This is a genomic window from Bradyrhizobium sp. OAE829, assembly GCF_040546575.1.
Classification (GTDB): Bacteria; Pseudomonadota; Alphaproteobacteria; order Rhizobiales; family Xanthobacteraceae; genus Bradyrhizobium.
The window spans coordinates 1,970,059-2,027,121 of the sequence record NZ_JBEPOE010000001.1 but is presented as its reverse complement, the minus strand read 5'-3'; the positions used below and the strand labels follow the sequence as shown (position 1 = coordinate 2,027,121).

52 protein-coding genes, 1 tRNA gene and 1 pseudogene (2 of these 54 cut by a window edge) are annotated in these 57,063 nt (G+C 60.4%); 29 read left to right on the top strand and 25 right to left on the bottom strand.

Annotation, left to right across the window (positions count from 1 at the left end; all coding sequences use genetic code 11):
* The 4 genes from glgC to ABIE49_RS09780 all read left to right on the top strand — a co-directional run.
* On the top strand, positions 1-495 hold the 3' portion of the coding sequence (gene glgC, locus ABIE49_RS09795) for a glucose-1-phosphate adenylyltransferase (RefSeq protein WP_192738795.1). 765 nt of this gene lie to the left of the window's left edge; 495 of the gene's 1,260 nt are visible here — the last part of the coding sequence; its start codon lies off the left edge, out of view; it ends in the stop codon at positions 493-495.
* On the top strand, positions 492-1,943 hold the full coding sequence (gene glgA, locus ABIE49_RS09790) for a glycogen synthase GlgA (RefSeq protein WP_192738794.1): 1,452 nt from the start codon (positions 492-494) through the stop codon (positions 1,941-1,943). The genes glgC and glgA overlap by 4 nt, the downstream gene beginning before the upstream one ends.
* 209 nt (positions 1,944-2,152) lie before the next feature.
* On the top strand, positions 2,153-3,142 hold the full coding sequence (locus ABIE49_RS09785) for an LLM class flavin-dependent oxidoreductase (RefSeq protein WP_192738793.1): 990 nt from the start codon (positions 2,153-2,155) through the stop codon (positions 3,140-3,142).
* Between the two features lie 117 nt (positions 3,143-3,259).
* Positions 3,260-4,249 carry an ABC transporter substrate-binding protein gene (locus ABIE49_RS09780; RefSeq protein WP_192738792.1) on the top strand — a complete coding sequence of 330 codons (990 nt, stop codon included), beginning with the start codon at positions 3,260-3,262 and terminating at the stop codon, positions 4,247-4,249.
* Between the two features lie 128 nt (positions 4,250-4,377).
* Here ABIE49_RS09780 and ABIE49_RS09775 read toward each other — a convergent pair whose 3' ends face one another.
* Positions 4,378-4,878, bottom strand: coding sequence for a hypothetical protein (locus ABIE49_RS09775; protein WP_192738791.1), 501 nt, complete (start codon positions 4,876-4,878; stop codon positions 4,378-4,380).
* A 160-nt stretch (positions 4,879-5,038) separates the two neighbouring features.
* Positions 5,039-5,302: an antibiotic biosynthesis monooxygenase gene (locus ABIE49_RS09770; protein WP_192738790.1), complete on the bottom strand. Its 264-nt coding sequence runs from the start codon at positions 5,300-5,302 to the stop codon at positions 5,039-5,041.
* A 324-nt stretch (positions 5,303-5,626) separates the two neighbouring features.
* On the opposite strand from ABIE49_RS09770, the gene ABIE49_RS40035 reads away from it, so the two are divergent.
* From ABIE49_RS40035 to ABIE49_RS09750, 4 genes are all read left to right on the top strand, one after another.
* Positions 5,627-7,096: a hypothetical protein gene (locus ABIE49_RS40035; protein ID WP_192738789.1), complete on the top strand. Its 1,470-nt coding sequence runs from the start codon at positions 5,627-5,629 to the stop codon at positions 7,094-7,096.
* Between the two features lie 278 nt (positions 7,097-7,374).
* Complete coding sequence (locus tag ABIE49_RS09760; RefSeq protein ID WP_192738788.1) at positions 7,375-7,842, top strand: hypothetical protein; 468 nt, start codon at positions 7,375-7,377, stop codon at positions 7,840-7,842.
* A 79-nt stretch (positions 7,843-7,921) separates the two neighbouring features.
* A complete protein-coding gene (locus tag ABIE49_RS09755; RefSeq protein WP_502915876.1) occupies positions 7,922-9,712 on the top strand; it encodes a type I secretion system permease/ATPase in 1,791 nt (596 codons plus the stop codon).
* A complete protein-coding gene (locus tag ABIE49_RS09750) occupies positions 9,709-11,130 on the top strand; it encodes an HlyD family type I secretion periplasmic adaptor subunit (RefSeq protein WP_192738817.1) in 1,422 nt (473 codons plus the stop codon). The genes ABIE49_RS09755 and ABIE49_RS09750 overlap by 4 nt, the downstream gene beginning before the upstream one ends.
* A gap of 16 nt (positions 11,131-11,146) precedes the next feature.
* Here the strand turns inward: ABIE49_RS09750 and ABIE49_RS09745 are convergent, their stop codons facing one another.
* Entirely contained in the window at positions 11,147-12,082 is a 936-nt protein-coding gene (locus tag ABIE49_RS09745) for a helix-turn-helix transcriptional regulator (RefSeq protein ID WP_354066716.1), read from the bottom strand.
* A gap of 1,051 nt (positions 12,083-13,133) precedes the next feature.
* Between ABIE49_RS09745 and ABIE49_RS09740 the strand changes: the two genes are divergently transcribed.
* Positions 13,134-13,442, top strand: a complete 309-nt coding sequence (locus ABIE49_RS09740; protein WP_192738786.1) for a hypothetical protein — start codon at positions 13,134-13,136, stop codon at positions 13,440-13,442.
* 610 nt (positions 13,443-14,052) lie between these two features.
* On the opposite strand, the gene phnY is transcribed toward ABIE49_RS09740, so the two are convergent.
* From phnY to psrA, 6 genes are all read right to left on the bottom strand, one after another.
* A complete protein-coding gene (gene phnY, locus ABIE49_RS09735; protein WP_502915875.1) occupies positions 14,053-15,465 on the bottom strand; it encodes a phosphonoacetaldehyde dehydrogenase in 1,413 nt (470 codons plus the stop codon).
* Positions 15,466-15,515: 50 nt separating this feature from the next.
* On the bottom strand, positions 15,516-16,760 hold the full coding sequence (gene phnA / locus ABIE49_RS09730; protein WP_192738784.1) for a phosphonoacetate hydrolase: 1,245 nt from the start codon (positions 16,758-16,760) through the stop codon (positions 15,516-15,518).
* A 113-nt stretch (positions 16,761-16,873) separates the two neighbouring features.
* Positions 16,874-17,671 (bottom strand): phosphonate ABC transporter, permease protein PhnE, encoded by a 798-nt coding sequence (gene phnE, locus ABIE49_RS09725; protein ID WP_192738783.1) that lies wholly within the window; start codon positions 17,669-17,671, stop codon positions 16,874-16,876.
* A 15-nt stretch (positions 17,672-17,686) separates the two neighbouring features.
* Positions 17,687-18,502 (bottom strand): phosphonate ABC transporter ATP-binding protein, encoded by an 816-nt coding sequence (gene phnC / locus ABIE49_RS09720; RefSeq protein ID WP_192738782.1) that lies wholly within the window; start codon positions 18,500-18,502, stop codon positions 17,687-17,689.
* A 50-nt stretch (positions 18,503-18,552) separates the two neighbouring features.
* Complete coding sequence (phnD, locus tag ABIE49_RS09715) at positions 18,553-19,428, bottom strand: phosphonate ABC transporter substrate-binding protein (protein WP_210337461.1); 876 nt, start codon at positions 19,426-19,428, stop codon at positions 18,553-18,555.
* A gap of 76 nt (positions 19,429-19,504) precedes the next feature.
* Positions 19,505-20,632, bottom strand: a complete 1,128-nt coding sequence (gene psrA / locus ABIE49_RS09710) for an iron-containing alcohol dehydrogenase PsrA (RefSeq protein ID WP_210337460.1) — start codon at positions 20,630-20,632, stop codon at positions 19,505-19,507.
* 96 nt (positions 20,633-20,728) lie between these two features.
* Here psrA and ABIE49_RS09705 point away from each other — a divergent pair, with 96 nt between their 5' ends.
* From ABIE49_RS09705 to ABIE49_RS09680, 6 genes are all read left to right on the top strand, one after another.
* Positions 20,729-21,604: a LysR substrate-binding domain-containing protein gene (locus tag ABIE49_RS09705; protein ID WP_192738781.1), complete on the top strand. Its 876-nt coding sequence runs from the start codon at positions 20,729-20,731 to the stop codon at positions 21,602-21,604.
* A gap of 638 nt (positions 21,605-22,242) precedes the next feature.
* The gene (locus tag ABIE49_RS09700; protein WP_192738780.1) at positions 22,243-25,161 is read left to right on the top strand and encodes a hypothetical protein; all 2,919 of its coding nucleotides are present in this window, start codon (positions 22,243-22,245) and stop codon (positions 25,159-25,161) included.
* A 393-nt stretch (positions 25,162-25,554) separates the two neighbouring features.
* Complete coding sequence (locus tag ABIE49_RS09695; protein ID WP_192738779.1) at positions 25,555-26,433, top strand: L,D-transpeptidase; 879 nt, start codon at positions 25,555-25,557, stop codon at positions 26,431-26,433.
* A gap of 224 nt (positions 26,434-26,657) precedes the next feature.
* On the top strand, positions 26,658-27,761 hold the full coding sequence (locus ABIE49_RS09690) for an alpha/beta fold hydrolase (protein WP_192738778.1): 1,104 nt from the start codon (positions 26,658-26,660) through the stop codon (positions 27,759-27,761).
* 254 nt (positions 27,762-28,015) lie between these two features.
* Positions 28,016-28,588 (top strand): phasin family protein, encoded by a 573-nt coding sequence (locus tag ABIE49_RS09685; protein ID WP_192738777.1) that lies wholly within the window; start codon positions 28,016-28,018, stop codon positions 28,586-28,588.
* Between the two features lie 113 nt (positions 28,589-28,701).
* Positions 28,702-29,790 (top strand): mandelate racemase/muconate lactonizing enzyme family protein, encoded by a 1,089-nt coding sequence (locus ABIE49_RS09680; protein ID WP_192738776.1) that lies wholly within the window; start codon positions 28,702-28,704, stop codon positions 29,788-29,790.
* A gap of 182 nt (positions 29,791-29,972) precedes the next feature.
* Here the strand turns inward: ABIE49_RS09680 and ABIE49_RS09675 are convergent, their stop codons facing one another.
* Complete coding sequence (locus tag ABIE49_RS09675) at positions 29,973-30,350, bottom strand: hypothetical protein (protein ID WP_192738775.1); 378 nt, start codon at positions 30,348-30,350, stop codon at positions 29,973-29,975.
* 275 nt (positions 30,351-30,625) lie between these two features.
* On the opposite strand from ABIE49_RS09675, the gene ABIE49_RS09670 reads away from it, so the two are divergent.
* Positions 30,626-31,093 carry a hypothetical protein gene (locus tag ABIE49_RS09670; protein ID WP_192738774.1) on the top strand — a complete coding sequence of 156 codons (468 nt, stop codon included), beginning with the start codon at positions 30,626-30,628 and terminating at the stop codon, positions 31,091-31,093.
* Between the two features lie 122 nt (positions 31,094-31,215).
* Here the strand turns inward: ABIE49_RS09670 and ABIE49_RS09665 are convergent, their stop codons facing one another.
* On the bottom strand, positions 31,216-31,407 hold the full coding sequence (locus ABIE49_RS09665; protein ID WP_192738773.1) for a hypothetical protein: 192 nt from the start codon (positions 31,405-31,407) through the stop codon (positions 31,216-31,218).
* 339 nt (positions 31,408-31,746) lie between these two features.
* Between ABIE49_RS09665 and ABIE49_RS09660 the strand changes: the two genes are divergently transcribed.
* A complete protein-coding gene (locus tag ABIE49_RS09660) occupies positions 31,747-32,109 on the top strand; it encodes a YybH family protein (RefSeq protein WP_192738772.1) in 363 nt (120 codons plus the stop codon).
* 484 nt (positions 32,110-32,593) lie between these two features.
* Positions 32,594-33,064, top strand: coding sequence for a hypothetical protein (locus ABIE49_RS09655; protein WP_192738771.1), 471 nt, complete (start codon positions 32,594-32,596; stop codon positions 33,062-33,064).
* A 251-nt stretch (positions 33,065-33,315) separates the two neighbouring features.
* On the opposite strand, the gene ABIE49_RS09650 is transcribed toward ABIE49_RS09655, so the two are convergent.
* From ABIE49_RS09650 to ABIE49_RS09625, 6 genes are all read right to left on the bottom strand, one after another.
* Positions 33,316-34,131 (bottom strand): sulfite exporter TauE/SafE family protein, encoded by an 816-nt coding sequence (locus tag ABIE49_RS09650; RefSeq protein WP_354066713.1) that lies wholly within the window; start codon positions 34,129-34,131, stop codon positions 33,316-33,318.
* Positions 34,132-34,311: 180 nt separating this feature from the next.
* Entirely contained in the window at positions 34,312-34,572 is a 261-nt protein-coding gene (locus ABIE49_RS09645) for a DUF1127 domain-containing protein (RefSeq protein WP_192738770.1), read from the bottom strand.
* Positions 34,573-34,750: 178 nt separating this feature from the next.
* On the bottom strand, positions 34,751-35,647 hold the full coding sequence (locus tag ABIE49_RS09640) for a YncE family protein (RefSeq protein WP_192738769.1): 897 nt from the start codon (positions 35,645-35,647) through the stop codon (positions 34,751-34,753).
* 26 nt (positions 35,648-35,673) lie between these two features.
* Positions 35,674-36,561: a DUF1259 domain-containing protein gene (locus tag ABIE49_RS09635; RefSeq protein ID WP_192738768.1), complete on the bottom strand. Its 888-nt coding sequence runs from the start codon at positions 36,559-36,561 to the stop codon at positions 35,674-35,676.
* On the bottom strand, positions 36,562-36,795 hold the full coding sequence (locus ABIE49_RS09630; protein ID WP_192738767.1) for a hypothetical protein: 234 nt from the start codon (positions 36,793-36,795) through the stop codon (positions 36,562-36,564). It lies immediately after the preceding gene.
* A gap of 163 nt (positions 36,796-36,958) precedes the next feature.
* Positions 36,959-37,555: a 3-keto-alpha-glucoside-1,2-lyase-like domain-containing protein gene (locus ABIE49_RS09625; RefSeq protein ID WP_192738766.1), complete on the bottom strand. Its 597-nt coding sequence runs from the start codon at positions 37,553-37,555 to the stop codon at positions 36,959-36,961.
* Positions 37,556-37,859: 304 nt separating this feature from the next.
* Here ABIE49_RS09625 and ABIE49_RS09620 point away from each other — a divergent pair, with 304 nt between their 5' ends.
* The 6 genes from ABIE49_RS09620 (at position 37,860) to ABIE49_RS09595 (ending at position 43,234) form a co-directional block, all read left to right on the top strand.
* A complete protein-coding gene (locus ABIE49_RS09620; protein ID WP_192738765.1) occupies positions 37,860-38,363 on the top strand; it encodes a GlcG/HbpS family heme-binding protein in 504 nt (167 codons plus the stop codon).
* A gap of 801 nt (positions 38,364-39,164) precedes the next feature.
* Complete coding sequence (locus tag ABIE49_RS09615) at positions 39,165-40,166, top strand: TRAP transporter substrate-binding protein (protein WP_192738764.1); 1,002 nt, start codon at positions 39,165-39,167, stop codon at positions 40,164-40,166.
* A 212-nt stretch (positions 40,167-40,378) separates the two neighbouring features.
* On the top strand, positions 40,379-40,954 hold the full coding sequence (locus ABIE49_RS09610; RefSeq protein WP_192738763.1) for a TRAP transporter small permease: 576 nt from the start codon (positions 40,379-40,381) through the stop codon (positions 40,952-40,954).
* Positions 40,951-42,276, top strand: coding sequence for a TRAP transporter large permease (locus tag ABIE49_RS09605; protein WP_192738762.1), 1,326 nt, complete (start codon positions 40,951-40,953; stop codon positions 42,274-42,276). Before ABIE49_RS09610 ends, ABIE49_RS09605 begins: the two co-directional genes overlap by 4 nt.
* A 125-nt stretch (positions 42,277-42,401) precedes the next feature.
* Positions 42,402-42,995, top strand: a complete 594-nt coding sequence (locus ABIE49_RS09600; protein WP_192738761.1) for a Spy/CpxP family protein refolding chaperone — start codon at positions 42,402-42,404, stop codon at positions 42,993-42,995.
* A gap of 163 nt (positions 42,996-43,158) precedes the next feature.
* Positions 43,159-43,234 (top strand) — tRNA-Lys (locus ABIE49_RS09595).
* Positions 43,235-43,343: 109 nt separating this feature from the next.
* Here the strand turns inward: ABIE49_RS09595 and ABIE49_RS09590 are convergent.
* Together ABIE49_RS09590 and ABIE49_RS09585 are read right to left on the bottom strand one after the other, a co-directional pair.
* A pseudogene (locus ABIE49_RS09590) lies at positions 43,344-43,568 on the bottom strand (cupin domain-containing protein); the annotation flags it as partial.
* A gap of 296 nt (positions 43,569-43,864) precedes the next feature.
* Positions 43,865-46,534 carry an AMP-binding protein gene (locus ABIE49_RS09585; RefSeq protein ID WP_354066711.1) on the bottom strand — a complete coding sequence of 890 codons (2,670 nt, stop codon included), beginning with the start codon at positions 46,532-46,534 and terminating at the stop codon, positions 43,865-43,867.
* Between the two features lie 254 nt (positions 46,535-46,788).
* Here ABIE49_RS09585 and ABIE49_RS09580 point away from each other — a divergent pair, with 254 nt between their 5' ends.
* Positions 46,789-48,189 carry a hypothetical protein gene (locus tag ABIE49_RS09580; protein ID WP_192738760.1) on the top strand — a complete coding sequence of 467 codons (1,401 nt, stop codon included), beginning with the start codon at positions 46,789-46,791 and terminating at the stop codon, positions 48,187-48,189.
* Positions 48,190-48,760: 571 nt separating this feature from the next.
* Here ABIE49_RS09580 and ABIE49_RS09575 read toward each other — a convergent pair.
* Positions 48,761-49,093: an ATP-dependent Clp protease proteolytic subunit gene (locus tag ABIE49_RS09575; RefSeq protein WP_354067437.1), complete on the bottom strand. Its 333-nt coding sequence runs from the start codon at positions 49,091-49,093 to the stop codon at positions 48,761-48,763.
* A 213-nt stretch (positions 49,094-49,306) separates the two neighbouring features.
* Here ABIE49_RS09575 and ABIE49_RS09570 point away from each other — a divergent pair, with 213 nt between their 5' ends.
* From ABIE49_RS09570 to ABIE49_RS09560, 4 genes are all read left to right on the top strand, one after another.
* On the top strand, positions 49,307-49,606 hold the full coding sequence (locus tag ABIE49_RS09570; RefSeq protein ID WP_192738758.1) for a hypothetical protein: 300 nt from the start codon (positions 49,307-49,309) through the stop codon (positions 49,604-49,606).
* A 379-nt stretch (positions 49,607-49,985) separates the two neighbouring features.
* Positions 49,986-50,210 carry a DUF6894 family protein gene (locus ABIE49_RS40030; protein WP_502915874.1) on the top strand — a complete coding sequence of 75 codons (225 nt, stop codon included), beginning with the start codon at positions 49,986-49,988 and terminating at the stop codon, positions 50,208-50,210.
* Between the two features lie 981 nt (positions 50,211-51,191).
* Positions 51,192-52,031: a class I SAM-dependent methyltransferase gene (locus tag ABIE49_RS09565; RefSeq protein WP_192738757.1), complete on the top strand. Its 840-nt coding sequence runs from the start codon at positions 51,192-51,194 to the stop codon at positions 52,029-52,031.
* Positions 52,032-52,266: 235 nt separating this feature from the next.
* A complete protein-coding gene (locus ABIE49_RS09560; RefSeq protein WP_192738756.1) occupies positions 52,267-52,614 on the top strand; it encodes a hypothetical protein in 348 nt (115 codons plus the stop codon).
* Positions 52,615-52,638: 24 nt separating this feature from the next.
* On the opposite strand, the gene ABIE49_RS09555 is transcribed toward ABIE49_RS09560, so the two are convergent.
* The 5 genes from ABIE49_RS09555 to ABIE49_RS09535 form a co-directional block, all read right to left on the bottom strand.
* Positions 52,639-53,367 carry an SDR family NAD(P)-dependent oxidoreductase gene (locus ABIE49_RS09555; protein ID WP_192738755.1) on the bottom strand — a complete coding sequence of 243 codons (729 nt, stop codon included), beginning with the start codon at positions 53,365-53,367 and terminating at the stop codon, positions 52,639-52,641.
* The gene (locus ABIE49_RS09550; protein ID WP_192738754.1) at positions 53,360-54,745 is read right to left on the bottom strand and encodes an AMP-binding protein; all 1,386 of its coding nucleotides are present in this window, start codon (positions 54,743-54,745) and stop codon (positions 53,360-53,362) included. Before ABIE49_RS09550 ends, ABIE49_RS09555 begins: the two co-directional genes overlap by 8 nt.
* On the bottom strand, positions 54,732-54,977 hold the full coding sequence (locus ABIE49_RS09545) for an acyl carrier protein (RefSeq protein ID WP_192738753.1): 246 nt from the start codon (positions 54,975-54,977) through the stop codon (positions 54,732-54,734). The genes ABIE49_RS09550 and ABIE49_RS09545 overlap by 14 nt, the downstream gene beginning before the upstream one ends.
* 41 nt (positions 54,978-55,018) lie before the next feature.
* Positions 55,019-56,836 (bottom strand): long-chain-acyl-CoA synthetase, encoded by a 1,818-nt coding sequence (locus tag ABIE49_RS09540; RefSeq protein ID WP_192738808.1) that lies wholly within the window; start codon positions 56,834-56,836, stop codon positions 55,019-55,021.
* A gap of 164 nt (positions 56,837-57,000) precedes the next feature.
* Positions 57,001-57,063: the end of an acyl carrier protein gene (locus tag ABIE49_RS09535; RefSeq protein WP_192738752.1), read on the bottom strand. The gene runs 207 nt beyond the window's last position; the window shows 63 of its 270 coding nt (coding positions 208-270); its start codon lies beyond the right edge, outside the window — the gene reads right to left on this strand; its stop codon occupies positions 57,001-57,003.

Below are 57,063 nucleotides of genomic sequence, written 5' to 3'. Positions count from 1 at the left end.
GTCAGGTCCGATGGCGATCCACGCAGCTATTGGCGGGACGTCGGAACTGTCGATGCCTACTGGGCCGCCAACATCGACCTCACCGACGTTTTACCCGAACTTGATATTTACGACCGTGCATGGCCGATCTGGACCCATGCCGAGATCACGCCTCCCGCCAAGTTTGTTCACGATGAGCAGGACCGGCGCGGACAGGCGGTGACTTCGCTGGTCTCCGGAGGATGCATCATATCCGGCGCCGCATTGCGCCGCTCGCTGCTGTTCACCGGCGTGCACGTCAATTCCTATGCAAACATGGAGAATGCCGTCGTCATGCCTTACGTGAATGTGGGCCGGCATGCGCGGTTGAAGAATGTCGTGATCGATCGCGGTGTTCGAATCCCGGAAGGTCTCGTGGTCGGCGAAGATCCTGAACTCGATGCGAAACGGTTTCGAACCACGGCGCAGGGTATCACGCTGATCACGCAGCCGATGATCGACAGGCTAGATGCATGAGCGAGCTTTGCGTCCTTGCGGTCGCCTCTGAAATCTATCCGATCGTCAAGACAGGAGGTCTTGCCGACGTCGTCGGCGCGCTTCCGGCTGCGCTGCAAGCGCATGGCATCGAAACGCGGACCCTGGTGCCGGGATATCCCGATGTCATCAAGGGGCTGACGGTCGCGGAGGAATTCCTCCATGTGCCGGAGTTTTTTGGCGGACCGGCCCGCCTGCTCGGTCGCGTGCATGGCAACCTCAATTTGCTCGTGCTCGACGCGCCGCATCTCTTTGCACGGCCCGGCAACCCCTACGTCACCCCTGATGGCAAGGACTGGCCCGATAACGGCGTGCGCTTTGCCGCGCTTTCGAAGATGGCCGCCGAAATCGGCCAGGGCGCCATTCCCTCGTTCGTGCCTGATGTGGTACATGCCCACGACTGGCAGGCTGGCCTCACGCCTGCCTACTTGCACCTTACCCATCAGCGCCGGCCCGCCACCGCGATGACGGTCCACAATCTGGCCTATCAGGGCAAGTTTCCGCATCACATGCTCGGTGCGTTTGGCTTGCCGCCCGAGTCTTTCTCGATTCACGGCGTCGAATATTACGGCACGATCAGCTTCCTGAAAGCGGGCCTGCAATTCTCCGATCGCATCACGACGGTTTCGCCGACCTATGCGCGCGAGATTCAGACCGATGAGGGAGGTATGGGGCTGGGTGGGTTGCTGCGCGAACGGTCGCAGGTCCTGAGCGGCATCCTCAATGGCATCGATATGTCGGTCTGGAACCCGGAAACCGACCCCGACATCGCCGCGCGTTTCAGCGCGACCGAGCTGGATTCCCGTGCGGCAAACAAACTGGCACTGCAGCGCCGGTTTGGTCTCGATCAATCCCCAAGCGCCCTGCTGCTCGGCGTGGTGAGTCGGCTGTCCTGGCAAAAGGGACTGGATATCCTCCTTGAAAACCTGCCGACCATCCTCGGCGAAGGGATGCAGCTCGTCTTGCTCGGAAGCGGAGAGGCGGGTCTCCAGCAAGCTTATCAGGCCGCCGCAAAAGCGCACCCGGGCCGGATAGCGGTTCTGATCGGCTACGACGAGGCTGTCGCCCATCTCATTCAAGCCGGCGCCGATGCCCTCGTCGTGCCGTCACGCTTCGAACCATGCGGCCTGACTCAGCTTTGCGCCTTGCGATATGGCACTGTCCCGATCGTATCGCAGGTCGGCGGCCTTGCGGATACCGTCCTTGACGTAGGTGAGGCCGGTGGCGCTGCAACCGGCTTGAAGTTTGGGCCCGTCACGGCCGAAGCCCTCGCTGGCGCCCTGCAACGAGCCAATTTCCTGTGGCACGACCAGCAAGCCTGGCGAAGGTTGCAGTACAATGGCCTGTCGACGGATGTATCGTGGCGCAATCGGGCGAGCCGCTACGCCGCCCTGTATCGCGATGTCGTCGCGTCCCGCCGGAATCAATAGCACCGCATTTGTCGCGGCCGCTTTAGCGGCCGTCGGCGGAGCCCGGCGCTGTCGGTTGGTCGCCATTCGATTTCAGCAGATTGACCCTCGCGGGGACAGTATCCATATGGGAAGCAAGAATCGGATGAAGCCTGCCGTTTCGGACTAGCAAGCATGCGGCCTTGTAGCTCGGGCGGCGTCATTTCAAGTGGTTTCGTTCGGGAGTTTTCATGACTGCACTGTCCATCCTCGATCTCGTCCGCGTCACCGAAGAGACCGATGCGCGCGGCGCGCTCTACAACGCCCGCGATGTCGCGGTTCATGCCGAGGCCTGGGGTTATCGCCGCATCTGGGTGGCGGAGCATCACAACATGGCCGGCATCGCGAGCGCCGCGACCTCGGTCGTGATCGGTCATATCGCAGCGGGAACCAAGACCATCCGGGTCGGTGCGGGCGGCATCATGCTCCCCAACCATGCGCCTTATGTCATCGCCGAGCAGTTCGGCACGCTGGCGCGGCTGTTTCCCGGCCGCATCGACCTTGGGCTCGGCCGCGCCCCCGGCACCGACCAGCTCACGTTGCGCGCCTTGCGCCGCACGCCTGAGGCCGCCGAAAATTTTCCGCAGGACGTTCTGGAGGTGCAGGCCTTCCTGGCGCCGGCCGGTCCCAATCAGCGCATCCAGGCGGTGCCGGCGGCTGGAACGGAAGTGCCGCTATGGATTCTGGGATCGAGCAATTTTGGCGCGATGCTGGCGGGCGAACTCGGGCTTCCCTATGCCTTCGCCTCGCACTTTGCACCCGAGCTCCTGATCCCGGCGCTGCAGATCTACCGCAGCCGCTTCAAGCCGTCCGAGCAGCTCGACCGTCCCTACGCGATGGTCGGGGTCAACATCATCGCGGCCGACAGCGATGACGAAGCGCGCCGGCTGGCGACGACGCAGCAGATGTCTTTTACCAACATCTTCCGCGGCGCGCGCGGCCTCAGCCAGCCGCCGATCGATGACATCGAGAGCTATTGGTCGCCGGCGGAAAAGAGGCAGGCGATGGGCATGCTCGCGCGTTCCATCATCGGCTCGCCCGAGACGGTTCGCGCCGGCATCGATGCGCTGGTTGCGGAAACCGGCGCCGACGAACTCATGATCGTGTCCGATGTCTACGATCACGCCAAGCGGCTGCGCTCCTTCGAGCTGATCGCCGGCGCCGCGGGGATTGCCGGCTGACTTTCTTGTTCGCGCGCGCACAACGCTCAGATCATATTGCAGCAAGGAGTCGGATTTCGTCCTATCAAAGCACTCGTCTCAACCGCTAACATGCCGTCTCCAGCATCGGGGAACGACATGCGGCGCCGTGATTTCATGACACTGCTGGTCGGAGCTTCGGGTGTGGCTTGGCCGTTTGCTGCGGACGCCCAGCGGCCGGCCAGGATTGCGAGAATAGGTTACCTTGCGACCAATCTAATCAATCAGGGTCTGCTCGAAGCTTTCCGTCAGGGACTGCGTGACCTGGGTTACGTCGAAGGCCGTAACGTCGTGATCGAATACCGGGACGCCCAGGGAAAGCTCGAGCCGCTCCCGGCCCTTGCGGCCGAACTGGTCGCGCTCAAGGTGGATGTCATTGTGGCTTCAAGCACGGCGGCCGCTCAGGCAGCCAAGCAAGCGACCGCGGTTATTCCCATCGTCTTCGCAACGGTTCCCGATCCGGTTGCGACCGGGTTGGTCACCAGCCTTGCGCGACCGGGCGGCAATGTCACGGGGTTGTCTAACCTCAACGCGGACCTTGTCGGCAAGTGTCTGGAATATCTCACGCAGGCCGTTCCGCGGGTCAGTCGCGTCGCGGTGCTCTGGCAGCCCGGCGCCTTCGGCGAACGCACGGAAAAGGAAATGCTGCAGGCCGCGGCAGCCGCCGCGCGGGCGCTCGGGATCCAGCTTCAATTCGTGCAGGCGCGAGATCCCGTCGATATCGACAAAGCCTTTTCGGAAATCACCGGCGCGCGGGCGGACGCGCTGACTGTACTCGTAAGCGGCATGCTGCTTGGTGAGCGAAGACGCCTCGTGGACCTCGCTGCCGAGAACCGGCTGCCGGTCATCTACACATTCAGAGAGCTTGTCGATGCCGGCGGCCTTATGTCTTACGGACCGAGCCTGGATGGTTTGTTTCGGCGCGCCGCCAGCTACGTGGATAAGATACTCAAGGGCACCAAGCCTGCCGACCTGCCCGTTGAGCAGCCAACCAAACTCGAGTTGGTCATTAACCTGAAGGCTGCGCAGGCGCTCGGTCTCACCGTGCCGCCGACACTGGTTGCTCGCGCCGACCAAGTGATCGAATAGACCTACACGCGCGGTGGTTGGCGCCGAAAGACCGCGTCATCCGTGCCTGCGTGGGCGATGCCGCTCAAGCCATTCCTGCGGCGCGACAACAAGCAGGCGGCCGGGGCTGGAGATTGCGGCCCCCTGAACTAGAGTTCGCAGCCGGCTGTATTCAAAGCCTTGCGCAAGCCACCAAACGCGCTTAGCCGACAGTGCAGCGGCTCGCTGGCGGCTTTTGAGCGCTCGGCACTGGTAGCGCGCCTGATATCGGCAGTTCGCCTGATATCGGTGGCCTTTGGTTTCGGCTTGGGAAGGGCAGCGGTAGTGACCTTCTTTGATTTGGGATCGTGCCGGTGGCGGTTAATCCTTGGGGCCTCCGAAGGCCATATGAAGGTGGCTTCCGGAGGCGGCGAGGGAGAAACGCGTTCGTTGACCAGAGCAGGCTGCGCTGGCGTCTCGGTTTTCGCATAGTTAACTTCAAGCTTATCGGCCTTCGCCAACGCATCATGTGAATCGGAAATGTCGACGGTTGTTTCGGCGGGGGGCTGAACGACCGCTACTGCAGTACGCGGCGGAGTTCTGAGTTCCATCGCCGCAAGCGCTCCTATCCCCAATGGGATGAGGAGGCCCAACAACACCATTCTCAACATGATGCTTCTCCGGCCATGATAGTGCCGGTGCAAATTCTCCGCTCTAATGGGGCAATCTGGCGGCGGTCCACGCAGGAACCTCACCCGCGTGCAGGATGTTTGCCGACAGGGTTAACCGCCCGCCGATCTCGCCTTATCGAGAGTATCAGCCGATCAAGGATCAGCCGATCAAATGGATTGTCGGCGCGCCCTCCACGCCGGCCTTCTGCATCGCAGCCTTCAAATCATCACTCGCCGTCCAGGCGCGCGCCTTGGCCAGGTCCGCCACGTTGGCAACGATTACAAGGTCGTTGGCGTCTTCCGTGTTGCGGTAGACGCGGCAGTTCGTGACTCCAGCCGCGGTCCGGCTCGATTCGTGGGCGTCATAGCCCGGACGCCATGCTGCGTAGTCGCGGACTCTGTGATGGATAATCATCGAAGCCATCGGTCCCTCCCGCATGTTGTTTTCCAGCGAAGGGCTGCGCCGATCGCCGACCAAGATCGTAAGCTTCTTTGCAGCTGGCGTCTAATGGATGGCCTGCTGCACTGCAATTGCGGGCCGATATGGCGCTTCGATCAGCAATGACGCGCGCCGCTATTGGAGCGGACCCTCCGTCCGAACGGGTATAGCCGTTATGACGTCTATCATCCGAAGCGCTGCAATCCGAATTGACGACTCGGCTTTTGACTGGCGCAGGGTGACATTCCTTCCTTGGGTCGGGAGAGTCCCGTCGAGTTGTGCAGTGCGATTGCGACGAGGGAGGCGACCATGAATTTTTGGCAGATGTCCGACGGAATCCGACTGCATCATCAGCAGCCCCCTCACCATGACGGGTACGATGGCCAAGGCGTTCGAGACGTGGCATGGCTGGATCCTTCACTGAATTTCGCGATCGGCACCCGTTACAATGGCGCTGGCGACGGCGGCTATGGCTCCTTCTTCGGTGCGGAGATGCACCCGCCTGTCGCGCGTTCTAATTGGCTTGACGCCGGACACGGGGGTATTCAAAGCAAGGCCGATGCCCAGTCCAATGCGGTGCACTCCGATCAACACGCCGGCCAGACGGGCCGCAATGATGGAGGCGGCAGCGCGACGACTGGCGCAGAGGTATCAGCCCTCAATTCTGGTTCCGGCCCGGGCCATGGCTGGCTTGATTCCACCACGATCCAGAGCGGGGCCAATCAGGCCGGCAACGGCGGAGATGGATATTTTTATGGAGGCACCATTCATGCCTCCTTGCTCATTTATCAGCCGATCAACATCGCGGTCGCGATTGGATATGGCTCCAGCGCCCACGCTGAACAAACCAACAATGTGAGTATCGATCAATCAGCCGTTCAGATCGCCGGCGTCGGGGGAAACGGCGGCAATGGCAACGCCGCATCGGGAGGAAACGTCGGCAGTTCTTCTTCTGGCGCCGACCTGGTTGCGACCGGCGGCAATGGCGCCGGCAATGGTGGCGACGGCTACTTCTTCGGGAGCCTCGTGAACGCTCCTGTCGTTATCTACCATCCAGTAAATATTGCCATCGCCGGCGCTGGAGGCACGGCCGTGGCTACTCAGTCCAATACGGTTGAGGTCGATCAATCCGCCGTCCAGATCGCTGGTGTCGGTGGCAATGGCGGTAGCGGAAATGCGGCAGGCGGCGGCAACGTATCGATACTCGGACACACTTCCGGATCGGGCTTCGGCGGGACTGACTGGCTGATACATACTGGCGGCAATCATGCGGGCAATGGCGGCGACGGTTACTTTTATGGAGGCCTCGTCCACGCATCCTTCGCGATCTACAACCCGGTCAACATTGCGGTGGCTGGGTATAATTCCAGCGCGCACGCCTTCCAGGCAAACAACGTGCAGCTGGATCAATTCTCCTTTCAGATGGCTGGCCTCGGAGGAAATGGGGGCAACGGCAATGCCGCAGCGGGCGGAAACGTCTTCTCCGGCTTCGGAGGTGGCTCCAATGCCATCGCAACCGGGGACAACGCTGCCGGCAACGGTGGCAGCGGCCATTTCACGGGCAGCATGATCGATGTCAGCATCGCGATTTATGCGCCGATCAACATTGCGATCGCCGGCCCCAATTCGACGGCCGAAGCCGACCAGATCAACAATGTGATGCTCGACCAGAGCGCGGTCCAGATCGCAGGAATCGGCGGGTACGGCGGCCACGGCAATCTTGCGCTGGGTGGTGATGTCGCCGCGCATCTTCTGTCTGAACTTCATTTGATAGGATAGAGCGGGAATTCGCTGCCGCTCCGATGGTGAGGCCGAAGCCGCTCGCGTCCCGCTGATCGACCAGGAGCGCTCGCAGCTTCGCCATGCTGCGTCGCCATCGAGAGGTGCCAAGGCATGTAAAAGGCATGTAATCCTTTCGTGTGTAACGCCTACCGAACAGGATGGCACTCCATTTGCCATCTATCCGGCTCATGCAACTGGGGATCAGACTTGTTGACACATCCGCTATCCTGATCCGGACGGATGGTGCGTGAAATTAACACAGGACGGAGGCTGATATGATGGCCAAGGCAAAGGGATTGATCAACGTTTCCGACTCCATCGAATTCAAATCGATCAACACCGGGGGCAACAACGCCGGAAATGGCGGCGACGGCAGCTTCTCGGGAAAAATCGTCAACCAACCGAGCATCAGCTTCGATCCATACAACAAGGCGAGCGGTGCCAGCGTGGACGTGAAAACCGGCGATCACGTCAATCAAAAGGCGGAATGGGATGCCGGGGGCGCAAACGGAAAGGCTTCGTGGTTTGCGAAGGCCGAGGGAGGAAAGGCCACGTCGAACGGAAACCAGGACTCCGACAGCGGCCATAATACCTCCAAGGTATACGCCAACACGACGGCGCAGCAGTCAAACTCGCTGAAGGCGGACATGCATCAGGAAGTGGTGGCTGGTATCGGCGGCGACGGTGGAAACGGTAACATCGCGCTGGGTGGAGACGTCCACTTCGAATTCGATACCTTCTGATCGGCAGCTTGTCCGACTGGCAAGACCGGCGGCAGCGGCCGCCGGTCCACGACCCGGTCGAATCCTCAGGGCTCTGGCGGTGACGACAATGCTGATGCCGCCCCTCCGATTAAACCTCGCAGCACAGCCACAGACGAGGCTGCAGGCGGCGCTCTGGGCCTGCGCCGGCACGCTTGGCATCGTGTTCGCATACAGTTGCAGCTATAATCTGCTGCTCTTCGCTCCGTCCATCTACCTGCTTCAGATCTATGATCGGGTCTTGTCGAGCCGGAGCGGCCACACGCTTCTGATGCTCACCCTGATCGTCGCGCTCACCGTTGTGGTTGGTGGCGTGCTAGACGCGCTGCGCCGCGCCGTGTTGGGGCGGCTCGGGGCGTGGCTCGAAGATCGCCTTCGTCCCTCCGTGCTCTCGGCCAGCCTCGAATGCGCCAACCGCGGCAACCCGGCGCAGGCATCGCAGGCGTATCGGGATCTCACTGTTCTGCGTCAGTTCGTCGAATCCAATGCATGCCCGATACTGTTCGACGCGCTCTGGGTACCGTTGTTTCTAAGTGTGCTTTTTCTCGTACATCCTTTGCTGGGAGTGATAGGAGCCTGCAGCGTGCTCTTCCTGTTCGGCCTCGCGCTTGTCGGCGATGTCCTCACCGAGGATGCGCAAGCCAGGTCCGGAACTGCCTGGACCAGAAGCCATAGCCGGTTCGCGACGGCTGTCGACAATGTTCAATTGATCCATGCCATGGGGATGCGCGACCGCGCCGCGCGCCTGATCTGCCAGGCTGCGCAGGATGCGCGAAGCGAGCACGAGGACGCCCAGCGGCGACACGAGATCATCATGCTTGTCGCAAAGCCGGCACGCGCATTGGCGCAGGTCCTGATCATGGGAGCCGCCGCGTGGCTGGTGCTCGACTACAACAGAAGCCCCGCCATTATCTTTGCCGCGACACTGCTGTTCAGCCGCGCGCTAGCACCCGTCGAGGGTGCCATCGCTGGCTGGAAAGCTTTCGTGACGGCCTTGAGCGCCTACCGGCGGCTCACGGACATCCTCGTCGTCATCCCCGCTGTGCCGGAGAGCGCGGGCATTGCGTCGAACCGGGGCCGTCTCGTCGTCGACAATGTCGGCGTGGTATTGCCAGGCTCCGGCGGATTCCTGCTGAGAGAAGTCTCGTTCAGCCTCGCCCCTGGTGAATGCCTTGGCATTATCGGTCCGTCCGGCTCCGGCAAATCAATGCTCGGCCAGGTCATTGCCGGAATCTCGACGCCAACTCAGGGGCGCGTCCTGCTCGACAACGTCGACGTTTCGGTCTTGCGTGAGGGAGGGGACGATCGTCACCTCGGATATCTGCCGCAGGATATCAACCTGTTTGGGGAGACAATAACGGATGTCATCGCAGGGCTGGATGATGGCGATCCGCAGAAGGTCATCGCAGCCGCGAAGCTCGCCGGAATCCATGACACCATCGTGGGGCTGCCACAGGGGTATGACACCGTCATTCCCGGCGGCGGCTGTGCTTATTCGCGCGGGTATCGCCAGCGTCTCGGCCTTGCACGGGCTTTCTTCGATGACCCGCGCCTTGTCGTGCTCGACGAGCCGAACGCCAGCCTCGATTACGTGGGCGAGCGCGTGCTGTTCGATGCCATCGAGCAGCTGAAGAAAGCCAACATCACGGTGATCATCATCACCCATCGAATGGGTATTCTCGCGGCCACGAATAGAATTGCCATCATGCAGGGCGGCGCCGTCATGGCATGTGGCGAAAGCGAGGAGATTTTCGAGAGGTATTTGAGCCGACCGCAAGTCGCATCACAGGTCACGTTGCCCGAGAGTACGCCCGCAGCCGCCAACGTGTCACCTCAGCGAGTTGTCCCGTGACCGACGTTCCAGACAAGCCGCCGCATTCGTCTTCCCTCGTCCCGGAGCGGCGAACCAAGGTCGTGATTACCGCGATCGACGATATCGAGCCTCTGGAGTTTGCATGGTGGACGGCCCCGACGCCGGCCTCACCTCGCGCCGCACTCCGTGGCTTCACCTGGGCAGGCAATCTGCTGGTCGTCTGCTTTGTGCTGGGCCTCGGGATCTGGTCGGGCTTTGCGCCACTCGAGAGTGCCGCGATCGCTTCCGGCGTCGTGGAAACGGAATCGAGCCGGAAGACGATTCAGCACCTTGAGGGCGGCATCGTCAGGGAAATCCTGGTTGCCGACGGCGACGCGGTGCGCGCCGGGCAGGTGCTGATCTGGCTGGACGACACAAGGGCCCGCGCCGAGGCGCAGAGCCTTCAGGGCCAATTGTGGGACGCGACGGCACGTGAAGCAAGGCTCCAGGCCGAGATGCAAGGGCAAGAGCATGTGTCGTTTCCCGCCAGCATGGCGACTGCGGGGAAAGAGAATTCATCGGCCGCAGATGTCCTCACCGCGCAGCGAAACATCTTTGAAACGCGCCGGCAGGTCTTCCGGTCTCAGCTCGCCGTCGTCCGGGAGAAAAGCCTCCAGGTCGACAAGGAAATCCTGGGCCTCAAGGCGCAGGAAACCGCCGTCGCGCAGCGGGCCGCCATCGCCCGCGAGGAACTGGACATGGTGGCCACCCTCGTCAGCAAGGGGCTCGAACGGCGGCCGCGCCTTCTTAACCTCGAACGGGAAGTGGCTGAAATACAGGGGCGGCGGGGCGAGATCGCCGCGCATATTTCGCGCGCCGAGCAGGTCATCAGCGAATCGCAGGCGACGCTGCTCAAGCTCGAGAACGACCGGCAAAACGAAATCGCGCAGTCGCTGCGCGAGGCACAAAACCAGATATTTCAGCTACGCGAGCGATTGCGGGCGGCCGTGGACCAGCTGTCGCGAACCGAGGTCAAGGCTCCCGAGGACGGCGTGGTAACCGACCTGCGGATTCACACCCCCGGCGGCGTGATCGGGGCCGGTGCGCCGCTTATGGATATGGTGCCCCGGCAGGATCGCCTCATCGTGACCGCGCGCATCAAGCCCGAGGACATCGATGTGGTTCATCCAGGATTGAATGCCGACGTGCAACTGCTGCCCTACAACCAGCGCCGCGCGCCGCGTCTCAGTGGAACAGTGACGCACGTATCCGCCGACCGCCTCGTCGACAAGCGTACCGAGCAGCCCTACTACGCAACCAAAATCCGCGTGCAGGATGCGCGGATCGCCGAGCACGACATCCGGATCATCCCCGGAATGCCGGCACAGGTGTTCATCACAACCGGGCGCAGCACCGTGGCGCTCTACGCCCTGAGGCCCTTGCTCGACAGCTTCAACGGCGCGTTCAAGGAGGATTGAGCCGCTACGAGCTGCCTCAAGATGCGCCTGTGCTGGTATCGCGTTCATGACCCGACAGCCGGCCGCTCCAGCGGAGCACCGCCTCAGTGCGGTTGCGAGCGGCACACTTGCGCATGATATGATGAATATGCATTTTAACGGTGTTTTCCGAAAGGTTGAGTTTAGCCGCAATCAGCTTGTTCGGAAGACCGAGCTCCAGTTCCGCAAGCACGTGTTGCTCGCGAGGCGTGAAATCGATCAGGTGTTTTTCCGGCGCGTCTTTCGCAACGTCAGCGGCCAGGTATCCCGACGGCAACTCGGCAGCAGAGAGCAATTCCGGCGCTGTCGTCCCATTTTGCGCGATGATCGGAAGTGGTCTGTAGACCCCGCCGGCGAGAACAAGACGCAGGCCGGCAACCGCGACCTCGACCGGGATCGAGGTCGGGAAGAAGCCGCGTACTCCCCTGTGCATTGCTGCCAAGGCCGTGGCCTCGTCGTCACGGTTCGACAAGAGCGCGATGGAGGCATTGGGGCAGTAGTCCACGAGGAGAGCAAGATCGTCCTCGACGGATGGGTCGGCGATGGACTTGTCCCCGGTACTCAGCGCCACCAGGCAAACATCTCGTCCCGACACCAAGTCCAGACCGTCCGTGGTCGCCATTTCGACGATTTCCAACCCCGGCAATTCCCGCCGGAGAATGCTCAAGATGCAGGTACGCGTTAACGTGAGAGGCTCGATGATCACCAGGGCCGGTATTTGCGGCGATCCATTGAGCCGTTCAGCGTGGTTGACGACTTGGTCCATAATAACCCCGAATTCAAAAAGCTGTTGGGCCACCCCACTGATTCCAAATTTCCACCGATCATAATTGCCTGGCGCCATGTCCATGAGAGATGCCAGATTGAGCAATCGGTGCTCAAAGGTCTCAGGGATATCCACGACGCCGCAGTTGCAGGAGGAAATTCTTTCCACGCAATTTCACAGCCGGGCACGATGCGATTTCATCGCATCGCGCGCATTCTGGGCTTCTGAGCATGATAGAACCGGTATCCGCAATCCCGGATCATGCCTTAGTTGCAGATGTTACGATACGCGATCGCCGCCGCTGAATCTGCCTTGCCAGCGACGACGTATGCATCATCCTCCTTCACGAGATATAGAAACGGCCTGTCTCCGGTATCTGAACCGGACGCATTCTTCCCTCTGACGTGACCGCAGATAGTGTCCACCGGACGCCCCCACATATTCAATCTGACGGCCCGCTTCATGTCGCCGAACTCGGCGGACGCCGGATCATCCATCTTTGCTGCGACCGAGATCTTTGCCTTGGCCAGGACGGGATCCGGGCGTTCGGCGGATCGATAGGTTGGCGAGGCGGGGGTCGTCGACGGCGCGTGCGCGGTTTTGACGACGTGAGCCCGTCCGCGGGACGCGGCCGATAATGGTTTCCTGGACTTGACCGCAGCGGACTTCGCTCCAGCTGTTGCGGGATATGGCCTGGGCGCCGCTGACTTCTGCGCCATCGGCGGACCGGTCGGGGGTCCTTCGAGGCAGCCTTGTGGCGCGCACTCCCGGAGGCTTGCCTGCGACGGGCCAAGGCCATAGCCGATAAGGAGTCCAGCTAGTACGCCAATGAAAAGCAATCCCATGCAATTCCCCTCCTCGAGGGCGGAATTCCCATTGCACTCTTGCCGCAACTTCTTGATTTTACTGCTGAGGGATTATCTGTTGCGCAAAAGCGTTAAGCGCTCATTAAGCGTGCATCCCGTGCGAAATCACGCTCCCGCATGGTTAACGTTGACACACCGTCAGTCGACCGCTCGGCGGGCGCGTCGCCGGCGTCTCGCACGACTGGCGGTTGGTCAGTCAGCTGCGAGAAGATAGTCCCGGGACGTTGCGTTCAGTACGGAAGAATGCGAGGCGTCGGCGCCGAAATGATCAAAACAATGATTTGCGGCAGTTCGAGGCGGGCGACCCGCCTCGATCGTGTTAGTGGCAGGCAGCATCTGCAGGGAGAACACGTATGACGAATTCCGAGGATGATCCGCCTCCCGCAGTCGGGGCCTATTGGGTCAAGGAGGAAGATTATCAAGCGTTGCTGCAACTTTTTGACGATGGCAACAAGATGCCACCAAGCTGGAAAGAATGGCTGAAGATGGCCGAGGAAATGGAGCAAGGGCTCAAGGCCTATGGACACGTCGTGCTGCGTGTTTACATCGACCCCGCCACATTCACAGACTGGTGCGCCGCTCATGGTACAAGCCCAGACAGCGCCGGACGCAGAAAGTTCGTCGCGGCGGCGGTAACCGAGAGATATGGCCGACAGGCCTGACCAGCACCGTCTTGGCGAGACGCCGGCCCATCGCCAGTCGCCTCGAACAGCACGTTCGGCCGGGCCTGCCCTTGGGGTTTGCGCTTGTGCGGGTGATTCGTCATGCTGTGGATTGAAGCTCTGGCTTTATCGCCCTTGTGAACCGTCGCTCAAAGATGAACGGGACGATTGACGAAATGCCTATCGGCACACGATTCCGATAATCAGATCGCGCCAACCGCAGATGATGTGCGATGCATACGCGACCATCGACAGCCAGGCCAGGGTTTAGGTACGACGTGGTTCCAGGCGCCGAACTCCCGCATTTTGATTGACCGCGATGCCAATCTGCACGCCATTCTACAACCGTTCGTCGCACGTCCCCGACCACCTCGAAGGGCGCATTACCCTGCCATCATCGGTTGCCAGAACATCATGACCCAGTCGCGTCCAGTGTACGACGCCGTCGCGCAATGGATCTCCAGAGGAGACCCCAGCTCGAAGATGTTGCCCGAGGACGCCCGAACCGATGGGGCTGCGGTACGCGTTGAAGATATGGAGAGAAGCAGCCGCCCTCGCAAACCCGCGGGTCGTCTCGGGGATGCAACTTGGCTCGGCCGCACCTCACAACTCAGCCTTGCCAAGGCAGCGAGTACGTCCGCACGTTAGTGAAACCCTTCATGGCTTCCACAACCCCTTCCTTATAGCCCTGCCCGGAGTCTTTGATGCCGCCAAACGGCGACATCTCGGTGCGATAGCCCGGCACCTCCCAAACGTTCACCGTGCCGACCTCAAGCTCATTAACAAAGCGCGTAATGTAATCGAGGCGATTGGTGCAAACGCCGGAAGAGAGCCCATAGGCGGTTGAATTGGAAATGCGGATCACCTCTGCAATGTCGTTTGAGCAGCGGATTATCGGAATCACCGGGCCGAACGTCTCCTCGTGCACGAGTTCGCAATCGTACGGCACGCGATCGACGACAGTCGGGGAATAGAGCGCACCCTGGCGATCATTGCCGTGAAGCAGCTCGGCGCCCTTCGTCACCGCGTCATTGACCCGATTTTCGAACAGCACTGCGGATCGTTCGTTGATGACCGTGCCGACGTCAGTTTCTGCATCGGCAGGGTCGCCGCATTTCAGCTTCTTGGCCTTTTCGAGCACGTATCTCGAGAATTCATCGGCGACCTTCTCCACGACGAGAATGCGCTTCACCGCCGTGCAGCGCTGGCCCGAATTCTTCGTCGCGCCCTGCACGGCGAGCTCGGCCGCCTTGTCGAGGTCAGCGTCTTCCATGACGATCAGTGGATCATTGCCGCCGAGCTCGAGCACAATACGTTTGTAACCTGCGGTATGGGCGATGTGCTTGCCGACGCGCACGGAGCCGGTGAAGGTGACCAGGTCTGCGTCCGGATCCGTGATCATCGCATCGCCCATCGTGGACGGATTGCCCGTGACCACAGAGAGCATTTCGGGTGGCAATCCCGCTTCGTAGAGCACGTCCGCGAGCGCAAGTGCGGTCAGCGGGGTCAGCTCAGTCGGCTTGAGCACGACACGGTTGTTTGTTGCGATCGCAGGCGCGAGTTTGTGACTCACCATGTTCAGCGGATGGTTGAATGGTGTGATCGCCGAGATAACGCCGAGCAACGGTGTGCGAAGCGTATGGATGCGGCGCGCCTTGCCGTTCGGCGAAATGTCGCAGGCATAGGACTCGCCATCATCCTTGACGGCGAGTTGCGCGGCGAACGACCAAACGTCGTACGCGCGCGTCGACTCGTAAATCGCGTCCTTCCAGCAGAGGCCGGACTCTGCGGAGATGATACGTGCGAAGGATGCGCGCCGCCCCCGCAGCAATTCAGCGGTCTTCTGCAGGATTTGCTGACGCTCGAAACGTGACAATTTGGACTTGAACGCCTTCGCCCTGGCAAAAGCGTCGCGTACGTGTTCGGGGCGCGCTGCCGGCACGGTACCGACCAACGATCCGTCGTAGGGATTACGGACCTCTATCACGTCATCGGTCGTGATGTGTTTGCCGGCAATGCGCATGGCCTCTCGCTTTGCCGCATAACTGAAAGGTACGTTCATGGGCTGGATCCTCAATCTACGAGATTAAGCGCGACGTCGAAAACGTCGAAATTGCGCAGGATATGCCCCGGCGGAACCTCGATCTTGCGGTTCGCGATCATTGGTACGGTCTGCTCGGTGAGGCCGCCGTGCGAACGCAGTGGCTCGGTGAGGCCCGAGAGATCGTGCTTGGCAGCGGCGGTGCCCAACACCTTGTGTCTGGAGGAAAGCACGACAACGTCACCGATGCGATCCGCCGGGAGTTCGAACCGCTCGCAGGCCTCTTCCGCGGGAATCGCCACTTCAACGCCGGATACGGTCTTGATGAATTCGATCACGGCTTGCCGCTTGTCGGTATCGACATAAACGGTCGCGAAGGAGCCGAGCGCGCCGTGATGTGCCACGTACGGATCGGTGATCGGCAGGATGACGCGGGTTTCTCCCACGCCGAACTTTTGGTCCAGGAGTTCCTGAAGATAGATCACGTCCGGCTGACCATCCGGCAGGTGCTTGTCGTTCATGCCGTGATCGGCGGTCACCACCAGCACGCAGCCCAGCGCATCGAGTTCGCCGACGTAGCGGTCGAACATCTTGTAGAAACTGTCGGCTACTTTCGAACCCGGCGCGGCCTTGTGCTGCACGTAATCGGTGGTGGAGAGGTACATCACGTCCGGCCGGAACGTCTTCAACAGCTTCACACCGGCTGCGAACACGAATTCCGACAGATCCGCCGAATAGACCTCCGGCAGCTTCATGCCGACGAATTCGAGCACCCCCGCGATGCCGTTTTCGGCCATCGTCGCCTTGTCGGCTTTTTCCGACGAGAAAGCGATCGCGGTGCCGGCGCTAAAGTCGAGGCCCTTGCCAAGGAGCGTGCGGAGCTTGTCCTTCGCCGTCACCATCGCAACCTTGCGGCCGGCTTTCTGAAACTCGGCCAGGATCGTCGGCGCGCGCAGGAAGCGCGCATCGTTCATCATCACCTCTTGTTTGGCCTCGCGGTCGTAGAAGAAGTTGCCGGCGATGCCATGAACGGCCGGCGGCCGGCCGGTGATGATCGAGAGGTTATTCGGGTTCGTAAAGCTCGGAATGACCGACAAGGCCGTCGTATTTGACCCGGTCTTCATGATCCGATCGAGATTCGGGCAAAAACCCTTCTCTATCGCGGCCTCGATGTAGCCGGGCTCCGAGCCGTCGAGGCAAATGACGACGGTCGACGCATTCGGCAGGCGGTAGGTGCGGCCATTAGCGGTCACCAAAGCAGGGGTACCTGTGAGCATGGCTCTTCCTTTCCAGAAATGCGCCGCACGCTGGCGCTCTAAGGGGTGCCTTTTCTCGGCAACGCCGAGTTCGATATGAGTGACCGGCAGTGTTGACCGCCGGCCAGGTCGCGTCAGCGGATCATCGAGCGGACGCGGGAGGAAAGCAGATCGGTGACCAGCACCATCGCGAGGATCACGAGAATGCAGGTCGCCGTGTCCTGATACTGGAACAGCTTCATCGATGAGACGAGTTCGAAACCGATGCCGCCGGCGCCGACCATGCCGAGCACGGTGGATTGGCGAACGTTGGTCTCGAGGCGATAGAAGATGGTGCCAAGCCAGGTCGGAAGAACCTGCGGTAGCACGCCGAAGAAGAAGGTCTTGAAAGGCCCGACGCCAGCCGAACGGAACGCTTCGAGCGGACCTTCGTCGATGTCCTCCATCGCCTCGGCGAAGAATTTGCCGAGCATGCCGGCGCCGTGAATTGCGAGGGCGAGCACCCCGGCGAACGGGCCGAGGCCGATGGCGGCTACGAAGATGAGCGCCAGGATGATCTCGTTGATACCGCGCATGCAGTTCAGCACCTGGCGGGTGGCGTGGTAGATCGCCGGATGCGGTGAGAGGTTGCGCGCCGCGAAGAAGCTGATCGGAAGTGAGATTGCGACGCCGAGCAACGTTCCCCAGATAGCGACCTGCAAACTTTCCAGCGCGGGCCGCCAGAGCTTCTCAATGAACCCCAGATTTGGCGGCGTCATGCGAACCAGGAAGTCCCACATGTAAGGAATGCCATTCCACAGATTGGTCGCGTTGATCTGCGATCCGACCGCGGCCCAGTAAAGGAATGCCAGGATCACCAGACCGAGAGTGCCGGTGCCCCACCAGCCGAAGCGGCCCTGAGGCGGACGAAGGACGAGTTGGTAGCTGGACATGTATCAGTCTCCTGCTCAGGCTGATGCCGCGAGGGCGACGGGAGGGATCGACGACACGAGGCGCGGGCCGGCGCCTGGCCGCAGGACGCGGGCGACGCCCGGGTCTTCAAGGCCCGGATAGATCTGATGTACGACATCGACGGTCAGGTGATCCGGCGTATCGTCGAAAACCACCTTGCCGTCCGAGAGACCGACGATGCGCTCGCCAAACTCCACGGCGTAGTCGACCTGGTGGAGGTTGCAGATGACCGCGATCCCTTCTTCCTTGCAGATCGTCTTGAGATATCCGAGGACGACGCGAGAGGTTTTCGGGTCGAGGCTCGCCACCGGCTCATCGCACAAGATAACCGCCGGCCGCTGCGCCAGTGCGCGGGCAATGCCGATGCGCTGCTGCTCGCCGCCCGACAGTTGGTCGCCGCGCGACATCGCCTTGTGCGTCAACTCGACGCGCTGGAGGCATTCCATCGCGATCTCGACATCCTTCTTCGGGAAGATTTGCAGTGCAGAGAGGACCGACGACATCCCGGCCATACGGCCGACCAGAATGTTCTTGAGCACGGTAAGGCGCTTCACCAGGTTGTGGTGCTGGAAGATCATCGCGACCGGCCGCTGATGCCGGTTGGCGCGCGTCGAATCGAAGACGGTGCCGTCGATTACGATGCGACCCGCGTCGGGTTGCGTCAAACCGTTGATGCAACGGAGCATCGTCGATTTTCCTGCGCCGCTGGGGCCGAGGACGACGAGGAACTCGCCGGATTTCACCTCGAGATCGATGCCCTGGAGCACCGGCTTCCCGCCGTAAGATTTCTTCAAACCTTCGATCTTGATCATCTGGGTCGTCCTATGCCGGAGGGTTGGTAGGGCGCAGCAGTGCAGCGGACTCATTTCATCTTCTTGAGATCGAGATTAAGCGCCTTGGCGGTATCCCGGATCACGTCGTAGGCCGCATCGTTGGTTTCGACAAAACGGTTGAGCTTGCCCTGATCGGCCCAGGTGATGTCTTTAATGTTCAAGAACGCGTTCTTGATCTTTGCCTTGAGCTCTGGCGAAAGGTTCTTGCGCCAAACGGTCGGCGACTCCGGGATCGGATCGGAACTCCACACCACGTGGATATCCTCGCGCTTGACGAGATTCTTCTGCACGGCAGCATCGAGGATGCGGTCGGCGATGGTGGCCGCGTCGACGCGCTTGTTGGCGACCGCCAGCGCGTTGGCATCATGCGAGCCGGTGAAAAGAACGCGGCCGAAAAATTTATCCGGGTCGATGCCGAGCTTGATCAAGCCGGCCTTGGGGAAAAGATGACCGGAGGTCGATGACGGATCGACGAACGCGAAAGTCTTGCCCTTCAGATCGCTGATGTCCTTGATACCGCTGTCTTTCCGCGTGATGATCTGGCTGTGATAGAAGGTGCGGCCGGACTTCGAGGTTTCCGCTGTCGCGAATGCTTCGATGTCGGCGACGCTCGTGCCGAGCACGTAGGAGAACGGTCCGAGGTAAGCGACCTCGACGTGGTTCGAGCGCATCGCTTCAATGACGCCGTTGTAGTCTGCGGCGACAAAGCCTTGAACCTTCATGCCGAGGTTCTTCTCCAGCGCGTCGAGCAGTTGTTGGCTGGACGCCAGCATCGCCCGCGAGTCCTCCGACGGGATCAGCCCGACGCGGATGACATTGTGCGCGCGAACCACGTGCGGCATGGCGATCATTGCACCCGCGACAACCGTGGACCCGAGCAACATTCTCCGACGCGTGATGTTCATGTTTTCCTCCTTCTATTCCGTGGTCTTTGCGACCTTTGCCGGTAGTTTGGATTGCTTCGCCTTTATGTCTGCTTCACTAAGCCGCCTTCACGGTCGGTCTTCCGATGAAATTTCTACCACGCTCGCCCTCCAGGGCCTTCTCGACCAAGCGTGTCCACTCGGCAGGCGAAACCCCGTAGGCGGCTGGATCGGTCTTGACGCCGATCCCCTCGAGGAAGGACCGCAGCTTGCGGATACCTTCGTTGAGGTCCGGGCCAAAGATGCGGCGCAGCGCGGCGTCGCAGTCAGCGCTGTTGCCTATTGCCCACCCCATCACGAGCGGGAGCGAGAACGAACAGGCGATGCCGTGGATCAGCCCGGTCTTAAGTGTGATGTCATATGAGATGTTGTGCGCCAACGCCGTCTTGGTCTGCGAGAACGCGAAGCCGGCGAGCAGACTGCCGCGCGCCTGGCGGGTGCGCAGATCGAGATCGCCGAGATTGTCGAGCAGACGCGGCAGCGTTTCGATGATCTCGCGCGCGGCCTCGACCGCGAAGCTGGCGGAAACCGGGTTGGCGTTGACGTTCCAGATGCTCTCGAGTGCATGCGACAACGAGTCGAGACCGGTCGCCAGAGTTAGCCCGCGCGGCGCCCCGAGGATGAGTTGCGGATCCAGCACGGCAGCTTCCGGGTATAGCAACGGATGCGCGAGCGAATACTTGCTGCCGTTCGCCGAATCCCACACGGTCGCCCAATGGGTGACTTCGCTGCCAGTTCCGGAGGTAGTCGGCACCGCGATGATCGGCACGATCGCCGAGGTGTCGAGTGGCACCTTGTCCGTAAGATGACGGCGGACATTCTCGAAGTCGCCTTTGCTTGCGGCCAGCACCTTGGCGGCATCCATCATCGAGCCGCCCCCGAGGGCAACGATGACTTCCGGCGCTTGCGTAGCGGCACCGAAGACGCGGCAGGACTTCAACAGATCGGCGCAGTCCGGGTTGGTCTCGATATTGTCGATGACGGCGACCGGCTCGCCCGCGACCTTCGTGAGGCGCGCGGCCAAGTCGTTGAAAATGGGCTGATTATAGGTAACGAGGGCATAGCGTCGCTTGCCGATCAAGCCGGCGACTTCATCGAACGTTCCAGCGCCGAAGCGAAGCTTGACGGGATTCCAGTAGTTCCACCGCATGACTTCCACCCTTGATCGCGCCTGCAGCGCTGCCACCTGCGCTTCTCCCGAGCGCTCGTCTTGAGTGGACCATCGATGAAAGCCGATACATCGACAAATTGATTTTTTCGGAGAAATAGATAGAATTATTCTATGCGATATACTCAACTTCGTTCCTTCCATGCGGTCGCAACGGCAGGCGGCTTCAACGCCGCGTCGGATGCCGTCAACATCACGCAGCCAACACTGACAGCGCAGGTCGGCGCCCTAGAGGAGGAATACGGTGTCGACCTCTTCATCAAGAAAGGGCGTCGGCGCGAATTGACCGATACGGGACGACAACTCCTGGCCATTACGTCACGCCTGTTTGCCGAGGAAGAAGAGGCCGTTGCATTCCTTGAGCAATCGCGCGAGCTCAAGACCGGTCGGCTCTCGATCGGTGCGGTCGGCCCGTATCACGTGACCGAGATGCTTGCGGCCTTCAATCGCGCCTATCCGGGAATCGAGCTTGCCGTGAAGCTCGGCAATTCGCACGACGTGCTCGCCGATCTCTTAGACTACAAAAGCGACATCGCAGTGCTCGCGCACATCGACGAGGATGATCGTCTTCTAACCGTCCCGTATCGACGCCATCCAGTTGGAGTATTTGTGCGCACAGACCATCCTCTCGCGAAGCGGAAGAACATAAAAATCGCCGCACTCGAGGGTGAGCCGCTGATCATTCGTGAGACCGGTTCCACGACGCGACGCGCGTTCGAGCAGGCGCTCGCCAAAGCTAAGATTAGACCGCGCATCGTTATGGAAATTGGGAGCCGCGAGGCGATTCGCGAAGCCGTCATTCGAGGGCTGGGAATAAGCTATGTATCAGAACCCGAGTTCGTTCCGGATCCTTCGCTCCGTCTCATTCCAATCGGTGATGCGGAAATCTTCACTTACGCACATGTTGTAATCCTACAAAAACGTGAAACCAGCCGGATCATCCGCGCATTTCTCGAAGTCGTCGGAAAAACAAAGCTCTCCACAGAATAGCGTCAGGCTTCCTATACCACGCATAGTTTAGCCTTCGACTGCAACACGTTCAATTCCGCCTGCACACGCTGGATGTCGCTGAATTCTATTTGATCTCTCGCTGCACACATCGTGCACAGCCCCTTAGGGCATTGGAAACGCTAAATTCTCGTCCCAATCCATCATGGGAAGTTTGAGCAGGTCCAACGAGGAGGAGATGCCCAAATTTAACATGGGCCTCCACTGACCGCTTCGCGCGTCAAAAGCAGACATCCGGTCCAAGTCAGCTTTTGACGCGAAGCCGACACTGAGAGCTCCATCGACGGCCATGCGCGCGCGAGAAAAGGTTCAATCCGTGGGCAGCGCCGCTTCGAGCGCTGCGTCAACCGCCACCATCGCCGGCTTGTCGGTCCGCCCAAGCGCTGCTGCCAAGACCGCGTAACAGTCCGAACAATGTTGTTGTAAGGATTTTGCTCCTAGAGTGACACGGCGGACGTTTGGGCTCAAACTCCGTAGCCACCGGTCTCCGCTCTGGCACATAGGCCTCCCGGCAAGTCCGCTGGTTGGCCCACTATAAACCATTCGGCCACTGATCCAATTGCGCGCTTGATCGATCGCCTGCAACCTGCTGAAACTCCTTTGGCTTGGGGGAGAAACACATGGGGCGCAGGAAACTCGCATTGCTCGCTGCTTTGGCGCTGTCGGCTGGTGCATCACACGGTGCAGTGGCTCAACAGCGCGAACTTATGGAGATGTTCGGTAACTTCGTTCGTTCGGGTGTGACCGTGGCAACGCAGCAAGCCTGGCAGCAACTCCCGCCCAATGAGCTGTCGTGCACCGACCAAATCCTCCGCGAACGGGGCTTTTCGGTCAATCAAGCCATACAGGAAGGCGTGAACCCGTCCGACCCACGGGTTTCCTATGCTCGCACCGCCTGTCGTACGTCAGTGGGCCAGTCTTCAAACGCCTCCAATAGGGGCTCTGGATCGCCATCCGGTGCCAACGCATCGATTTACTCTGTCGACGGGCTAACACTTGGCGCTCGCGTGGCGTTTGGGACCGCCACGTATACCGAATACTCATGCGGCCCCAGCAGCCAGTTTGTTGGCTTCACCTGGTGCCAACGGAAGAAAAACGAGCGAGGCGCTCGTGGTGCATTCACCTCGAGCTATTCGATACTCCATGCTTCGGATGGCACCGTCGCTTATGTTAACCGCTTTTTGGAGCCCGCTTGGTTTTCCGGAACCGAAGCTAATGATGATGTAGGTCGGCTGACAAAAAGGTTCGGCGCAGGACCCGCGAGGACAGTAGATATCCCAGCCAACTCGGCAGGCCTGACCGGTCTCATTGCCCTATGGGGCGACGTAAAGCTTCTGCCGTTAGACGCTCAAGGCGTTGCCCAACTGGGAGCTGGAAAGGATGTCCGCTCGGGAATACTTGTGGACCATCTTGGTAACTTCCGCCGCTCAGCCGAGCTGAACCTGCCAATCTATCGAGTAGCGGGCGGCCCAGGATATGTATGGGCAGCGAGCTGGGATCGAAGCGGAACGGGCACTCTTCGTTTTTTTGCCGCTGACCTGCCGGCTCCAGCCAACCAAGTGGCTGAGAGTCCGCCAAGGAACGAGCCTCGCCCAGTGGAAGCTCCGGTAAAGGCGCCGTTCTCTAGCATGCTGAACACCCCATCCGTGTGCGAGCAGCTTCAGGCTGCCGAAACACAGCTCGGATCGAGCAGCCAAAACCAAACATGCCCTCTCGTAGCTGAATGCCGCCAGCAGCTAAACGAAAGAGCCACTACCGTCGATACCTACCTCAAGCAAAGCCCGGAAGTCTCTCGTTGGCTTCGCGAGCAGAGAGTTTCGTCGGGGGTTCGAGAATCGTATCGGGATCTAGGAGGAGCGCTTGTCCGGGCTCAGATCCCGATGTCAGGGAATTGCGGCTACGACAGGATGTATATCCAGCGATATTGGATCACATTGCGCGGTAACGCCAACGGCGGGGTCCAACGTCCGCTCGACCTGTGGAAGTCTGCTGGAAGAGCACTCCAATCCGACATCCAGAACACGCTTGCTCAGGACGAAAAGACCTACAACGAACTCCTGGAGAACACTGACCGGTATCAAGGGCGGGATGAGTTGGCCACGGACTTCGGCGCTTACAAGCAATCCGTTCGCAACGAAGACTATGAGACCGCTCTAAGCATGCGCGCTGCCCTTCTCAACAAGTTCGAGGTCGGAAATCAACGGAGGCAGCTACTGGATAATCAAACCTCAAAAATCAAGTCCGTGACACAGTTAGTCTCCGATTGGTTGAACCAACTATCGGGACCGCTCGTTGTCGTCGCGGATCAAGCAACGATCGATGCAGTGCGCCAATTGAAAGGCGACCTGGATTCGTTGGCGGAGCGACGCGACCGAACGAAAGCAGACGTCTCCTTGGATTTGAACCAGGTTACAGCTCGACTGGATCAGGTTCGCCCCAATGTCGCCAAGATCACTAAAGCATTCCAATGGGCGAAGGACCTTTCGGAGGCCCGCAATTCGGTCCTCAATGACATTCCGGTGGTCAAGCGGAGAATTGCCAACCTGCCAAACTCGCGCCTTGTGCCTACCGAAACTCAAAAGGCCGCTGAGCTCGACAAGGTCGCCAGCGACCTAAGTACCTATCGCCCAGACGACGTGGAAAAGCAGGTCGAGTTCCAAGGCGCGATAACAAGGGCGAATACTGCCCTTTCCGAGTTGCGAACTGCCGTTTCGCAGCAAGAAGGTGTCGACAGTCTGACCAACGACATCGAACGTCTGAACTCCCGCGTGTCCGCGCGTGGCCGAGATCTGCTGGACAACAAGACCGGTCAAGCATTGGCCGATCTTGCCTCACAGCAGCAATCCCTGAAGCTCATGAAGTTCCCCTTGAACGAAGACCAGTTACGCACCTACTCGAAGACGAAGGATACTTTCGATCGGGTCTCATCCGATGTCGATACAGTGATGGCAAACGGTGAGAAGCGGCGTGAAGTGCAGCGTCTCGGCGACCAATACTCGCGGGAGAGCGGCACGCGATGGTCTTTGGATCAGAAGATTGATCCTATGACCGATAAACCTGACTACAAGGCTTCATCGGTTCAGAAGAATGACGAAGGGGCAGTTGCCGAGATCGAGGCCAGGTGCGCGGAACGCGGCATAATCAGCTTCACTGCCCTCGTCGTGGACCAGGATGGGAAGCCAACGATATCGTTCCCGAACTACAATCCCCCTGAACACGTCTTGATTGGCAAGCGGCGCTTCAATGGCGATGATCCCCAAGCTGCGGCGCTTGTCAGCGATCAATTCAATAATCGGTTTTCAATTCTGTTTCTTCTCGGGCAACCCGCACAAGCGCAGCCTGACAAGGGCCGACAAGGCAATCCGGTTGAGCAGATTCAGCTGCTTTCAAAGGCCCTCCAGGTCGGGATTGTCGGAGCCCAAAAGGCTGACGAGACCTGGCGTGTTCTCGTTCAGATCGAGACCAGCCGAGGTTCTCTGATCCTGAAGATCCCAACCTTCGAGCGAAGCATCAGGAAGCTGGTCGAGACCTGCTCATAGCTGCACTCCCAGTACTAGCGAAAGGCCGCAAGATCGCCTTTCGGCTGGCACGATCCAGGGGTGCAGACGGCAGATTAATCGCTCCTGTTGGCGAAGCAGCGCTGGTATCAACGCCTGCTACGTACGCGTAAAGCGTTGAGGGGGCGTTCTCAGTTGCTCGCGCGAGACCAGCCGAACGTAACCGTGATTGATGTGCTCGGCACCAGTCGACAAGAGTGTCGGTCAGTAGCAAGGCGGTCTTGCCAAGTTGTTCGGAAACGTCGAGCCAATTTTTGTTGCCAACGGGATTTCGGCGTTAACCATCGCTAGCGGTTCCCGTCTGAGCGAAATCGCTTCGAAGTTTCTTAAATTTTGCTGTGTACCCCTTCCATGCATGGTGACCTGGGGAACGATATGAGTAAGCGGGCTAAACGCAAAAAGGCAGAGACGCTCGCACTACCAATGTTCGGGAGAGTTGGAATTGGCGCAGTGGCCGTCGCCGCATTGGGGTACTGTTTGCTGTCTCCCCCGACGAGCGTGCAACCGATACGGAAACCGTCCGCGCACCAGGCCATGGCGTCGTCAACTCCGGTTTACGTGTCAACTCCAGTTCATGCATTAGCGGCAGTTCCGGCTCCGGCTCCGACTCCGGCCCCGATTTTGTCCCCCGCGCCTCAATTTGAAACCCCAAAGGCCGCTGACGCTCCCGGAGCATTTGTTCGGCAGGTGGTTGACTACGCCAGCCACCAGACGCCGGGCACCGTGATCATCGATACCAAGAACACATTCCTTTATCTCGTCCTGAACGACGCGCAAGCGATGCGCTACGGCATCGGTGTCGGCCGCGAAGGTTTCACATGGTCCGGTGAACAGACTGTGGCCCGTAAAACAGAATGGCCGGATTGGCGTCCGCCTGCAGACATGCTTGTGCGTCAGCCTTATCTGCCGCGGTTCATGGCAGGCGGTCCCGGCAACCCGCTCGGCGCTCGGGCGATGTATCTGGGCGAGACCGAATTTAGAATTCACGGCACCAACAAGCCCGATACGATCGGGAAGCGGGTTTCGTCCGGTTGTATCCGGCTGACCAATGAGGACGTCGTGGACCTTTATGAGCGGGTGAAAGTCGGAGCGAAAGTGATCGTGCTTCCGCCAACAGCTGCCCGCCGACCGTCCCAGGGAGCGCCGCCCGACGCCGCTTTCCGATCACCGGACCCGGCATCGCCGTCAAACCGGCCCTCGGCAACTAACGCGCAGATGCTGTCATCTGGACCGAAGATCGCCGAGGCCCATTAGCTCAGTCCTCCGTCCTCGGTTTGCAACTGAGGAGAGGAGGACCATTTCAAGTTGCGGTTTTTAAGTCAGCTCTGATCCTTGGCCGACAAGGGTAGTCTATGCGCATGTCCGCTTTTCGCCCGGTCGTCATGGCGAATGGCTGAGCCCGGCCGCGCCATTTCCCGGCTCGATGTCCGGCGAAAAGTGCTAGCTTATCGCGTGGGGGCGCACCGGAAATCTTCCAAATGGATCGGTATCCAGGCGATCAATTCCCTTATGCGGCGTTCTTCTGGCCTGCGATCGTCGCTGCATCGGCCGCTGAAACCGCCTCGTCCGTCGCGGCGCAGCTTCTTGGATTGTCAACCGACGCTGGTGGCGCCAGTCCTGCGCAGGAGCCGGAAGGCGCCACGCCAAGCACGATCGCGCTGGATCTGCACAGCGTCCGGCTTCGTGACTTTACGGTGGGCAGAAGCGGCGTTCCCACCCTGCTGTGCCCACCGCTCGCGCTGCATGGCGCCGCTATCGCCGACCTTGCGGCCGGCCACAGCCTCGTTGCTGCCCTCCGCGGCGCCGGAATTGAACGGCTGTTCATGGCGGATTGGCGCTCTGCCGGCGCTGACATGCGATTTCTCGGAGTCGACGAGTATCTTGCCGATCTCAATGTCCTTGTCGATCATCTCGGCGGCCTGGTCGATCTCGTGGGGCTTTGCCAGGGCGGCTGGTTATCTCTGGTCTATGCGGGACGATTCCCGGCCAAGGTGCGCAAGCTTGTGATGGCCGGCGCGCCGATTGATATTGCCGCGCAGCAATCCGGTTTGTCTGCTATCGCCGAGGCGACCCCGCGGTTCGTGTTTGAGAGCCTGGTCAAGTCAGGCGATGGGCTCGTCATCGGCCGCAAGGTCGCGCCGTTCTGGGGGAACGAGACTGACCCGAAGGATATCAGAAACGCTCTGCAGAGTGTGCAGCCGATCGGCTCGCCGGAATTCACCCGACTCGAAGCCATCTTCAAGAACTGGAATTCCTGGACGATCGACGTTCCCGGAAAATACTATCTCGAGATTGTTGAGAAACTGTACAAATGCAACGCGCTCGCCAGCGGAAACTTCGTCGCGCTGGGACAAGAGATCGACCTCTCGCGGCTGCTGCTTCCGATGTATCTGCTGGCCGGGAGCGCCGACGACGTGGTCGCCCCGCAACAATTGCTTGCAGTGCAACGGCTGGTAGGAACGCCGGCGGAATCCCTGCGCCACGCGATCGCCCCGTGCGGCCATCTAAGCCTTTTCATGGGGAGGCGGACGCTTGAAGAATATTGGCCCGGGATCGCGCGCTGGATGAAGGAAGCTGAATGAGCCTGGTGACGTCCGCTGATAGAAGCTGACGGACGTCGAGCTTCCAGCATGCCCGTTTGTGCCAAGAGCGGCCGTCCTCCTTGATGCCTGACAAGGAACCTTGCTCCGCGCAAGCGTCCCGCGTTCCGTTCAAATTTTCCGCTACCACACCAAAGCCGCCCAAGGGACAAGCCAGAACCGCGATTCCATCGCAAACATGGCGAAGTCTTGATGTCTGGTCTGATTTCGACAGCGGAATTTAGTGGGGTTCAACAATGTCGAAGACGCACCAGGGCAAATCCGGCGGTAAGCCCCGCCAGCGCAGCCGGAAGACGGACCAGCAGAGCCGGAAGTCAGAACAACAGCCAAGTCCGAATCTTGATCCGCAGAATGAAGCTCAGATCGGCCCAATGATGGCGTCACCTGAGGTTTCCATGGCGATGGCGTTACCTGAGGTTTCCACGGAAATGGTGTCACCTGAGGTTTCCACGGACGACACAGCCGCGCCTGCGGCCGTCATCGGCGAAGTTGAACAGGCGGATGTGCCCTCGATTGTCGCAGTTCTTCCGGCGAACGAGGACCCAGTCAGTATTCAAGAGAACCCAGTCAGTATTCAAACCATCGCGAATGCGTACCGGGACTACACCAGGATGTCGCTTCAGGAGAGCGGGTTGCTCGTCGAGAAGCTCATCGGCGCGCGGTCGTTCGACAAGGCAATTGAGATTCAGACCGAATTTGCAAGGCAGGCCTATTTGACGTTTGTTGCCGAGACGCAAAAGATTTGCGAGCTCTACCGCGAACTTGCCAGGCAGACATTCACATCTTGGGGGACCATGCGACCAAGGTGAACCAGGCCGCCGATCACGACCGTTCCTTCCGGAGAGCACCCATCCGATGTAAATTGTTGAAGCAATTGCCCTGCAAACGTGGCCAGCCTAGGATGCCCAAAAAAGGGCGGACCATGGCGCTTATCAGGACGATCGACACCGGGCTCTATCGGATCCCGCTGACCGTTAGCCTCTCCGACAGCACGCACGGCCAAATCAACGCCTTCGAATTGATCACGTGCCGTGTCCGCGATTCCGACGGGGCCGAAGGTGTCGGCTATACCTACACGGTCGGCCGCAATGGCGGCGCGATTGCCGATACGCTCCGGCGGGAAATTCCCGGACTGATCGAGGGTCGCGAAGCTGATGACACGGAGGCGATCTGGCATCATGTCTGGTGGGCGTTGCACTATGGCGGCCGCGGCGGGCCGCCCGTGCTCGCGCTCTCCGCGCTCGATATCGCGCTGTGGGACCTCAAGGCCCGCCGTGCCAACGTGCCGCTGTTTCGTTTGCTCGGCGGCTTTGACGCGCGCGTACCCTGTTACGCCGGCGGTATCGACCTCGATCTTTCCGTGGAGGCGCTGCTGCGGCAAACCGACGACAATCTCGCCAAGGGCTTTCGCGCCATCAAGATGAAGGTCGGGCGGCCCGATCTCGCCTCCGATGTCGCGCGCGTGCAGGCGATGCGCAAGCATCTTGGCGACGGTTTTCCGCTGATGGCGGATGCCAACATGAAGTGGACGGTCGAGGAGGCGATCCGCGCCGCGCGCGCCCTGCAACCCTGCGACCTGACCTGGCTTGAGGAGCCGATCATTCCCGATGATGTTGCCGGCCACGCCCGGATCATGGCGGCCGGCGGCGTGCCGATCGCGGCGGGCGAAAACCTGCGCTCGCTCTGGGAGTTCAAGAATTATATCGCGGCCGGTGCGGTGTCGTATCCCGAGCCCGATGTCACCAATTGCGGCGGCGTCACAGTCTTTATGAAAATCGCGCGCCTCGCCGAAGCGTTCAATCTTCCGGTGACCAGCCACGGCGCGCACGACATTACCGTCCACCTGCTGGCAGCCTGCTCAAACCGCTCCTATCTCGAGGCGCACGGTTTCGGGCTCGACCGCTACATCGAGCTGCCGCTCGTCCTCGAACAGGGCATGGCATTGGCGCCGCCGCGGTCTGGCCATGGCATCACCTTCGACTGGGAGCGGCTGGCGCACGTCGCGTCATAGGGTCGGAGAGGCCGGAAAAAAACTTCTGCTGTTCAATGCGCTGGTCCACGCCGAGTTGACCGATGTCCGTTTTGCGCCGCGGCAAAGCTGGACTGGCATCGCAGCGAGCGCCTCACGGCAAACGAAGAAGGCCCCGTGGGGACGGGGCCTTCAGACGCACTGGAAGCTGCTTTCGTCTCAGCTCACTTTTTCTTGGCCGCGGGCGCGGACGCGATGGGCGCACTGGCGCCTGCGTTGGGCGGAGCGGCGCCTGCTTTGTGCTGGTAATCAGGGCCCGCCATTGCAGTCGGCTTCTTGGCTTTTGGATCAACCGCGATGGACGCACTGGCGCCTGCGTTGGGCGGAGCGGCGCCTGCTTTGTGCTGGTAATCAGGGCCTGCCATTGGAGCCGGTTTCTTGGCTTTTGGATCAACCGCGATGGACGCACTGGCGCCTGCGTTCGGCGGCGTGGCGCCTGTCTTGCTGGTTTCCTTCCCCATCATTGGCGCGGTCTGAGCCAACGCCAATGACGATCCAAGGGCAAAGAACGAAATGGCTGCCGCCGTAACGAGTTTCTTCATGTCCGCCTCCCATTTAATAAGTGATCAAGAAAGGACAGTTTGTTCCACGGCGACGCAGCGGTCAAACTTGATTTTGCGGACCAACGGTCGCAGCACGACATCATTGCGACGCACCAGACCAGGCCAGGGCAACGACCAGCGCCGCCATGCTGCAGCCGCGAAGCCGCGTTCAGGCTACTATCGACGCCCCCGGTTGAGCCCGGTACGATGCGGATTAATGAAGCGGCAGAAGACTGCTCGGTAGCGGCCACGAGGTTTCAGCAAGGGGGGCGGCAATGGTGTGGCTGGAACGTGCAGTGCTGGCGGCGGCGATGATGGCGGCGATGGGTACGCCCGTCGCGGCGGAAGTGCTCGACGCCACCTATCGCGGCACCATGGTATGCGACAAGCTGCCGTTTACCAGCGACAAGATGCGCGAGGCCATCGAGGTCACGATCAGCGGCAGCACCGCGCGCTACACGCACGTGGTACGGCTGCGCAACGCCGCCGTCGAGGCCACGGCCGAGCAGGGCACCGGAAAAATCGACGGCCAGAAAATCGATCTTCAGGGCACCTGGAAAAGCGGCAGCCGCGAGTACCAGGCGAAATACAGCGGCAGCTTCGTGCGGCGCAGCGCCAACCTGAAGGGCACGCAGACCTGGACCGACGGCGGCAAGACCGTCACCCGTGCCTGCGCGGGCGCGATCAAGCGACCGCTCAAGCCATTCCTGCCGCGCGACAAGAAGCAGGGCGCCTCGAAGTGAGGTTGTGCTGTCCTGTCGCGACGGAAGCCAGCTTCTCCATGAACGATTGGGCGCCGGGAAAGACCTCGCCTCCCTGGCCAGGGGAGGCGAGATCAGGCAATTCAGCTTTCGGCTTGCTGAAATCAGCTGCGGGGGATCGGGGGGCTGAAGCCGCCGTTGAACGAAAGCAGCTTCGCGATCTGCTGCGGCGTCAGCAGGTCGTGATTCCGGGGAATGTGCGGATGCGCAATGGTGCTGGTGCCGATCAGGGAAGTGACGCCACCTGAAGCGGTCGCAAGCTCGGTGTCGTTCAGAAGTCCGGTATTGCTGGTCATCGGTTTGCTCCGTCGTGTCCGACCGGGGCGATCATCGCTCCGTTTCATCGGTGAGCAGGACAATGCCCCCGCCTGCCGCCCCGCGCTGTTCCCTGGGGAACAAGACTTGCGTCGGGCGCAGTCTGCTGTTGGCCAGATCGGCATTGGCCAGTTATCGCTTCTCCCGCATGCATGCACGCACAAACACGACTTACCTTCGCGGCGCGGTGAAGCAGAAGGAGGAGGAGAGGGGCGACACCGTGTTTTTACGGGGTGCGAGGCTTGGGCTGTTCAAGATGCATTCATCATGCGCTGTCTATTCAGCGCCGGGGGTGGCAGACTGTTTGTGATGGGACCGTTATGTCGCTTGCCCCTGATGATTTCGATCCGCTGGCCGTTGTTATTGACTGGCTCGACGCATGTCGATCAGGCGACCTCAATGCTTTGCTCGATCTCTACGACGAGCGCGCCACCCTTGAATGCGATTGCGAGGGTGCGCGCCTGACCGGGCGAGAGCCGTTGTCGGCTTACTGGACCGGCAAACTGCAAAACCAGCTCCCGACGGCCTTTACCCTCGACGATCTGACGGTGACGGAAGACGGCATTTGGGTTGATTATCGGAACAACAAAGCCAGTCTGGTGCGGGCGCATTTTCGTTTCAGCCCGTCAGGTAAAATTGAGCGCACCCACTGCGGGCCGTTGGACCAACGGCTGTCGGCATGAACTACATTCGCGAACCGTCGATGATCGCTATCAGGTTCAAACGCGGACGGCGTTAAAGCGGCGACCCTCTTGAGTATCCTGCCGGGAACAAGTGGCAATCCGGGACGTTAGTGCCGACGCTAACACGCTCGCAGACCCTCGATGGGCCACCAAGGTCCCCGCTTGCCGTCCGTCGACTTCTCTGCGTGAGCCCTGCCGAGCACCCGCTCGGCAGGGCTTTTTATATTGCTCGGCAGAGCGGCTAATGGCGACGACAAGTTTTTAGGACGCGGCATCCTCAAACGAGGTCCAAACCTCAAGTACGCCTCATCCGCGATTGGTGATCTGCGAGAGTCGTAAGTTTCACATGGAAGTCACCTTCTGAAGCGCACCGCTAGCCGTGCGAGCGGGCAGGGATTGCAAGGAAACGCCGGCTACCTATTTTTCCCGACCCGGAACATATCTCGCGATCACTGTGTTGACGTGCATAATCGGAGACACGGTCATGGCATCGAGCGCGCGCATTTTTTTTGCAGGGGTGGGAACTACTTTTGTCATCCTGGGAGTTGGCTTTGGCAGCGGACTCCTGATGGCTAACTCGGCGCTCAAGGAGCCCTCCGGCTACCAGGCACGTACGACCACAGAACTGCTGTCCCCCGTCAGGGTCATTCTGCCTACCACGGCCGAGGCGGCCCAGCCGCCGCAACCGCCCCAACAGACATCGCAACAGGCTGCCGTGGTGGGCCCGGCGCCCGAGCCCGTGCAGGCGGCGCAACCGGAAAAACGCGCTGAGAAGCCGGACGCGAAGAAGGCTGAAGCCGAAGTGCGTGAACGCCGCAAGCGCTACGCCGAACGCAAATTAAAGCGCGAGGCCGCGCGCGCCAAGCAGCGACCGGAAACGCGAGAGCACGAAGAAGGCCGGGTCATGGCCTTTGGTGGTGACGACAGTTCGCGCGTGGCGCTGTTCGGCAACTAAGCGAAGAGGGGTTATCGCGTCTTGTGATCGGCGTTCAATCCCCTGATTTTGGCGGATCGCGTTCGCTGACGTCCGGCATCGGCGCATCTATTCCCATCAGTTGCAGTGCAAGCACGAAGGCGGTCCTGACCTGGTCTCCGCAAAAAAACGACGGTAGCTCCGGCGGCGGGCTCAGCCGTGACCGATTTGATCGCTTTGTCGTTTCCGGATGGAAGTGAAGTATCGTTTTGATCGTCCACGGAAGGCGTCCCTCAGTTTCGGCTTTGGGAGACAGGCATCAGCCCCGACGCCGAAGCGATCAGTGACACGCCGGCCAGGAGAACCAGTATCAACACCGCTTTGCGAAACGTTTCGTCGTTGATGGTCCCATAGAGTTTGAAGCCGATCCATATGCCGGCTACCATGAAAGGAAGCCCGATGCCGTACAATTTGACGGTTTCGACCGTGTACGACCCAGCGACGAGTTGCGCGGTCGAGATGATCGCAAATGCCGCAAACAGCACCGGTTGAAACACGGAGCGTTGCTTGTCCCTGGACCAGCCGCGCCACTGGCACGAGATGGTGGAGATGATGCCGCCGAGACCGGTGAGACCTCCGAGCAATCCGTTGGAAATGCCGATGGCAACGTCGGCCAGCGTCCCGATCTTCATTGGCTTTATGGGTGGGCGTGCAAGGCTGTATGTTGCGTAAAGGACGAGCAACACTCCGACGCCGAAGCGCAAGTAAGTCGGATCGATGTGTGTCAACAGCATCACGCCGATTGGGATGCCGATTGCCGTTCCGAGCGTCAGCGGCCAAATGTCTTGCCAGCGCAACTCATGGCCCAGCTTCGCGATGCCGTAGCCTTGCGTGAGCAGCCCGTAGCCGGCAATCAGCGCGGCGGTCTGAATCGGCGTGATGATGTGCAGCCATATGCCGGATACGACGAGGCCCATCGCGAATCCGGAAAACCCGCTGACGAAGCCGCCAAGAAATGTTGCAAGAATAAAGAGAAGTAAAAGGTTTCCATCCATGTTGCTCGCTCCACAGGAAAGCGAGCAGCGCTTGCATGGGGTCACCCACTTCACGGGGAGGCTGCGACGTCCCCAGGCAATACTCTATTGGATTTGGCTTCGGGTTGGCAATGGCTGCGATCGATTGATCGTCCAAAGCTTGCAGTGGCTGGCGGCATCAGTCGTGCCCCGCGCGGGCGAACGGCGAATAAGCGCCTTCGCCCGCACTTCGCTAGACTGCAATTTGGTCCATCGTTATCGACTGTCGGGCCACGTGATGACGTACAAGGGGGCCGTGCGCACTTCTTTAATGATCGTCCTCGATAGGCCCATATCGGCGAGCAGCCGGTCATCGAGTTCGAGAAGTTGCTTATATTGGCGACGTCGTTCCCACCTCAGTGTTAATCCATCCAGCCACGCGAATGGGATTTTCCAGGACCTTCCAAGGTCCGGAAACGCGGGGGAAGCTGTGTCGAGAGTGTTGGTTGGATTGCAGGTAGTGCTGCCGCAAGACATGGTTTCTCCTCCATGGTGGAGCGAAACAACGCTTGGCTGCGGGAGCTCATCGGGCGGTTGTCAACGACCCGAGCGATTTTTCTATCACGCCCACCCCTCGTGTTCAAGCGATTGGCAAACGAGCATCAACTGATGAAGTCGTCGTGCGGTTTGCTTCGAACGCGCATGTTGGCGGACATCAGGCGTCCGAAAGGACGAGAACGCCGCCATGTGTGGGTGAAATGACGTAAAGCCGGTCTGGCGCCACCAGCGCCGTCGTATGTGCGCCCGCGCCGGTGACTGTCCGCATGGCATGGCCGTTGCGCGGATCGATGGAATCGACAAGCCCGGGGTCTCCGATGGCGAGGTGAACCAGACCGGTCGCCGGGTTGAAAAACGTGACATCGGGCGGTCCTCCGATCGGCCAGACGTTGGTGACTTCGCCCGAGGTGCTGCTCATCTCGACCAGAGTTGAGTCATCGCAGGCAACGTAAAGCCGTTCTCTGGAATGATCGATGTCAAGACCATGGGCACCCGATGACGGGATTTTCCAATGCGTCACCGCACCAAGGTCGGGCAGGCGGGCCACCAGTACCATCGAGGGCTCGCGGATACAGAGGAACAGCCGTTCGGCGGCGGCATCGGTGACGCACCAGCGCGGCCGTCCCGGCAGCTCGATCGACACCTGTTTGTGGTCACTCAATCCGTAAACGTGCAGCGTCGGCGCTTCCTTGTCGTCGCCGATGCAGGCGGCGATCCCGAGGCTGGACCGGGCCACGATCACAGCGCCGTTCGGTCGCGCGCCGGATCTGAAGGTGGCGCGAGTTTCCAGCGTGACAGCATCGAGCAAGGCGACGCTGGCGCTGCCGCGGTTGGTTGCCAGAATCTGTCCGTCGTCAGCGACAGCGCCGGCCACGCCCGGAAATCCCGGCAGCGTCGCGATATGCCTGCCGGCGTCGTGGTCGATCACCTCAATGCAATGGCGCGCGGTGTGTGCAATGAAGACACGTCGGCTCTTCGCATCGAAGGCGGCGTGGTCAAACTCGCTGCCCGCGGCTTCCGGTATGGCGATGGTTCTGATTGTTTTCAGCGGCATGTCGACCTCCCGATGAAAGCCTCAAACTAGCTCTTCGTACTGGCGGTCTTGTCGAGGGCAGCGCGAAGTCCGCGGGCAAGTTTCAACGCGTCGTCATTGGCCCAGAAATGAAGGAAGAACAGCCGCGGCTGTTCGTCCAGCATATGGCTGTGAACGGCGGTTACGTCGATGCCGTTCGATCGCAATGCCCTGATCACCGGATTCACCTCGTCACCGGAGAGAACGAAATCGCCGGTGATTGCGGCCTTGCCGCTGCCGGTGGGCTGAAAGCCGATGGCTATCGCCACGCCCATCGGCCCGACCGGGCTCAGCTGCATGCCGTTTTCCGTCACCGGATCGCGGCGCGGCACGGCGAATTGATAGACGCCGCCGTTCGCCTGTCCCTTGACGCCGATGATCTGATCTAGCTGTGCCGTATCGAGTTCGACTGCGGGTGGAGGCGCTGCGGCAGGCGTCGCGAGCGGGGTCTTGCTCACCGCCAGAGCATCGCGAATGACGGTAGCCATCTTCGCGGGATCGCCGTGGCCTCCGACATGCATGTAAAACGTGGCCGGGCTGGCGCGCAGCAGATGATTGTGGACGGCGGTGATCTCAAGCCCGCCTTCAATCATCTTGAGCATGACCGGATTGATTTCAGTCTCCAGCAGCACGAGGTCGCCCATCACCATGGCTTCTCCGTGCATTGGCTTGAACGCGACCCAGCCGCCGAGCGCCAAAGCCGGTTTGATGGTGACGCCGTCGAGGGTAACGGTCAGATCGGTGCGGGGAAAGCCGTAGCGGTGCACGTCACCCGAAACCGCGGGCTTTCTTCCGAACGTGTCATCGACCTTCTTCCAGTCGACTTCCTGGGCGGTCGCCGCGTTCGTGAGGGAGGCTGCGAAGATCGAAGCCACGAGCCAAGGTTTGAGACCCATCTATCTCTCCTTCGGATTTGAGGGGATGTCGGACTGCGGAATAATATCTGACAGGAGAATTTCGGTTTCGAATCCCATCGCGCGTAACGTAATGGCGAAGCCTTCGCTGATTTCCTCTGCACTGCAGAAATAAACGACGGACGAGCCCTCGCGGACGGAATCGATCGGCGCCGGGTCAGCGTCGGTCGGTCCACAAAGAGAAGTTAGAGAAATTGGGAGTTTTCGGTCGTCCATGCGCAATCCTCTCGACAAATCGAGCGTTGCGCAGATCTTGGACGGGGACCGTCTGATGGGGAGTCTGCATTTCCCCGAAGCCGTTTCTAGGCAGAGTGCGTTGCACACGCAAGAGCCGCAGCTTGATCCGGTATCACGACGCTGTGTGCCCGGTTCCTTCAAGCTATTTGGCCTCGCCGTAGGTTACCTCGTCAAACAGCGTGACGCTATCGGCCTTGGTCCATAGCCCCACCCTGCCGGCATCGGCGAACGTGGAATCCTCAACCTCGAATAATTGTTTGCCGTTGAAGGACACGCTGAAGCGCGAGCCTCTGAAGTCGATGCGCAAGCTATGCCACGTGTCGGCCGGAACCTTGACGTCAGTGCCGTAACCTCCCTTGCGCCCGACAATGTCGAGCGCGCTTCGAACGCCGTTCACGGTCTTGTAGAGAACGACATTGTCCTCAAGAGCGTTGGCCCGGGTCACGTAGTAATTGTTCGCGTCTTTCGCCCGCCAGACAATGCCGGCGGCGCGGTCCTGCGATCCCGCGATCGCCTTGAATTTTATCTCGACAAAGCCGTCCTTGATGCTGGTGTCGTTCTTCAGCAGCAGCGGATAGGTTGCCCTGCCGGATTGCTTGAGCACTTTCGATTTTGACGGTGCCGTGTCATCGCTCTCGACCGTCCATTTCGGATCGCCTGATCCTGTGAGGGTCACCGTCCAGCCCTCGGGCGCAACACCGATCCCGGTGCTCTCGAAACTGATCGCGTGGTTTGACATGTCATTCACTCCCATGAGGAAAAGCGTCGCCGCAATGATGGCTCCCCTGAATCTCGCCGCAGAAAGCGCAGCGCGCGCAGAATCGGCGGCGGCTGATATCCGGCAGAAGCAGGCTGCAGATTGCGTTCGTTTGGGGAAAATGGAGGCATTCCGTTCCATGTGCATATCGCCTCGACGAGTCGAGTGCTGCACAGTTCTTGGACCGAAGCCTCAAGGGGAGACTGTACTTCCCCTAGGCACTTGATAATTCAACAGGGCAACAAATGCAACATCAAGCAGCGGCCCGGGCCGAACAGGATCAGTTATGGACAGCAAAAGCCTTGTACATCTGTTGGCAAGTTTCGCTCTGCTGATTTCGACGCCGTGTCCGGCACAGGACTCGCTCGTTACCTACAAATCCCTGGCGCCCGGAATCGCCCTCGAATTGGCGCAATCCGCACTCGCGAATTGTCAGCAACGCGGCTACCAGGTCGCGATAGCCGTTGTCGACCGCTTCGGCGTAACACAAGTGATGCTGCGCGACCGCTATGCCGGGGCTCATACCCCCGCGACTGCATCGGGCAAGGCGTGGACCGCGGCAACATTCCGCAGCAGCACCAGCAATCTGTTCACCGTCAGTCAGCCCGGCATGATGCAGGCGGGAATTCGCAATCTTCCGGGCGTGGTTGTTATTGGAGGCGGACTGGTCGTTGAGGCGGGCGGTTCGCTGGTCGGCGCAATTGGCGTCTCGGGAGCGCCCGGAGGCGATGCCGACGAAGCCTGCGCCAAGGCTGGCATAGATGCGATTCAATCCAAGCTGGATTTTTGAAGACGTGCCGGCGTCGGTTTCAGGAACGCATCGTGTGGCTGCACGTGTTGTATTCTCAATATGTGGGGTCCGCAGAAGTTTGGGATCAATCTCTAGCTGACGGGCAAATCAGTTCTGATTTACGGAAGTCGTGTCAAGCCCCAGAATAAAAAATATTTCTGTTTACCGGAAGCCAAATCAGGTGCATATCTTTGCCCATCCCGTCCTACTCAGAAGGGCGTCGGCCGTCGTCACGGACGTTGGACGGGTTGCGGTGGACGCTGGTTTACGCCTCGACGATGGCGTGGATAAGCGTACGGCAAAACCGTGTGGTCCTGGCACCCGTTGCAGGTGTCAAGCTGTCGGGTAGGCGAGAGCTGAACGGCAGCGACGGAGTCAACCAAGAACTCGTCTCCGGGGAGATCACGGCATAAGCCGTAAAGCCATTGCGCAGGGAATGTCGGATGTTCTCCGCTGCCCTGTATGCTCGTGTGCAGCCTACTTAGCACAATCGCACACGAGACCGCGGGTGCAGCGCGCATCCGGCATTCCCTGCGCCCTCTGAATTATTCGAGGGCACTTCGGTTGCATAACTCGGGCGCATCGCGCGGCGAGGGTGCGGAACCATGTCCCTGCTAAATCCTCCCCTTGGAAAACACCGTGGCTGGACAGGATGTCGCATTTTGCGATGCAGCGAACCTGGAAGGCCGTCCCCTGCTAACGGGCAATGGCATTTCGCCCGGCTTCTCTGTATTGGTTCGGTGGCATACAAGCTTCGGAGCCGGGTGTTCGCGCTCCGCAAAAAATTACGTGGGAGGAAACATGAAGAGATTGATTTTGGCTGCGGCATCGATTGCAGCTTTGGCCCTGGTGGGCCCGGCGTCGGCGCAGTCGCCGATCGTCATCAAGTTCAGCCACGTGGTTGCGCCGAACACGCCGAAGGGGCTGGCGACCGAGAAATTCAAGGAGCTCGCCGAGAAATACACCGCCGGCAAGGTCAAGGTCGAGGTCTACCCGAATTCGCAGCTATACAAGGACAAGGAAGAGCTGGAAGCACTGCAGCTCGGCGCCGTGCAGATGCTGGCGCCGTCGAACGCCAAGTTCGGACCGATCGGCGTCAAGGAATTCGAGGTGTTCGATCTGCCGTACATCCTCCCCGACCTGAAGACGCTGCGAAAGGTCACCGACGGGCCGCTCGGCGCCAAGCTTCTGAAGCTGCTCGATTCCAAGGGAATGACCGGTCTCGCCTATTGGGATAACGGCTTCAAGGTGATGAGCGCCAACAAGAAGCTGGTCACGCCCGCCGACTACAAGGGCCTCAAGTTCCGCATCCAGTCCTCGAAAGTGCTGGAAGCACAGATGCGGTCGCTGGGTGTGATCCCGCAGGTGATGGCGTTCTCCGAGGTCTATCAGGCGCTGCAGACCGGCGTCGTCGATGGTCAGGAAAATTCCTGGTCGAACATCTACACCCAGAAAATGCACGAAGTTCAGAAGCACATCACCGTCACCAACCACGGCTACATCGGCTATGTCGTGGTCGTGAACAAGAAGTTCTGGGACGGCTTGCCGGAAGACATTCGTGGCCAGCTCGACAAGGCCATGAAGGAAGCCACCGCCTACGGCAACGGCCAGTCGCAGAAGGAAAACGACGACGCGTTTGCGGAAGTCAAGAAGTCCGGCAAGAGCGAAATCCTCACCCTGACGCCCGAGCAGGACGCCGCCATGCGCAAGGCCATGGAGCCGGTCTACAAGGACGTCGCAAGCCGCGTCGGCCAGCCGCTGATCGACGAATTCCTCAAGGAAACGAGGGGCGCGACCAACTAGGACGAGGATTTGAGATGCCGGGAGCTTCCAGGCTCCTGGCAGGGGCGAATAGATCGTTTTCCGTCATGGCCGGGCTTGTCCCGGCCATCCACGTCTTTCCTTGCCGAGGCGCTAGCAAGACGTGGATGCCCGGGACATAGGCGAGCGGAAGCGACGCCGTTCTTCGAACGGCTATGGCCGGGCATGACGAACTTCGATATTGGGGGAAATAGATGTTTCTACGCATCCTCGATCGGCTGGAGGAATGGCTGATCACGTTTCTGATCGCAGCCGCCACCGTGATCATTTTTATCGCGGTGGCTCACCGCTATCTGGTCGGCATTCCCCTGTTCTATCCGATCCTGTTTCCGATCAACCTGGCCTGGGCGCAGGAACTCTGCATCATCATGTTCGTGTGGATGGCGAAGTTCGGCGCCGCCTATGGCGTGCGTACCGGCATCCATGTCGGCGTCGACGTGCTGGTCAACAAGCTCGGCCCGGAAAAGCGGAAATTCACCGTCATGTTCAGCCTGCTGTGCGGCGCGCTGTTTACGGTCGTCGTCGGCTCGATGGGGGCGAAATTCGTCTGGGGGCTGTACCACACCGACCAGGTGACCCCCGACATGGAAATGCCGAGCTGGATCATCTATCTCTGCGTTCCGCTCGGTTCCTATCTGATGTGCTTCCGCTTCCTGCAGGTGGCGCGCAATTTCTGGCGCACCGGCCATCTGCCGCATCACGATGAAACGCAGGTGGAGGGCATCGAGGTCGATGCTCCCGGCGCCGGCGCTGCGGGGATCACCCGATGAGCGCCCTCATTATCTTCGGCCTGCTGGTCGCGCTGATGCTGACAGGCATGCCGATCTCGATTTCGCTCGGCCTGACCGTGCTGACCTATCTGTTCCTCCTGACCACGGTGCCGATCGAATCGGTGGCGCTCAAGCTGTTCACCGGCATCGAGAAGTTCGAGATCATGGCGATCCCGTTCTTCATCCTGGCCGGCAATTTCCTCACCCATGGCGGCGTCGCGCGGCGAATGATCGAATTCGCGCGGACGATGATCGGCCATTGGGCCGGCGGCCTCGGTATCGCCGCCACGATGGCCGCAGCGCTGTTTTCTGCGGTGTCGGGATCCTCGCCGGCGACCGTGGTCGCGATCGGATCGATCATGCTGCCGGCGATGTTGTCGGTCGGGTATCCCAAGCGCTTTGCCGCGGGTGTGATCGTCACCGGCGGCGCGCTCGGCAACCTGATCCCGCCCTCGATCATCATGGTGATCTACGCCGTGTCGACCAGCGGCGCGGTCTATTTCGGCCCCGCGGGCGAGCGGGTCAGCTCCGCCTCGGTCGGGCAATTGTTCATGGCCGGCATGGTGCCGGGCGTGATCCTCGCGATCATGCTGTCGGGAACCACCTGGTATCGCGCCTGGAAGAACAACTATCCGAAAGTCCCGAAGGCAACCTGGGGCGAGGCCTTCCGTGCCTTCATGGATTCGATCTGGGGCATTTCGCTGATCGTCGTGGTGCTCGGCGGCATCTATCTCGGCTGGTTCACGCCGACCGAAGCTGCCGCCATGAGCGCGGTGTACGCCTTCCTGATCGAGATGTTCATCTACAAGGACCTGAAGTTCAGGGACGTGCCAAAAGTCCTGCTCGCGTCGGCGAACATGAGCGCGATGATCCTCTACATCGTCACCAACGCGGTGCTGTTCTCGTTCCTGATGACGAGCGAGCAGATCCCGCAGGCGATGTCGAACTGGATCACCGACAGCGGCGTCAACTGGATCACCTTCCTGCTGGTGGTGAACCTGCTGCTGCTACTCGCCGGCAACGTGATGGAGCCGTCGTCGATCGTTCTGATCATGGCGCCGATCCTGTATCCGATCGCGGTCAAGCTCGGCATTCATCCGGTGCATTTCGGCATCATCGTCGTGGTCAACATGGAAATCGGCATGTGCCATCCGCCGGTCGGACTCAATCTCTATGTGGCCTCCGGGATAGCCAAGATGGGCATTACGGAGTTGTCGATCGCGGTGCTGCCATGGCTGATCACGCTGCTGGTTTTCCTCGGCCTCATCACCTACATCCCGGAATTGTCGCTGTGGCTGCCGCGTACCCTCGGCATGCTCTAGCGTTTCGGACAGGCGGGGTTCATCCAGATTACATCTTGGTAAGGGAAGGTGTTCTTTCCTATCGTTAAGTTGATTGCCGCCCAGAGCCGGCCCATCTTCATGCAACCTTTTCAACGGAGGTCAGCATGAGGAAGTTCACCATCGCCGCGGTCGCGGTGCTCGCCATCGCCGGTTCGACGGCGGTCTATGCCCAGCACCGTCATTGGGGCTACGGGCATATGCGGATGAACCCGGAAGACCGGGCGGCGTTTGCCGACGCCCGAATCGCCTCCGTGCATGCCGGGCTCAAGCTGACCGCCGACCAGGAAAAGCTGTGGCCGGCGGTGGAAACCGCGGTGCGGGAATTCGCCAAACTGCGGATCGACCGCGCCAATGCGCGGATGGATGCGCGGCGGGACGATTCGAGCCCGCAGAAGCCGGATGATCCGGTGGCGCGGCTGCGCGAGCGCGCCGACAACATGGCGACTTCGGCGGCCGCCATGAAGAAAATCGCTGATGCGGCCGATCCGCTCTACAAGACGCTGGACGACGGCCAGAAGCGCCGTCTGGCCGTACTGACCGGAATGGACCGGTTTCATGGCCGTGGCGAGGGCTGGCGGGAGCGCCGAATGGAGCGTTTTGAGCGGGATCGCGACGATGGCGGCCGGGACCGCGGCTACAACCGCAACCGCTATGACCGGGATGACGGGCCGGATCGAGGGGGCCCGGAGCGGCTCTGAGCACACGTTTGCCGAGTAGGGGCGGAAGCCGCTGAAATCCAGCGGCTTTTTGCCTTTCCCGGCCCGCGCCAAAGGCCGGGAAAACTCGCTCCAGCTTGCTGGACATCGGGGAATCGCTTTGCTAAACGACGCCCTCTTGCGAAGGCTTTTCCGGACCAAGTCCGGGCGCATAGCTCAGTTGGTAGAGCAGATGACTCTTAATCATCGGGTCCCAGGTTCGAGCCCTGGTGCGCCCACCAAGCTTTTCAAGAATTTGGCCAGATAGCCGCCCGCAGCCCGCGAACCGTTTGCGCGGTCGCGGCTGAGCTGTATCTGAATGCTCCGCATGGCGGATCAGCAGTCAGGAAGTCAATGGACGGGGGCGAGCGTCCGCTTCAGCTTGTTGACGGCGCGAACGGCCAGGCCGAGCAGGAACGGACTGGTCTGGCGGAACACGGCGACCTTTTTCACATAGCCCTCGACATGCCATTTGGCGTGCGCACCGTTGTGGAAAACGATCACGTCACCGACGCCGTAACGTTTCGGTGGCATGCCCTTGCTCTCGAGCACGATCGATCCTTCCTGGATCACGATGGCAGTGTGGGTCAGCGGCATGTCAGACGACGCAGCCAGATTCCGTAATCAAGCGGATGAATGCCGAGAGCAAGCCGAACGCGCGCGCTCGACAAAGAACGATGGCTGCGCCTTTCTGAGGAATGGCTGAAGATGACGGCGTCGGCTGAGAAAAGACAACGGTAAGCTGCCTCAGTTGGCGGGATCGTGCTGGCAAATGGGCTAACGGTCCCGGCGCGGAGACCACCACGGCACTAAGTCCGCCAACCCAGTAGAGGTTTTCTACCGGTAGAGTAAGGCCCATTCCGGGAGAACCTCTAAGGGTTGGCGGCCTCAGAAGGCGCGCCGCCAACGAGACCGTCAATTCTTGGCCGCAGATGATCGACCAGCAGTTCAGCGCCAATGGTCAGGCAGTCACTATGTCCCCCCGGTAACTCGATCACGTCGAGTTGAGCACAGACATGCCGCCATGCCCGCCCGTCGTGGTCGGCCGCGTAAAAAGTCACAGGGATCTCGAGCGGTGCCGGAAGATATTGCGACATTGCGAATGAATAAGCGTCCCATAACACCGGCGGAATCTCGTTATTGGGAATGGAAAAAGTGCTATACAGCCTGGCTATCGTAATCGGCTTGCTCGTTGGCGCCTTGAAGAACCGCTCCAGCCGCGCCATTTGTTCATAGGTCCAGCGCAGACAGTAAGGCGAGACTATCGGCTTCATCAGTGCGATGATTGTCCGCGGCACCGGACGGGCACTGATGGTCGGCGGGTCGACCATCGCAACCATATCAACCTTGTGGCCGGCGGCCATCAGCAGTCGGGCTGTTTCAAACGCCACCATGGCGCCGTTGCATTTGCCACCCAGAAGGAAAGGACCGCTGCTCTGCGTTTCTAGAATAAGTGGCAGGCGGTCGGCGGCCATCTTCTCGATCGACGGCGGAATCGACTCCCCCCGAAGGCCGTGGGGATCGATGGAGAGTATGTGACAATCGGGCCCGAAAAGCTCGACCATCCGCCGCATACCCGCGTGGCCGCTGACGAAGTTCCCGTTGAAAAAGAAAAGTGGAGGCCGATCGCCGCCGGCACCGAACCGGAAGGACGGCGTCGCCGGTGTGCCTGTCTGCATGGCGATTTTTGGGGCAAGTTGGCGGATCGTTTCTGCCCCGTACAGAATCGTTCCCGGTACGCGATGGCCGATGAGCCGCTCGAGTTCGATGAGCATTTCCATCGCCAGAAGGGAGTCACCACCGCTGGCGAAAAAATCATCGTCGACCGTCACAGCCTGGGACTTCAGCAGCCTCCGCCACAGGGTCAGCAGTTCAGCTTCCAGATCCAATGGCCCTTTGTTCACGGCAGGCACGGGCATCGCGCCCTGATCGCCCAACAGCCCGTCGAACGACTCGCGCAGCCGTCGCCGCTGAACCTTTCCCGTCGCCCCCTTTGGCAGTTGGTCGAGGATCAGAATGCGCCGCGGGATCTTGAACGAGGCCAACGCGCGTTGCAGGAACTGGCGAAGCTCCGAAGGTGTCGCCTGCGCACCAGGATGGGGAACGATGGCGGCCGCGACGTCATCGCCAAGGCGTGGATGGGGGATTGCGAAAGCAGCGGCCTCGGCTATGGCGGGATGGCGCAGTAGGGCGGATTCGACCTCAGCAGGGGCGATCTTCTCACCGCCGCGGTTGATCAGTTCGCTCAGGCGCCCGTGCAGCGACAGGAAGCCCTCTTGGTCTAGGCTGCCGATATCGCCCGTGCGAAACCAACCCTCTTTGAAAGCAGCTTGATTGAGTTCCGGCGCATCGAAATAGCCAGATATCACGGTGGGGCCACGAACCCAGACCTCGCCCCGCTCACCGGCTGGTAAGGGATGTCCATCCTCACCAACAATGGCCACGGTATCAGGCCAGGGTTGCCCGCAAGTCCCTGGCCTGTTTGGACCAGGCGGCGGCAGGTTGGTGGCGATTTGCGCCGCTTCGCTGGAGCCATAATGTTCCAGCACCGGCACGCCCAAAATGCACTGCAGGTCGCTCTGCACCCCCTTCGGGAGTGGCGCGCCGCCCGATACAACGAACCGCAGAGTGTGCGCCGCCTGCGCATCCTCAAGGCTTTTTGCCTTGTCGAGCACGGCAGTGTGGAGCGTGGGACCCGCCGAGTACCAGGTCGGCCGCAGCACATCGAGCCATTCATCGAGCGCCACGACGGCAAAGTTCGCCGGCACAGCAATGCTGCCGCCCGTCAGCAGTGGTGTGAAGACCGTTACTTTGAGCCCATGGGAGTAATGAGGGGACGACACGCTCAGGCAGCGGTCCTCAGGCGTAAGGCCGAACCAGGCCTGAAGCCGTGCGGCCGCCGCCAGCATATTGCTATGGCTGAACGGAATGAGCTTTGGCTGCGCGGTGGTGCCCGACGTCTGCAGGATGAAGGCAGGCGAGCCCGGATCGGGCTCAGCGTCGATCGCAGGGGAGTCGGAGGCCTGCGCGGCGATATTTAGTCCAAGCTGGCCGTGTCCGATCGGAGCGGCTTCGATCACGGCAATCCTTCTCCGCTCAGCGGCCTGACGCGTTTCTAAGGCTCGGCCTTGCGGCACGAGAAGAGCGTTCAGGCGTAGCATGTCGAGGCGTTGATCGAATTCCGCCTCGGACAATCGCGGATCGAGAGGAACCGCGATGCTGCAGCAGGCCACGGCCACGATGGCGAGAGCCGCCTCCGCGCCGTTCGGCATGAGTACCCCGATCCGGGCGTTGCAATCGAACCCGGCCAGACGAAGCTGCCGGCGGATACCGTCCAGCTGGCGCTGAAGGTCGCGGTACGTCAGCGGCGCAAAATTGGTGGAGACAATCGCAGGCTGGTCCGGGAACCGGCTGGCAGTCTGACCGATGACCTGGCCGAGCGTGCCTTGAACCTCGGGCTCTGCGCCGTCGCGGACGGACGAGGTTCCCTCGGGCCAGATCACGCGAGCCGAGTTCGCGTCCCCCAGGAGCAAATGCGTCACACACGCCTCCCGTGACCACAAAATGTGAGCGCCGTGTGCCGCCGCAACACCAAGCCACTGCAATCGCCAGTGGCAAAGATTACACCCAGCTCCCCACGGACTGGACAACTGGCAATGGTGAGTACCTCGGATGGTTAGGTGAATTGTACTTATGGAGCTTTGTATCCGTTGGCAGGGTATCGGGCTCGCGATAGAGCTCTGTATGGCGCAGGGCCTGACGTGCGGCCGGCCAGGCTCTGGCGCGGATAATTGCTATGTCACTGTTCCGGTTTTACTCACCACCAGCAATTCGCAAACGTGGCCTGAGAAGCGCAATACTGGCGGGCCTGGGCCGCGGCACGCATAGCTGGCTAGCTCTTCTCGTAATGAAGGGGCTCAATGCCGCGCTAACGGCGGTATCGAATTTTGTCCTGGCGTATGTGCTGATTCGGACAGTTGGCCTCGAGTCGTATGCATTTATTGCAGGCTTGTTGGCGGTCGCTGCTCTTGTGGTGCAGTGCGATCTCGGAATTGCCGTTCTGACATTTTCTGAACTGCGGTCTCACTACCTTAGTGAGGCCCGCAAACGTAAGGCGAACCAGGACGACCACGACCTGGTGCTAGCGATCGTGACGATCTACAGCGCGATCGCTGCCATCGTCGTCGCAACTCTGGGTGTGGCATTCTTTGCCGGCATTGTTCCTGTCACACATCATAGCATCGCATACTTCCTGATTTTCGCCGGAGCTGTCTGTCCTTTGCCGCATATGCCCCTTCGCATGGCCATCAACGCCAGGGATGGCTTTGTTTGGACTGAGAGCGTTGAACTGGCTAGACGTGTTGCGATCCTGGCGGTGACGATCGCGATGCTTTTTGGGCTTTCGCTTGTCGCATATGGCACGCTGAGCTTGTTGATATGGGTAACGTCGATCGCGGCTCTGGTCTGGCTCGCCCGTCCGCACGGCTTTGCATTGCAGAGTGGAGTGTTTCTCGAGGGTTTGCTTTTTCTGAGGCGCAAATTTCGGAAGGCGCGCGCGGCAGTCGTGTTGTCATCGGCTAGGTTTGTGATCAGCATTTTTCCGTACTACTTGCTGTCTGCCACAGGGGATGGATTGGCAATTGTCGCGTTCGATATGTTCTATAAAGTGTCGCGCTTCGCGATGATGACCTACCTGATTGGCGCAGAGACGGTCCTGCCTCATCAAACGCGCGCGATACATAACGAAAATGCGTTCGGATTGGGTAGAGCAACTGCAGCCGGATTCTTGCTGGGCTTGTTGCCGATGACGCTGGGCATTGTCGCGGTCTCCATGTTCGGCGAAAGGATATTTGGTACTATTTTGAACCATAGCGGAATCGTATCACCGACTATGCGAACGGCACTTTGTGCAATGCTCGTGTTCATGCTGATACAAACAACGTGCGCATTTGTGCTGGTCGGCGCGGGAAAATTTGAGGCGCTCGCCCGTCGCGCCAGCATCACGCTTGCGGGGATGGCACTGATCAGCGCTCTAATGCTTCTGTTTCATTGGAGCATCGACACGTTCATCGTCGCCTATGTGTGTGTCTATGGAGCAGGCGCTTTGCTTTACGCGGAGTGTCTTTATTCGCTAAGCAGATCGTTATGGTTAAAGAGCTCTCAAGCCTTCAAAATGGGAACGGTACAGAAGATATAACCGGCGGATCAATTCATCGCGACTGCTGTCCGTCTCTGAAACCATTACCGACCCTTCGTTCGAGGCGAGTCCCCATGACTTCTATACGCTTGAAAAAAAGGACCTGAGAGTTGATAGAGTCAATGCAGATGAATCTCTGGCGGCTGCCAATGTACACCGGACGTTCCTGGAATTGATCTCGCGATGATCAATAGCTATTAGAATCGACCTTTTAAAAAGCTCAAGTACATGGAACAAAAAACGCAAGAGACCGCTTCCGCTCAAACGTCGAGTGCTTGTTGATAGTATTTCGACTATTCAACTTCGCTACTTAGCGGCCTCGTACTACGGAACGACTGCAGGACGAAAAGGCGCGCTAGTTGTGCCAACGGCCATTTTCTCAGCTTTCATATTCTCAAAGTACGCTGCGCACCTGCAGGCTTCCATGTAGGCTGGAGTTTTTGTCCATGCCGGAATATCCAACCGGCTTCCTTTTCCATGCGCCGCTTCGTTTCTGGCCAGGCCGGATCACAACGTGGTGTGGAACCTTCCATTTCGTGAAGGACTCCGCTTTCGATGGCCTCGGCGGCACTCAATGCTTCTCCCTCTCAAAAAACTGCCGATCGTATCCGGTTCGATCAAGAAACAGATCGACCACCGTCTCATCTATCTTCGCGAGCTCATCCGCCTGTCTTTGCAGCACCTCCATTGTGACGCGTTCGGGAAGCTGCTCGCGACTGCGGCTCGACGGATGTATCAGAAATTCGGTCTCGGGTTTCGCCTTCCTCAGTCCGGCCGCCATGAAAATACGCAAAGCTCCCGAATTGCATCGGCGAATTGCCGTCGCCGCAACTGGAAATGGTTGAGCGCGCAGCATGGTAAAAATAGCCAACGACTCCTCGAAGTCTCCGCCCACAGAATAAATCGTGAATAGATAGCGTTGTAGGATCCCGCCGCGGCTTCCATTTTACGCGGATGAGGCCGAGCGAAATTGCCTTACCCTCGCCGATCGGACCTTTAAGCTGTAATTCCAGCACCATCAGATCAATATCCCTGCTCGAATTCGGCCTCTAAAGCATCCTGGCGAAACATCTCAGCCATCGTTCCCGCGAAAACGGAGCCTTATACGAGGCTGACAATGGCGAGAACAAGTTCGGGGCCGAATTCGCTCGATGCCAGCGCGATCAATATTCCTGCACAGATGGCCAAAATAGCGGTGATTTTGAGAGTAATCATTTTGAAGATCCCCTGTCACTGGGGCGAAACCATTTCCGCCAGCCAGCAATCGGGGAAATACGCGGGGATCAGGGTGGCGCATGTGATTTGCAGCACAAATGGCTCTGCACGGATTGGAACCGTGCACGCAGTTGGAACGACGTTCCCGGTCGGAGACTTCGGTCACCCGAACGGGATCTGCGTAATTTTACTCCGGCACTAAGCACGGCGGATTTGGGACATACCTACGGTAATTCACGTACAGTTTCTGTTCTGATTGCGGCCCTAGCAAGCTCGAACGCGGCGCTACGCATCGGCCTTCAGCGACTTTGGGGTGGATCTCTCCCTGGCCCGGACAATGCACAGACGACCTCTAATCGCAGAGGCCGAGCGTCTCATGGCCACCTCTATCGAAAGAGAAGATCTGCCGCCGTCTCGTAATACACGCAATCAGCATCATCTTCCTCCGTCCAAGGCCTGTTCCTATTTCCACGCATCGTAACGTTCACGGCGTATGACGTGGGGTTAATTCTAGACCAGGGCGCTGTTCCAAGCGGGAGGCAAGCGCCGGAACGAACTCCTAGGTCGGGGTCTTGGCTCACATGGGTCTATATTATTTCGGCATTCAAATAGGGGACGCGCCACGGTCCGTTGATGAGGAAGGCGAGCGATCTGCCGACCTCGATGCCGCTCGTGTGAAAGCTGGCTTGGCAATTTGCAACTTAGGGCGCGATCTGATGCGCACTGGGCAGACGGTATGGGAGATCACAATTTGGGTCAGAGACGGGCTAGGCGAGGTAATGCATGCCAAGCTGGAGTTCCGATAAGCCGGCTGAATGGAGACCAAACGATTCGTGGGACCTGGAGGTTCTTCGGCCGGGCGACCGCGCTCCGCCAAACGCGGTCGTTGAGGTTGTGTTGCAGTGAGGAGGCCCGTCTACTGAGGCCTCACTCTGGCCGCTCCGCGATCGCCTTTTCAATCTGGCCGGCGAGTTTTCCGAAGTGGATGGCAAGGCGTTCGTATCATTTGGCGCGTATGGCGACGCTGAAGACAACGCCACGAGGTTCGGCAGGTCAATCGACCAACATTGGGGAAAGCGGAAGCTTAACAGAGACCTGTGAGCGCCATCGTTACGGGGGCAAAGCTAGGCATTTTAGTTTGCAGCCCAACCAAATCCGAATCGAAATCAATGGCACCAATTGATCCGGTTTGCGCGCATGCCGTTGATAGATCAGGTGATCATCGGGACTCTTAATCATCGGGTCCCAGGTTCGAGCCCTGGTGCGCCCACCAATGTCTTCAATAGGTTAGCCGGTTGATCGCTTGTCATTCCTGACAAGTCGTCACCTGCTCATTCTAACAAATTCCCCTCCCTGCTGCCGTTCAGCAGGCGTTCAGCGGTCGATTCGCAAGATGGGCATCGCGGAGCTGGGACCGACATCTCCAAGGAGCCGCGGTCGTTGGATGAAAGCGCGTTCGCGATGTCTCTCGAACAAGACCGCGTTGGCCATGATCTTCAAGCTCGCGGAGGCCGTTGAGAGAAGCTGGTGTCGTGTCGATGGCCGTAACCGGTGCCGAAAATTATCCTCAGTGTAAGGTTGGCCTACGGAATCGAGGTCGTTAGATCGCAAGCTCAATCCGCTGCCGCCTGCCCGTTCCGTTACCAAAAATCGGCGATTGCTCTAACGGGGTAATCCGGAAATGTCGGCTGACCGCTCCCAATCTTTGCTAAAATGATGCTTGGCATCCGCAAGCGGGAATCCCCCTTCTTCGAAAACATTGATGCCGCTTTGCCGAGGAAATCCAGTTGAGTTACTCCAATCGACTGAGCGAAGCCGAGTTCGCGGCCTTTCGGCCGAACGCCGAGGTGGTGCGGTATCTCGAGGCGACCCGTGAGCGGCTTGGCGTCAAACGGGATGAGATGAACGTCCTCGATTGGGGCAGCGGACGAGGGGAATATGTGTGCTGGTTGCGCGATGCTGGCTACAACGCCTTCGGCGCAGAAATCCGCCGTGAAGCCGCCGACCGGGGCGAGGATCTGCTCAAAGCCCACGGACACGATTACAGCCGCGTGATCACGACCCTTCGAGCGAACGGCGAGACCGATCTGCCGCCGAACTTCTTCCACTTCGTCTTCACACACTACGTGCTTGAGCACGTCGCTGACCTTGACGCGGTGACGCGCGAGATTGCCCGGGTGACTGTTCCGGGCGGATGCGGCTTTCACGTTTATCCCGGCAAACTGCGCCCGATCGAGCCGCATCTGTTCATGCCATTCGTCCATTGGCTGCCCAAGAACCCGACCCGCAAGTGGGCGATCGCAGCTTGCCTCGCCTGTGGAATCGAACCCAAGTGGGACCGGCTTGCGGCGGCATCCTTCGGAAGAAAGGCTCAGGAGTATTACGATTTCGTTCTCAATGAGACGTTCTATCGCCCGATGCGCGAAGTGCGGCACAGTTTTGCCAAGGTGGGGCTCGTGGTCACGCCGGTGGCCGCCGAGCATCCGGCGTTGCGCCGTCTCTCCGTTCTGCCTTCATCGCTCAAACGGGTTGTGGGCCTGGCGGTTACGCTCTTTCAGACGGTCGAAATCCTCGTGCGCAAACCACCGGCGTCTGGTTTACGAGAGTGGAAGCGACCGACGCTATGAGATGAGATCACAAGAGCGGCGGATTGCTGCGGAATTTGTCGTAATTCGCGTCGTAGTCGAAGTTTGGCACCAAGATCGTGGGCCTTGCGCCAGTGGGTTGCGGCCTTCAGCACGCAGCCATCACCTGCCTCCCGTACGTCACCGCAGCAGGCTGTGTTGACTGTGCCGCTATCTTCTGGCGCCCGGCGAAAAGGGTCGATGATGCGACGAAGCTGGTGGGACAAGGAGACCGGCTATGATTCGAGGTTTCAAGGTTCGTTCCGCTGAGCGCGATGCCCAGACCGACAGCGAACGGTTCGGTTCGATTTCGGCCGCGATCAGCGCCGCGGTTGCGTCAGTTCAGAAGGAGAGGGACGCGTTGCGTGGGCGAGTAGATGCGGCCCGCGATCTGGCTTCCTTTGCGGTGGGCACGGACTACGAAGAATACCTGACCCGGGATGCCAGGGACGCATCCATGATCAAGGAATACGAGTCGCAGATGATAGCCGGCGAAAAGCGCGTGCAGGAGCTGGAGGGGCAGCTTGGCAGTCTGATCGCCGTTCGGGACGTTTTCAGCCGCTGCTTCCCCGGCATGCCAGGGTAGGCCGAGGCGAGGGGCCGGCTACACTTAGGCAGTGTTGCCGGCGTCGACCGTCAGGACAGTGCCGGTGATGTTCCGGCCGCCTCCGCCCAGGAGATACTGGACCATGGAAGCGATGTCGTCCGCCTCGGGCAGGCGGCGCAACGCACTGCGGCCGGCGATCCGCCGGCGGCCGTCGTCGTCCAGGGATTTGGTCAATTCGGTGTCGACAAAGCCGGGCGCGATCGCGTTCACGGTGATGCCGAGCTTGCCGACCTCGCGGGCCAGCGAACGGGTAAATCCGCCGGCCGCTGCCTTGGACGCGCCGTAGACGGCCAAGCCGTTGTAGCCGGTCGAGGCGATGATGGAGGAGATGTTGACGATGCGCCCGGCGCCGTCGGCCATCATATGGCGCACCACATACTTGGTCAGAACGATCGGCGACAGCACGTTCAGACGGATCAACGCCTCGATCTCGGAATTGCGTGTGTTGGCCAGCAGCCCTTCGCTGCTGATCCCGGCATTGTTGACGAGACCGTAGATCGCGCCGAAGGCGTCGCGCAGCTCCTTCACGAAGGTGGGAATCTTGTCGGTCTGGCCGAGATCGAACGCCCTGAAGTGCAGGCGGTCCGCTCCCACCTCGCGGATGGCCTGTCCCAGCTCCTCGCTCTCGCGGCGCGCGACCGCGACCACATTGTAGTCGCCGGATGCGGCAAGCCTGCGTGCAATCGCAAGCCCGATGCCGCGACTGCCGCCAGTGACGAGGACGTTATGCATCGGCGCGCGTCAGTTTGCCGGCCGCCGTCAGGTCCAGCCGCTCGACGAAGCGGATCACCGCAGGCACCTTGTATGCTGCCAGCGCGTCGTTGCACTGGCTGAGAATCTCCGTACGGATAGTCTCGTGGCGACCAGCGTCCGTGCCATCGGCGAGGACGATGTCGGCGACCACGATGGCGCCAGTGATCGGGCTTCTGCGCGACCGCGCACGCGACATTCGCACGGACTCGTGCCGATTGATCACGGTCTCGACCTCCTCGGGATGGACCTTCAGCCCGCCGATGTTGATGATGCCGGTGCGCCGGCCGACAAAGTAGTAGCGCTCGTCGCGCAGTTCGACCAAGTCACCGGTGTCGACGAAGCCCTCGGCGTCGGTGAGCTGCGGCGCGCCGGTGCCGACATAGGAGCGCGCCGTGCGGTGAGAGCGGATCCGAAGCGAGCCGTCGACGACCTTCATCTCGACGCCGTCGCGGTTCTGCCCGATCAGGTCGGCGGGAAAACCCTCGCGCCCGTCGTTGACCGCGAAACCAACGCCGGCCTCGGTCGAAGCATAGGCATGGCCGATCGACGCATGCGGAAACGCCCGAGCGAGGCCGTCGAGCACCGCCTGGTCGGCGATTTCGCCGGACAGGCGGACATAGCGTGGCGAGAAGTCCGCGACCGCGCTGCTCATCAGCAGCTTGCGCCAGTGCGACGGTGTCCCGGAAATGTGGGTGACGCCGCCCGCGCGCAGCCGTGCCACGTGATCGACGGTGGCTTCCTTGGGTTCCGACAGCACCATCGATCCGCCGCCGATCACCGCGCGCAGGAAGATCTGCAGGCCGCCGTAGCGACGGATGTCGTAGAACGTCGCCCAGGTAGCGTTCTGGTAGCGCGCAGCACCGTCGGCGATGATCGCGCCGGCCAGCCCGTCGAGCGTATGGCCGACGATCTTGGGCGGCCCGGATGTGCCCGAGGTCAGCATCAGCCACTCGGTCGCGCGTTCGGTCTTCCATCCCGCACCCGGCCGTTCAGGCAGACCGGCGCCGACGACCAGATACGCGCCATCACCGCATCGGTGCAGCGGCCTGTCGGTTACGATGGCGTCGATCTCGGCATCCGCAAGCAGGCCCTCGATGTGATCCGGATCGAGGTCGGGCGGGCACAGAAGCATGCGGCGAGCGACGCCGTCGAGCTCGATCATCGCGAGCGCAGACTGCAGCTGTCCCGACGTCGCAAGCAGCACCGAGCGGCCGGACAGCTCGTGATATCTGCCGATCAGACAGCTGTACCCGAGAATGTCGGTCAGCGATATGACGTGCCGGGCATCGGAAATCGTGCGGCCCTTCAGCTCCGGACCGAGATATTCGCGAAGCGCTAAGACGTCAGGCTGGGACATTCTCGTATGCTCTGATGAACTCGCCGACGGTCGACGGGAAGGCGGCGTCCTCCGCGATGGTGAACGGATCGAAGCCGAGATCGTCTTCCAGCCGCGCGACCAGGATCGCGAACGCCAGAGAATCGAACCCGGTGTCCTGCAGCGCCAGATCGTCCCGGAGCGGCGGAAGGGTGACCTTTTGCTCTTCAGCGATCTGCTGCATCGCCGAAAAAATCCTCAACTTTACCGACATGAACACCTCACCTTTTCAAAAAGCGGCTCTTCGAGCCGATGCTAGAGCCTGATTCCGCCCTCCACGACGCGCGTGTAGACGGCTTGGTCGATCGAACGATAGGCGCGGGTCGCCGGATCGCGCAGGAACAGCCGGTCGCTCACGACGGAAGGATCGAATCCCTCGCGGATCAACCGCTGCTTGTTCATCTTGAAGGTCTCGGTGGCGTCGAGTTCCGCGCAGAACCTGACGAAGACCGGAATGGCATAGACCGGGAGCCGATGCGACAGGTGTTCCGCGAAGATCGCAAGATCGAAATGCTGGTCCACGACCAAGGCCGCCATGCCGGCGCGGCCGTCGGCGCCGGGGACGGCAGCCCCGTAGGTTGAGGCGTCAACAACGCCGGGGCAGTCCCTGATCGCGTCGTTCACCTCGCTGGTCGCGACGTTCTCGCCCTTCCAACGGAAGGTGTCGCCGACCCGGTCGACGAAATAGAAGTAGCCCTGCTGGTCCCGATGCATCAGATCGCCAGTCCGGAACCAGGCATCGCCTTCGGCAAACACGTTGCGGAGAATTTTCTTCTCGGTCTCTGCCGGCTCCGTATAGCCTTCGAAAGGTCCGCCACCCCGATCTGCGGTGCCGATGCGCCCGATTGCCTCGCCGACCTCGCCGTGGGCGCAGGCGATGCAGAGCCCGTCGTCGCCGCGGACCGGGCTGCCGCTGTCGGCATCGACCTTCACGATCGAGGCGGGAAAGCGATGCGCCAGCAGCGGCGGGATACGGCCGATCGCGCCGGGTTTTCCCTCGAAGTTGAACAGCGAAAAATTACCTTCCGTCGCGGCGTAGAACTCCAGGACCTGCGGAATCGCGAACCGCTTCGCGAACGCCTCCCAGATGTCGCCGCGCAATCCGTTGCCGACGGCCAGCCGCAGCCCGTGTCCGACCTCCAGCCCCGACGCCGGTGCGTTCAGTAGGTAGCGGCAGAGTTCACCGATATACTGGAAGACGGTGCAGTCGAAGTACATGATGTCGTCCCAGAAGTCTTCCGCTGAGAACTTCTCGGCGATCACGACCGAACCGCCGGCGCGAAGCATGCTGCAAGGTGCGACGACACCGCCCACCGAATGATTGAGCGGCAGGCAATCGTAAAGGCGGTCGTGGATGGAAGCGTCTGTCAGCCCGGCAAACCATCCTCCCCAGCTGAGGATGCGGCGATGACTGACGTTTACCGCCTTTGGCATTCCCGTGGTGCCCGAGGTGTAGATCAGCAGGGCGCGTTCATTGATCGTGACGTCGCCGCGCTCGACGGAGGACAGCGGGCGTGGATCCGTGCCGGCGAGCGCCGCATCCAGATCGGCGCCAGTGCTGCCAGGACCCAGTCTCCAGATCTGGGGCACGCGATCCAGATGAGGACGTGCGGCTTCGAACGCATTCATGCAATCGGCGGCAAGAACGATGTGGTCGGCACGCGCGACGTCGATGCAATGGGCAAGGGACCGGCCTACCAGCCGGGTGTTGATTAGCGCCACCGTACCGCCGACGCTGCTGATTCCGAGCCAGCAGGCAACGTACTCCGGCCGGTTCGGCATCAGCAGACAGACGGTATCGCCGGCGCGGACGCCCAGGCTGCGCGCCCAACGCGCATATTGGCTGATCCGGGCGCTGAGCTCCCCGTAGGTGAAGGATTGGCGGTCCGAGAGCAGTGCAAGGCGTTCGGGTTGCCGTTTCGCCCATTCTTCCACGACGTCGGCGAACAGCCGTTGCGGCTCGGCGTCGATCCGCGAGGTCAGTTCGATGGCCTTCAGCCAGGCTTTCGTGGCAGACGGTCTGGGTCGCGGCTCACCGCTTTCAGTCGCCCGCTGAAGTGCGCCTGCTTTCATGATCTGACCCAGATGATTTCGATCGTTGCTCGCGCCGACCAGGTCGCGAGGCGGCAGAGCTGCGGCGGAAGGAGCGACGAGGCGCACCGGATCGCGCGCGATCTTGCGATCACTGTCGATGAGGTTTCGCTCGATCGCACAAGACGCATCTCTGTCCAACTCCCTTATCCCGTCGCGGGTCCGAGTTGGTTGAGGATCATAACCTCCAGCGTCTTCACCGATTGGAA

What these genes read in the sequence shown, in the direction of transcription:
- ABIE49_RS09655 (WP_192738771.1), top strand. Translation starts at nt 32,594, where the DNA reads ATGGCATCGAGCGCGCGCATTTTTTTTGCAGGGGTGGGAACTACTTTT.
- ABIE49_RS09630 (WP_192738767.1), bottom strand. Translation starts at nt 36,795, where the DNA reads ATGGACGACCGAAAACTCCCAATTTCTCTAACTTCTCTTTGTGGACCG.
- ABIE49_RS09785 (WP_192738793.1), top strand. Translation starts at nt 2,153, where the DNA reads ATGACTGCACTGTCCATCCTCGATCTCGTCCGCGTCACCGAAGAGACC.
- ABIE49_RS09705 (WP_192738781.1), top strand. Translation starts at nt 20,729, where the DNA reads ATGCGATATACTCAACTTCGTTCCTTCCATGCGGTCGCAACGGCAGGC.
- phnD (WP_210337461.1), bottom strand. Translation starts at nt 19,428, where the DNA reads ATGAACATCACGCGTCGGAGAATGTTGCTCGGGTCCACGGTTGTCGCG.
- ABIE49_RS09680 (WP_192738776.1), top strand. Translation starts at nt 28,702, where the DNA reads ATGGCGCTTATCAGGACGATCGACACCGGGCTCTATCGGATCCCGCTG.
- ABIE49_RS09685 (WP_192738777.1), top strand. Translation starts at nt 28,016, where the DNA reads ATGTCGAAGACGCACCAGGGCAAATCCGGCGGTAAGCCCCGCCAGCGC.
- ABIE49_RS09560 (WP_192738756.1), top strand. Translation starts at nt 52,267, where the DNA reads ATGATTCGAGGTTTCAAGGTTCGTTCCGCTGAGCGCGATGCCCAGACC.
- ABIE49_RS09690 (WP_192738778.1), top strand. Translation starts at nt 26,658, where the DNA reads ATGGATCGGTATCCAGGCGATCAATTCCCTTATGCGGCGTTCTTCTGG.
- phnA (WP_192738784.1), bottom strand. Translation starts at nt 16,760, where the DNA reads ATGCTCACAGGTACCCCTGCTTTGGTGACCGCTAATGGCCGCACCTAC.
- ABIE49_RS09660 (WP_192738772.1), top strand. Translation starts at nt 31,747, where the DNA reads ATGTCGCTTGCCCCTGATGATTTCGATCCGCTGGCCGTTGTTATTGAC.
- ABIE49_RS09605 (WP_192738762.1), top strand. Translation starts at nt 40,951, where the DNA reads ATGAGCGCCCTCATTATCTTCGGCCTGCTGGTCGCGCTGATGCTGACA.
- ABIE49_RS09670 (WP_192738774.1), top strand. Translation starts at nt 30,626, where the DNA reads ATGGTGTGGCTGGAACGTGCAGTGCTGGCGGCGGCGATGATGGCGGCG.
- ABIE49_RS09540 (WP_192738808.1), bottom strand. Translation starts at nt 56,836, where the DNA reads ATGAAAGCAGGCGCACTTCAGCGGGCGACTGAAAGCGGTGAGCCGCGA.
- ABIE49_RS09580 (WP_192738760.1), top strand. Translation starts at nt 46,789, where the DNA reads ATGTCACTGTTCCGGTTTTACTCACCACCAGCAATTCGCAAACGTGGC.
- ABIE49_RS09625 (WP_192738766.1), bottom strand. Translation starts at nt 37,555, where the DNA reads ATGTCAAACCACGCGATCAGTTTCGAGAGCACCGGGATCGGTGTTGCG.
- ABIE49_RS09635 (WP_192738768.1), bottom strand. Translation starts at nt 36,561, where the DNA reads ATGGGTCTCAAACCTTGGCTCGTGGCTTCGATCTTCGCAGCCTCCCTC.
- ABIE49_RS09620 (WP_192738765.1), top strand. Translation starts at nt 37,860, where the DNA reads ATGGACAGCAAAAGCCTTGTACATCTGTTGGCAAGTTTCGCTCTGCTG.
- ABIE49_RS09740 (WP_192738786.1), top strand. Translation starts at nt 13,134, where the DNA reads ATGACGAATTCCGAGGATGATCCGCCTCCCGCAGTCGGGGCCTATTGG.
- ABIE49_RS09640 (WP_192738769.1), bottom strand. Translation starts at nt 35,647, where the DNA reads ATGCCGCTGAAAACAATCAGAACCATCGCCATACCGGAAGCCGCGGGC.
- ABIE49_RS09570 (WP_192738758.1), top strand. Translation starts at nt 49,307, where the DNA reads ATGGCGAGAACAAGTTCGGGGCCGAATTCGCTCGATGCCAGCGCGATC.
- ABIE49_RS09700 (WP_192738780.1), top strand. Translation starts at nt 22,243, where the DNA reads ATGGGGCGCAGGAAACTCGCATTGCTCGCTGCTTTGGCGCTGTCGGCT.
- ABIE49_RS09645 (WP_192738770.1), bottom strand. Translation starts at nt 34,572, where the DNA reads ATGTCTTGCGGCAGCACTACCTGCAATCCAACCAACACTCTCGACACA.
- ABIE49_RS09780 (WP_192738792.1), top strand. Translation starts at nt 3,260, where the DNA reads ATGCGGCGCCGTGATTTCATGACACTGCTGGTCGGAGCTTCGGGTGTG.
- ABIE49_RS09600 (WP_192738761.1), top strand. Translation starts at nt 42,402, where the DNA reads ATGAGGAAGTTCACCATCGCCGCGGTCGCGGTGCTCGCCATCGCCGGT.
- ABIE49_RS09665 (WP_192738773.1), bottom strand. Translation starts at nt 31,407, where the DNA reads ATGACCAGCAATACCGGACTTCTGAACGACACCGAGCTTGCGACCGCT.
- ABIE49_RS09695 (WP_192738779.1), top strand. Translation starts at nt 25,555, where the DNA reads ATGAGTAAGCGGGCTAAACGCAAAAAGGCAGAGACGCTCGCACTACCA.
- ABIE49_RS09760 (WP_192738788.1), top strand. Translation starts at nt 7,375, where the DNA reads ATGATGGCCAAGGCAAAGGGATTGATCAACGTTTCCGACTCCATCGAA.
- ABIE49_RS09550 (WP_192738754.1), bottom strand. Translation starts at nt 54,745, where the DNA reads ATGTCCCAGCCTGACGTCTTAGCGCTTCGCGAATATCTCGGTCCGGAG.
- glgA (WP_192738794.1), top strand. Translation starts at nt 492, where the DNA reads ATGAGCGAGCTTTGCGTCCTTGCGGTCGCCTCTGAAATCTATCCGATC.
- ABIE49_RS09555 (WP_192738755.1), bottom strand. Translation starts at nt 53,367, where the DNA reads ATGCATAACGTCCTCGTCACTGGCGGCAGTCGCGGCATCGGGCTTGCG.
- phnC (WP_192738782.1), bottom strand. Translation starts at nt 18,502, where the DNA reads ATGATCAAGATCGAAGGTTTGAAGAAATCTTACGGCGGGAAGCCGGTG.
- phnE (WP_192738783.1), bottom strand. Translation starts at nt 17,671, where the DNA reads ATGTCCAGCTACCAACTCGTCCTTCGTCCGCCTCAGGGCCGCTTCGGC.
- ABIE49_RS09675 (WP_192738775.1), bottom strand. Translation starts at nt 30,350, where the DNA reads ATGAAGAAACTCGTTACGGCGGCAGCCATTTCGTTCTTTGCCCTTGGA.
- phnY (WP_502915875.1), bottom strand. Translation starts at nt 15,465, where the DNA reads ATGCGCATTGCCGGCAAACACATCACGACCGATGACGTGATAGAGGTC.
- ABIE49_RS40035 (WP_192738789.1), top strand. Translation starts at nt 5,627, where the DNA reads ATGAATTTTTGGCAGATGTCCGACGGAATCCGACTGCATCATCAGCAG.
- ABIE49_RS40030 (WP_502915874.1), top strand. Translation starts at nt 49,986, where the DNA reads ATGGGTCTATATTATTTCGGCATTCAAATAGGGGACGCGCCACGGTCC.
- ABIE49_RS09775 (WP_192738791.1), bottom strand. Translation starts at nt 4,878, where the DNA reads ATGTTGAGAATGGTGTTGTTGGGCCTCCTCATCCCATTGGGGATAGGA.
- ABIE49_RS09545 (WP_192738753.1), bottom strand. Translation starts at nt 54,977, where the DNA reads ATGTCGGTAAAGTTGAGGATTTTTTCGGCGATGCAGCAGATCGCTGAA.
- ABIE49_RS09610 (WP_192738763.1), top strand. Translation starts at nt 40,379, where the DNA reads ATGTTTCTACGCATCCTCGATCGGCTGGAGGAATGGCTGATCACGTTT.
- ABIE49_RS09770 (WP_192738790.1), bottom strand. Translation starts at nt 5,302, where the DNA reads ATGGCTTCGATGATTATCCATCACAGAGTCCGCGACTACGCAGCATGG.
- ABIE49_RS09615 (WP_192738764.1), top strand. Translation starts at nt 39,165, where the DNA reads ATGAAGAGATTGATTTTGGCTGCGGCATCGATTGCAGCTTTGGCCCTG.